At 54.3% G+C, this 57671-nt stretch carries 37 protein-coding genes and 1 pseudogene (2 of these 38 cut by a window edge); 22 read left to right on the top strand and 16 right to left on the bottom strand.

The features are described from left to right. Nucleotides 1-1209, top strand: the 3' portion of a protein-coding gene (locus HB393_RS20920; protein ID WP_255551439.1) for a DUF5597 domain-containing protein. It extends 372 nt beyond the left edge of the window; the window shows 1209 of its 1581 coding nt (coding positions 373-1581); its start codon lies off the left edge, out of view; its stop codon occupies nucleotides 1207-1209. A 414-nt stretch (nucleotides 1210-1623) separates the two neighbouring features. Here the strand turns inward: HB393_RS20920 and HB393_RS20915 are convergent, their stop codons facing one another. Then, a complete protein-coding gene (locus HB393_RS20915; RefSeq protein WP_213807151.1) occupies nucleotides 1624-2265 on the bottom strand; it encodes a TetR/AcrR family transcriptional regulator in 642 nt (213 codons plus the stop codon). A gap of 121 nt (nucleotides 2266-2386) precedes the next feature. Here HB393_RS20915 and HB393_RS20910 point away from each other — a divergent pair, with 121 nt between their 5' ends. From HB393_RS20910 to HB393_RS20890, 4 genes are all read left to right on the top strand, one after another. Continuing rightward, nucleotides 2387-3166: a VOC family protein gene (locus HB393_RS20910; RefSeq protein WP_213807150.1), complete on the top strand. Its 780-nt coding sequence runs from the start codon at nucleotides 2387-2389 to the stop codon at nucleotides 3164-3166. Between the two features lie 100 nt (nucleotides 3167-3266). Continuing rightward, complete coding sequence (locus HB393_RS20905) at nucleotides 3267-3755, top strand: VOC family protein (protein ID WP_213807149.1); 489 nt, start codon at nucleotides 3267-3269, stop codon at nucleotides 3753-3755. Nucleotides 3756-4525: 770 nt separating this feature from the next. Further along, nucleotides 4526-4786, top strand: coding sequence for an AbrB/MazE/SpoVT family DNA-binding domain-containing protein (locus HB393_RS20895; protein ID WP_213807147.1), 261 nt, complete (start codon nucleotides 4526-4528; stop codon nucleotides 4784-4786). After that, entirely contained in the window at nucleotides 4783-5244 is a 462-nt protein-coding gene (locus tag HB393_RS20890) for a type II toxin-antitoxin system VapC family toxin (RefSeq protein ID WP_213807146.1), read from the top strand. Before HB393_RS20895 ends, HB393_RS20890 begins: the two co-directional genes overlap by 4 nt. Nucleotides 5245-5249: 5 nt before the next feature. Here HB393_RS20890 and HB393_RS20885 read toward each other — a convergent pair. Next, nucleotides 5250-6210, bottom strand: a pseudogene (locus tag HB393_RS20885) (IS481 family transposase). Nucleotides 6211-6592: 382 nt separating this feature from the next. Between HB393_RS20885 and HB393_RS20880 the strand changes: the two are divergent. The 3 genes from HB393_RS20880 to HB393_RS20870 all read left to right on the top strand — a co-directional run bounded on the left by HB393_RS20880 (nucleotide 6593) and on the right by HB393_RS20870 (nucleotide 9393). Continuing rightward, a complete protein-coding gene (locus HB393_RS20880) occupies nucleotides 6593-7315 on the top strand; it encodes a 2OG-Fe(II) oxygenase (protein ID WP_213807145.1) in 723 nt (240 codons plus the stop codon). A gap of 896 nt (nucleotides 7316-8211) precedes the next feature. Then, entirely contained in the window at nucleotides 8212-8466 is a 255-nt protein-coding gene (locus tag HB393_RS20875) for a hypothetical protein (protein ID WP_213807144.1), read from the top strand. Nucleotides 8467-8592: 126 nt separating this feature from the next. Then, the gene (locus tag HB393_RS20870; RefSeq protein ID WP_345945353.1) at nucleotides 8593-9393 is read left to right on the top strand and encodes a hypothetical protein; all 801 of its coding nucleotides are present in this window, start codon (nucleotides 8593-8595) and stop codon (nucleotides 9391-9393) included. Between the two features lie 110 nt (nucleotides 9394-9503). Here HB393_RS20870 and HB393_RS20865 read toward each other — a convergent pair whose 3' ends face one another. Continuing rightward, a complete protein-coding gene (locus tag HB393_RS20865; protein ID WP_213807143.1) occupies nucleotides 9504-10154 on the bottom strand; it encodes a hypothetical protein in 651 nt (216 codons plus the stop codon). Between the two features lie 154 nt (nucleotides 10155-10308). Next, complete coding sequence (locus tag HB393_RS20860) at nucleotides 10309-13695, bottom strand: carboxypeptidase regulatory-like domain-containing protein (protein ID WP_255551436.1); 3387 nt, start codon at nucleotides 13693-13695, stop codon at nucleotides 10309-10311. Nucleotides 13696-14562: 867 nt separating this feature from the next. Between HB393_RS20860 and HB393_RS20855 the strand changes: the two genes are divergently transcribed. Further along, the gene (locus tag HB393_RS20855; protein ID WP_213807141.1) at nucleotides 14563-15003 is read left to right on the top strand and encodes a hypothetical protein; all 441 of its coding nucleotides are present in this window, start codon (nucleotides 14563-14565) and stop codon (nucleotides 15001-15003) included. Nucleotides 15004-15156: 153 nt separating this feature from the next. On the opposite strand, the gene HB393_RS20850 is transcribed toward HB393_RS20855, so the two are convergent. Beyond that, nucleotides 15157-16494, bottom strand: a complete 1338-nt coding sequence (locus tag HB393_RS20850; RefSeq protein WP_213807140.1) for a hypothetical protein — start codon at nucleotides 16492-16494, stop codon at nucleotides 15157-15159. Nucleotides 16495-16912: 418 nt separating this feature from the next. Between HB393_RS20850 and HB393_RS20845 the strand changes: the two genes are divergently transcribed. The 4 genes from HB393_RS20845 to HB393_RS20830 all read left to right on the top strand — a co-directional run bounded on the left by HB393_RS20845 (nucleotide 16913) and on the right by HB393_RS20830 (nucleotide 27219). Continuing rightward, nucleotides 16913-18388 carry a carboxypeptidase-like regulatory domain-containing protein gene (locus HB393_RS20845; RefSeq protein ID WP_213807139.1) on the top strand — a complete coding sequence of 492 codons (1476 nt, stop codon included), beginning with the start codon at nucleotides 16913-16915 and terminating at the stop codon, nucleotides 18386-18388. Nucleotides 18389-18527: 139 nt separating this feature from the next. Further along, nucleotides 18528-21125, top strand: coding sequence for a hypothetical protein (locus HB393_RS20840; RefSeq protein ID WP_213807138.1), 2598 nt, complete (start codon nucleotides 18528-18530; stop codon nucleotides 21123-21125). 135 nt (nucleotides 21126-21260) lie between these two features. Then, nucleotides 21261-23225 (top strand): glycoside hydrolase family 97 protein, encoded by a 1965-nt coding sequence (locus HB393_RS20835; protein WP_213807137.1) that lies wholly within the window; start codon nucleotides 21261-21263, stop codon nucleotides 23223-23225. A gap of 274 nt (nucleotides 23226-23499) precedes the next feature. Continuing rightward, nucleotides 23500-27219: a TonB-dependent receptor gene (locus HB393_RS20830; RefSeq protein WP_213807136.1), complete on the top strand. Its 3720-nt coding sequence runs from the start codon at nucleotides 23500-23502 to the stop codon at nucleotides 27217-27219. A gap of 98 nt (nucleotides 27220-27317) precedes the next feature. Here the strand turns inward: HB393_RS20830 and HB393_RS20825 are convergent, their stop codons facing one another. The 4 genes from HB393_RS20825 to HB393_RS20810 all read right to left on the bottom strand — a co-directional run bounded on the left by HB393_RS20825 (nucleotide 27318) and on the right by HB393_RS20810 (nucleotide 32530). Continuing rightward, the gene (locus tag HB393_RS20825; protein WP_213807135.1) at nucleotides 27318-28331 is read right to left on the bottom strand and encodes a zinc-binding alcohol dehydrogenase family protein; all 1014 of its coding nucleotides are present in this window, start codon (nucleotides 28329-28331) and stop codon (nucleotides 27318-27320) included. 249 nt (nucleotides 28332-28580) lie between these two features. Then, a complete protein-coding gene (locus HB393_RS20820; RefSeq protein ID WP_213807134.1) occupies nucleotides 28581-29717 on the bottom strand; it encodes an MFS transporter in 1137 nt (378 codons plus the stop codon). Between the two features lie 122 nt (nucleotides 29718-29839). Beyond that, nucleotides 29840-31222, bottom strand: a complete 1383-nt coding sequence (locus HB393_RS20815) for an AsmA-like C-terminal region-containing protein (protein ID WP_213807133.1) — start codon at nucleotides 31220-31222, stop codon at nucleotides 29840-29842. A 606-nt stretch (nucleotides 31223-31828) separates the two neighbouring features. Then, nucleotides 31829-32530: a GntR family transcriptional regulator gene (locus tag HB393_RS20810; protein ID WP_213807132.1), complete on the bottom strand. Its 702-nt coding sequence runs from the start codon at nucleotides 32528-32530 to the stop codon at nucleotides 31829-31831. 1118 nt (nucleotides 32531-33648) lie between these two features. On the opposite strand from HB393_RS20810, the gene HB393_RS20805 reads away from it, so the two are divergent. Continuing rightward, nucleotides 33649-37185: a carboxypeptidase regulatory-like domain-containing protein gene (locus tag HB393_RS20805; RefSeq protein ID WP_213807131.1), complete on the top strand. Its 3537-nt coding sequence runs from the start codon at nucleotides 33649-33651 to the stop codon at nucleotides 37183-37185. Between the two features lie 62 nt (nucleotides 37186-37247). Beyond that, nucleotides 37248-39242: a S9 family peptidase gene (locus HB393_RS20800; RefSeq protein ID WP_213807130.1), complete on the top strand. Its 1995-nt coding sequence runs from the start codon at nucleotides 37248-37250 to the stop codon at nucleotides 39240-39242. 226 nt (nucleotides 39243-39468) lie between these two features. Here the strand turns inward: HB393_RS20800 and HB393_RS20795 are convergent, their stop codons facing one another. Further along, a complete protein-coding gene (locus HB393_RS20795; protein WP_213807129.1) occupies nucleotides 39469-40254 on the bottom strand; it encodes a DUF6250 domain-containing protein in 786 nt (261 codons plus the stop codon). A 272-nt stretch (nucleotides 40255-40526) separates the two neighbouring features. Here HB393_RS20795 and HB393_RS20790 point away from each other — a divergent pair, with 272 nt between their 5' ends. Further along, complete coding sequence (locus tag HB393_RS20790) at nucleotides 40527-43313, top strand: hypothetical protein (RefSeq protein ID WP_213807128.1); 2787 nt, start codon at nucleotides 40527-40529, stop codon at nucleotides 43311-43313. Nucleotides 43314-43509: 196 nt separating this feature from the next. Continuing rightward, on the top strand, nucleotides 43510-45285 hold the full coding sequence (locus HB393_RS20785; protein ID WP_213807127.1) for a hypothetical protein: 1776 nt from the start codon (nucleotides 43510-43512) through the stop codon (nucleotides 45283-45285). A gap of 141 nt (nucleotides 45286-45426) precedes the next feature. Here HB393_RS20785 and HB393_RS20780 read toward each other — a convergent pair whose 3' ends face one another. After that, on the bottom strand, nucleotides 45427-46371 hold the full coding sequence (locus HB393_RS20780) for an alpha/beta hydrolase (RefSeq protein WP_213807126.1): 945 nt from the start codon (nucleotides 46369-46371) through the stop codon (nucleotides 45427-45429). A gap of 292 nt (nucleotides 46372-46663) precedes the next feature. Here HB393_RS20780 and HB393_RS20775 point away from each other — a divergent pair, with 292 nt between their 5' ends. After that, on the top strand, nucleotides 46664-47905 hold the full coding sequence (locus HB393_RS20775; protein WP_213807125.1) for a DUF5009 domain-containing protein: 1242 nt from the start codon (nucleotides 46664-46666) through the stop codon (nucleotides 47903-47905). A 123-nt stretch (nucleotides 47906-48028) separates the two neighbouring features. Here HB393_RS20775 and HB393_RS20770 read toward each other — a convergent pair whose 3' ends face one another. Beyond that, nucleotides 48029-48169 (bottom strand): hypothetical protein, encoded by a 141-nt coding sequence (locus HB393_RS20770; RefSeq protein WP_213807124.1) that lies wholly within the window; start codon nucleotides 48167-48169, stop codon nucleotides 48029-48031. A 259-nt stretch (nucleotides 48170-48428) separates the two neighbouring features. Between HB393_RS20770 and HB393_RS20765 the strand changes: the two genes are divergently transcribed. From HB393_RS20765 to HB393_RS20760, 3 genes are all read left to right on the top strand, one after another. After that, complete coding sequence (locus HB393_RS20765; protein WP_213807123.1) at nucleotides 48429-50216, top strand: hypothetical protein; 1788 nt, start codon at nucleotides 48429-48431, stop codon at nucleotides 50214-50216. Between the two features lie 129 nt (nucleotides 50217-50345). After that, nucleotides 50346-50507, top strand: coding sequence for a DUF3309 family protein (locus tag HB393_RS25380; RefSeq protein ID WP_255551431.1), 162 nt, complete (start codon nucleotides 50346-50348; stop codon nucleotides 50505-50507). 390 nt (nucleotides 50508-50897) lie between these two features. Next, nucleotides 50898-52649, top strand: coding sequence for a PAS domain S-box protein (locus HB393_RS20760; RefSeq protein WP_213807122.1), 1752 nt, complete (start codon nucleotides 50898-50900; stop codon nucleotides 52647-52649). Nucleotides 52650-52750: 101 nt separating this feature from the next. Here HB393_RS20760 and HB393_RS20755 read toward each other — a convergent pair whose 3' ends face one another. Both HB393_RS20755 and HB393_RS20750 read right to left on the bottom strand, forming a co-directional pair. Then, entirely contained in the window at nucleotides 52751-54517 is a 1767-nt protein-coding gene (locus HB393_RS20755) for an ABC transporter ATP-binding protein (protein ID WP_213807121.1), read from the bottom strand. Between the two features lie 901 nt (nucleotides 54518-55418). After that, entirely contained in the window at nucleotides 55419-55913 is a 495-nt protein-coding gene (locus HB393_RS20750) for a very short patch repair endonuclease (RefSeq protein ID WP_255551429.1), read from the bottom strand. Between the two features lie 323 nt (nucleotides 55914-56236). Between HB393_RS20750 and HB393_RS20745 the strand changes: the two genes are divergently transcribed. Continuing rightward, on the top strand, nucleotides 56237-56686 hold the full coding sequence (locus HB393_RS20745) for an ester cyclase (RefSeq protein WP_213807120.1): 450 nt from the start codon (nucleotides 56237-56239) through the stop codon (nucleotides 56684-56686). A 65-nt stretch (nucleotides 56687-56751) separates the two neighbouring features. Here the strand turns inward: HB393_RS20745 and HB393_RS20740 are convergent, their stop codons facing one another. After that, on the bottom strand, nucleotides 56752-56934 hold the full coding sequence (locus HB393_RS20740) for a hypothetical protein (protein ID WP_213807119.1): 183 nt from the start codon (nucleotides 56932-56934) through the stop codon (nucleotides 56752-56754). A gap of 719 nt (nucleotides 56935-57653) precedes the next feature. Next, nucleotides 57654-57671, bottom strand: the final stretch of a protein-coding gene (locus tag HB393_RS20735) for a hypothetical protein (RefSeq protein ID WP_213807118.1). Its footprint extends 279 nt past the window's final position; only the last 18 of its 297 coding nucleotides appear in the window; its start codon lies off the right edge, out of view; it ends in the stop codon at nucleotides 57654-57656.

The raw sequence follows: 57671 nt of genomic DNA, 5'->3' as shown, positions 1-57671 counted from the left end.
AAGACAGATATAAAGAAGTATCCTCGCGTAATCAATCAGGCGGGCGAACCGATCGACGTCCTCTCAGCGAACTCGCGCGCCAATCTCGAGGCTGATAAGCATGCCTTCACGGCTCTCATGCATCACCTCGCCGAGATCGACTCTACTGAGCACACCGTGATCTTCGTGCAGGTAGAGAACGAGTCGGGCATCATCGGCTCACCTCGCGATTTTTCACTGTCGTCGAATCGCGAATTTGAGAGCAAGATTCCTGCCGACCTTCTTCGTGCTGCGGGCAAGAGTCCAGGTACATGGCGTGAGGTCTTCGGTGGAGATGCGGATGAGGTCTTCCAGGCCTATTACCAAGCTCGGTATATCAACGAAGTGGCAGAGGCTGGGAAGCGAGAGTTCAATATTCCGTTGTACTGCAACGTGTGGCTGTCATATCCGATTGCCGAACTGCCGGAGCGACAGGTCGGAAACCCTGGAATTGGTTGGCCGTCGGGCGGTCCTGTCCAGCGATTGCTTTGGCTATGGAAGGCGCTGGCGCCAGCGCTCGATGTGATAGGGCCGGATATTTATTCCGACGACTTAGGCTTCTACACTAACGTTCTAAAGACATATGCAACTGCCGGCAATGCTCTCTGGATTCCGGAGACAGGGAATAGTGATGCATATGCAAGCTACCTATTTCTGGCTTTGAACTACGGTGCGATCGGGTTCTCTCCATTCGGGGTGGATCATACGGGCTGGACCTTCTCCGAGGGCGAGGGGCCGAAGTTGCACAGCGAGAACTTTGCACTGTTGGAACCGATCTCACGAGAGATAGCTCGTCTGAACTTCGAAGGAAAGCTGAAGGCCGCTGTAGATGCACCTGGACAAGCAGAACAGGAACTGGACTTCGGCAAGTGGAAAGCCTCCGTGCGCTTCGGGTTTCCTCAGCCGGATGGCCGGCACGCCCCTGGCACCCCAGCCCACACCGGACGCGCCTTGGTGGCACAGCTCTCATCGGATGAATTTCTCGTCACGGGCATCGACGCGAGTGTCGCCTTCCATACAGAAGGCAGACTGCCCGGTCTTCGTATGCAGATTCTAAGTGCGGAAGAGGGCACGTTCGAGAACGGCGTGTGGAAGACGTCGCGGCTATGGAACGGAGACCAGACGGACCGCGGTCTCGCCTTTCGAAAACACATCAGAACCGTAGTCAAGATCCATCTGGGCACCTTCTAGAGTCCTGCTCGGGGGACATGTGCTCGGCAGTCGATCGAGCACTTAGCCAACTCGAGTTGCGAATATATCTGCTTAAGCGCAACAGAAAAATCCTAAGCAAGGGTACGGCTTGACACTCGTAGTCTCCAATAACTATTTTGCTAGAACCTTGCCCGCGCAGCATTTTCCTGCGCGGTAATTGCTAGCTGACCTAAAAAGAGGCGAGGGTAATCGCTATCTCTCGCTCATCAAATCGACTGAGCACTCAATCCCAAAGGTTGACTCTATGCTGAAGTCTATTCTTCTGAGGCTAGTAGCAGTTCATTCTCCTCAGTAGAGACGATCATCTTATCAGTAGTGGGACCCCGACAACTGATAGGTACTTCTCGATACATTCGGCGAATTCGGAATAGCGCAGCGTTCTACTGGAAATGTTTAGCTGATACCGCGTTCCACCATGACCACCAGCCGCTCTCCCAGCGTCAGCACGATCTCACGCGGCATCTTATGTAGCGGCCCCTCAAGCACCAGAAGTGCCAACCCGTGAACTGTCGACCATGCTAAATACTCCGCATCTTTGCGGTCCTTCCTGCTGAGCAAGCCGCTCTCGAGCATGCGATCGAGCGCCAGCGAAAGCAGTTGAAACGGGTTCAGCCCCATGGACGCCGTGTTCGCCGAGTTTTGCTCATATACAGGCGGCGGAACTGAGAAGGCCGTGCGAAACATTCCCGGCTCCCTCATTGCGAATCCTAGATACCCCATGCCCACCGCCCGCAGGCTCTTTCTTGCGAACATCTGTGGATCGCGTGCCACCCTGGGCTTACTCATCTCTTCTTCAATTGCTGCTGCAACCCGTGAAATGCACGCCGATCTTACTGCATCCAGCAGTGCCGCCTGATTCGCAAAGTGCCTGTATGCCGCGTTAGGAGAGACCCCTGCCTGCCGTGTTGCCTCCCGCAGAATGACTGCATTGGGTCCTCCAGCACGGGCCATGTCGAGCCCGGCTGTGACGAGCGCGTTGCGCAGATCACCGTGTCGAAAGGTCTTGCGCTTCTCAATGGAGACGGTCTTTTTCATTGTTTGTTCAAAATAGAGTGTACCGCGGCGAGAACGATTATAGACAGCATCCACTTCTCAGTGATAGCGTATGTGGACGATGTCTACTTCATAGCAATATATCGCAAATGGAAGGTGAGAAATGGCAGACGGATTCATCTGGTACGAACTCGTAACCAACGACATGGACAAAGCAGTCAACTTTTACAAGAAGGTAGTCGGGTGGGATGTTAAGGACGCCGGTATGCCTGGCTTTACCTATATGATCTTCGGCCGAGACGGCAAAGACGTTGGTGGCATGATGACCTGGACTGGCGCGGGCGCGCCTGAGCTTCCGACTCAGTGGATGGGGCACATTCACACCGCTAAGCTCAAGGAAGAACTAGAGGCTGTGATAGCCGACGGCGGAACGATCGTAAAGCCCGCTCAGGATATCCCCGGTGTCGGTCGTTTCGCGATCGTGTTGGACCCGCAAAAGGTGAAATACCTGCTCTTCGAACCCGGCAAACAAGAGGCTCGGCCACGTCTTGATCAAATGGCAGTGGGCAACGTTGGCTGGCATGAGTTGCTCACTGATGACGCAGCAAAAGCCTTCGATTACTACTCCAGGCACTATGGCTGGGAGAAGGATTATGCGCATGACATGGGCGCCATGGGCACATATCAGACCTTCCGGACCGACATGCCTCTTTACGTCGGCGGAATGATGAACCGTAAAGGTCCCGGGATGCCCGAAGGTATTCCGCCACACTGGCAGTTCTACTTCACCATCGACGACATCGAGGCCGCGCAGAAACGTGTGATCGAGGCCGGCGGTAAAATACTTCTGCCTCCAATGGATGTACCCGGAGGTTCGCGCATCCTGCAGGCCACAGACGATCAGGACGGTCACTTTGCGCTGATGCAAGGACCAAAATCGTAATCACGACGTACCTCATACCTGGCGAAGCCGTTCTTCAGTCACAGGAGAACGGGTCCCCTAACTTGCGGGGAGGGCTGAAAACCTGAGAGGAGAGAGCAAGTTGTCCGAGAAGATGATCACCTGCCTGTGGTTTGACCACGGGAAAGCCCGCGAAGCAGCCGAATTCTATGCCGCCACCTTTCCCGACAGTCATGTCGGTAAGACGAGCATCTCACCCACGGACACGCCGTCGGGTCCGGAAGGTCAAGAACTCATCGTTGAATTTACTGTCTGCGGGCGCAATTTTCTGGGACTCAATGGCGGTCCAAAGTTTGTCCCCAACGAGACGGTCAGCTTCATCATCCTCACAGAGGACCAAGCCGAGACCGACCGCCTGTGGAACGCCATCGTCAGCAACGGCGGTCAGGAAAGCATGTGCGGTTGGTGCAAAGACCGTTGGGGTTTTTCGTGGCAGATCACTCCGCGTGCGCTGCTGGCGGCAACACAAGACCCGGATCGCGCCGCAGCTAAGCGTGTGATGAACGCAATGATGACAATGCGGAAGATCGACATCGTCGCAATCGAGGTCGCACGCGTCGGCAAGCGGTAAGAAGGCGCAATAGATGTCCCCGCCGCGGGTACCGTAAACGCTGGACGCTGGATACACGCGTTATTGGAATAGACTCTGTAGGACTCGCGACAAAGGGAGTGCCGAATGGCCGACAACAGTATCCTAATCCCCGCAACAGAGCTCGCTGCAAAAACAAGGCGCACTTTCCCAACGAGAGTCTCGAATATCGTCAGGCTCGCAACCAGCTCCTTTCCGAGGATCGTTACGTCGAGCACGTCGCAGCACTCCGCCGCTCCCTTCCCCCGGTGGTGAAATGTCCGAAGACTATGTCTTTGAAAGCTCCAACAGCGTGGCTCGCCTCTCACGGCTGTTCGGCGAGAGGTACGCTCGCTATCTACAGCACGACGTTTGGACCGCAGCGTGAGAGAGCATGTCCCATGTGCCCCGCCATGCTTACGTCATGGGAGGGCACTCCCAGAAACCTTAGCGAACGCGTCGCTCTCAAAAGGCGCGCGATGATCTCGGGAGAGAGATGCGCGTCAAAGGCTGCGATTAGCCGGTGTTCGTTCTGATACCGAAATGCTCGATCCGAGATGGCGTCAGCCGACTTCCCGGACAGGATCTGAAGAAGATTGCGATTGAACTGGAGGTTCGTCCCCAGCAACCTGCTGACGACGGCCTCGGGGATCCGAAAACCTCAACCGTGCCCGAGCGAACGCATGGGCCGTTCTGCAAGCTCGGCGAAAGAAATTCCTAACGATTGCAGTTCAAATATAGTTGGTATTACACTTACCAGTAGGAGTATTACCATGCAGATCACGAGCAAGGGCCAAGTGACGATTCCTCTGAATGTTCGTGCCCGGTTGGGCCTCTTGCCCCACACGGAGGTTGAATTCGAGCTGGTTGGAGATCACGCACGCATACGCAAGGCGAAGCCGACGCCCGGTACAGGCGCTCGGGGCAATCGAGCTCTCGATGCACTCCGGGGTTCTGCGGACACCCGCATGAGCACCGACGAAATCATGGCGCTGACACGGAATGACGGACAGCGCCGCCGGAAGAACAAATGAAGCCAGCGTTGGTCGGATTACCCGCGCGGCTTCGCAACTGCCGAGGCGTCCTGGTGGACAGCAACATTCTGCTGGATGTCGCGACAAATGATGTGATGTGGAGCGAATGGTCAGCAAATGCGCTCGCCGAGTGTACTGAGCATTCATCGCTGATGGTGAACCCGATCATCTATGCCGAGGTATCGGTCGGATTCTCGACCATAGAAGCGTTGAACGCCGCTCTTCCCAGCAGCATCTATCAGAGAACACCTCTTCCATGGGAGGCCGGATTCCTGGCGGGCAAGTCTTTCTTGGCGTATCGCAAACGTGGAGGTGTGCGAAACACCCCTTTACCCGATTTCTATATCGGAGCACACGCGGCAATTGAGAGTCTTGCATTGCTCACGCGCGACGCTGCGCGCTACAAAACATACTTTCCAAAAATCGAGATACTCTCGCCCGTGAAAGATCCTCTGTAGCAACGTTAGGAAGCTGTCGAGACAACGAACCTGTGGTGGATCAAGAGATTGTTGTCCTCGAGTCCTACTCTGGAGATGGGTGGTTGTTGGTTGAGACTGGCGTGAGGTCTGTGCCAGTTGTATTGGTGGGTGAAGGATAGCAGTGCGGCGGTTCTTTGCTCGGAGTTTTGATAGATCTGGGCGTAGGCCCATTCTCTGAGCGCGGTTTGGATGAAGCGTTCCGGCCTTGCCGTTGGTGCGTGGGGTGTAGGGTCTGGTCTTGCGGTGCTTGAGTCCGAGCGCATGACAGGCGTTCTGGAAGTGTCTGCCGACATAAGCATGGTCCGTTGTCTGTGAGTACGCGGGTGGGGTGGATGCCGAAGCCTTTGAACCATGCGGTTGCGGCGGCCAGGAAGTGTGTCGATGATTCTTCCTTCTGGTTGGGATACATGGCGGTAAAAGCAAGTCGGGAGTGATTGTCGATAGCGATGTGGAGGAACTCGGCGCCGATGCCCTTGACGCTGTCGCGGCGGTTGCCGATGGCCGCTGGATACGCACCAGGCGCTTGATGTCGAAGTGGACCATGTCGCCCGGAGCGGGATGCTCATAGCGCACGAGCGGCGGGCGGGGTTCGAGATCGCGGATGCGGCTCAGCTTCAAGCGGCGCAGCACGCGGCTGACCGTGGCCGGGCTGAGGCCAAGCTCACGCGCGATCCGCATCCCGGTCCAACGCCGCCGGCGCTGGGCCTCGACCCGCGCGATCAGATCGGCCGGGATCTGCCGCGGCGAGCATCGAGGACGGCAGCTGAGGTCGCGCAGGCCAGCCTCGCCCTCGTCGCGAAAACGCCGGACCCACTTCGCCGCGCTCTGCCGGCTGAGCCTGAAGGAGGCCGCGGCCTCCTTCAAGCTCAACCGGCGCTCGAGGACCGCCATGGCAAGTTCTTTACGCTGATGAATCGTCGTTCGGGCATGATAGTGATAGTCCATTCGGTCTCCTGGAGTGTTGCTTGTTCGCAACTTCAGCATCCCAGTTCTCGATCGAATGGACAACAAACTCCTGAAAAATCACAGCTAGACACGCTCTAACGATGCGCAACGCTATTTGCATCAGTGCCTTCTGGGGAAGGCAGACAGCATGATTGCCGTGAGAAGTGGGTCATGAGTAGGATACGCAGAGCACAATGATCTCAATGCGCTGCCATTTTCTAGCCTGTGAGGAATAACAATGGCAACGGATTGTTTCACTGACTGACAGCGAAACACTGGAAATGCAGTTCGTCGATCAGAGCTTATCCGGTTCATATATTTAGTTAGGGCGGGGAGCGAGAAGGCATCATGGACGAAGTTACTTAGTCAAGAGGAGGAGCGGGTGCAATCCGCGTTGAAAAAGATGCCTGGATTACAGCTAATAGAGAGCGTTCTTTCACCGGAGGAATGCAATGCGATCATTGTCTCCTTGGATGAGTATGGAAGATCTTATGATATCCCGCTGATATATCGTCCGGAGCGCAAACGATCTCTCAAGTACAGCGTCATCAACGGCGAAGACATTCAAAAGAGACTGCCGACAATTCAAAAACTTTACGAAAGTATCCTTCCAACCGTGCAAAGCGTAACGAATCAGAACGTCGTACCTTTGCAAAATCGCATCGTCGGGGTAAATATCAACTTCACCCCTCCCGGGGGAGCATATCGGTGGCATTACGATCGAAACGCCGTGACTGCAGTTCTTTATTTGAACGAAGTGGACGGTGGAGAAATCGAAGCCTACCCCGACTATCGCTTTCTTCTAAAAGGGTCAAGGTCATCTAGATTACAGGGTTATGTAGACCGCTTGCTGCAACTTGGCATATTTCTTCGGCTTAGGCGCAAGCACATAATTGCACCCAAACCGGGTCGACTCGTAATCATGCGTGGAGATCGATGCTTGCATAGTGTGCGAACCGTCTCAGGCAGCCGGGACAGGATTTGCATAGTCATGTCGTTCGACTTCGCTAACGCAGTTTTTCCTCAAGAACTCGCACTTGACTCCTATCTCTATTCGTCGCAAAGGTATATCGCGAAACGTGACCCCAACTATTCATCTAGATGAAGCAGGTGGGACCGTTGCGTGAAATTGTCATAGGTAGCTTAGGACTTTGGGTCAGGGAACGAAGATAGCGAGCGTAATGGAAGCTTCAAATCATGAAAAGACGCTGCTGTATGCCACGTCGGGGGACAGCGTTTCCTGTTGTGTTCAAACTCCGGACTACGCGCTGATCTTTGCTTCGTGTGTCTTGAACTCCTGATGTGCTAACAGATGACGAACGCCTCCCATATGATCGCCATCAACCCTGTCACAAACAAGGTATACATCCTAGAATAAATGAACTTCTAAAGTGGTCACAGCCATTCATATGGTGACTAAATGGCTTTAACTCAAGATGAGCTGCGCGGAATGGAATTTCGTGAAGCACAAGCAACGATTACTCAAAAAATGTTTTGATCCGCTCTATGGATTCAGTATTTCGCAGATAGTTCATGCCCTACAAAGTTCTCGCTTGCTGAGCATTTGGTGGATGGTCCAGCGACGGCTGAAGCGATTGCCCAAGCAGGGGGGGAATGCTGACGCGACGAATCGTCTTCTGCGTGCATGTACGCCCTTTGGCTCTACGAGTTATGACCGATCTTCCGGCTTCTCGGCGACTCTGTAAGAGCGCTTCGAGCGGAATCATCTTCCTGAAGTCGTTCTTGTGGGTCGCACACGACCACAATGGGGAGCCCGTTGGAGGGCCAGGATCTTCGATCAGTCGGGGCTTCATGTGGAGCGTTGCCATCGCTGCCGACCCCGACTATGGCATCTCGTTCGATAAGAAATGGCGGCTCTATCTCGTGGGACAGGAACGCTTATAATGGCGGGCCAGGTTATCCGGTGGTGGGAGCTTCGTCCGCTGCACTGTAACGGCGTGCTGGATCGAGGTGGCAGCCATCGACGGGATGGAATGGCCGATGACAAAGGCAATCCCGTTGGGTGAGGACGTCATCGAACTCATGCTGCTGTTCGTGGGGCCCGTCGTCTATGGAGTGATGGCGAACCTCTGCTACACGCTTGGTTTAACGCTATCTCTGTACGTTGTTGGGCTCACATGGGTCAGTCTCTGTATCGCCACTGCCTTTTATTGGGATATCGATACTCACCAAGCGAACTTCGGCTTGTTGCAGCCTAAGAATCCCCGCGACATGAGTGGATCGGGTTCTCGTTAGCACTCCGATATCGATCTGTTATTCAATCCTGTTCCCCCGACGGAATTGATCGCAAAAGCGTGAAGAATGGCGAATGATGGAAGCTAGCCTTAGCGAAGCCAAAGTTATCGGAATCGAGTGTTCACGGTGAAAGTCAGTCATTCGATCTTATTCATCGCGATATGCATTCTCTCAGTCATGCGTTCATCCGCACAGGACCTCAATCTCAGTCCCACAAGGCCGACAATCGCCAATAGCGCCACTGTGCAAAGCGCTGATGTCCTCCAGGTCGAAACCGGTTATGATGCCTATCCACAGCGCACACCTGGCAATCAGCAGACAGTCGATACTCTCATAAGCTATACGCCTTCATCTAAGCTCAGGTTGGATTTTGGGTGGTCTGCCTTCAATCATCAGCAGGACGATAGCGGAACGACGAATGGAGTGGGGACAATCGCACTTGGCGGAAAGGCTGTGATTTATAAAGAGCAATATCACCAAGGTGCCCCTGGCCTTGCTGTGCAGTATGAAGCAGAGCTTCCCACAGCTTCCGAGTCAGCACTCCAGGGCTATGGTCAGCAACTCACTGTGCTCGTGAATCACCATTATGGCAAAGATGGGAAGGTCGACGTCATCCTGAATGGTTCCCTCGTACAATTGGACTGTCAAACAGTTCCCGGCTGCGCTTATGGGGGCCAACAATCATTCGCGCTTAGCTTCCACGCCCAAAAACAGACTAGGTTGTATGCTGAAATTTTCGGCCAGAACAACTCACAATCGAATACGCCGCCTGGAACTTACGTCTTCAGTGGATTTTACCGTCAGCTTAGCGAGTCATTCGGCATAGATGGCGGCCTACGTTTCGGGGTCAGCAATCATTCGGCGAGCTTCGGCACCACAATTGGTGTGGTTTTCGGCAAGCGGCTTAGCCACGGTAAATCGAACTGAAGACAACCGAGGGTGGGAGGATACTCCGCTCGGAGACCCATACGGTAACTTGTTTCGGATAGATCGCTACTTCATAGAGTTCGCTTCCAAGGCCTCCGTAGTTGATCAGCTTACAGAATATTCACGGCACGCGCGGCGAGAAGCGCAACGGTTGCAAACGAGATAAGCGATTGCACCATCATCAGAACCTTGGCCCAGGGTGAAAGAACCGGTGAGTCAGTAGGCGAGAACGCGGTGCTGGTGTTGAAGGCTAGAAAAAGATAGTCTACAAAGTTTGGACTCCAGCATTGCTCCCCCATGGAGCGTTTAGCCTGCTGATCGAGGGTCATCTGCGGAAACAAGAACGCTCCGTCGCTATGCACCCCGCGCAGTTCGCGGGCACGAGGGCCACCTGCGTCCAATCTCCAGTACCAAGATGCGAACACGAGGATATTGGTGATCCACAAAGCGGCAGCGGAGCGCAGCAGATCCTGAGGGGACTCTCTATGCGAAGGCAGGGCTGCCACGAGCAAGTAAAGTGACCAAATCATATCAACAGTGACGACGCCGGTTACGATATATCCGAGGACCTTATTGAGATTGTCTAGCCCACGCTGGCGCGACCACACCGTGGGCACCAGCAGCAATCCGACGATGGCAATGAGAAGCCAGCCGGGACCCGCCGATAAGGCTTCTGGAAGAGCCAGCCGCAATCCACCTACAGCGAGCAGGGCAAGAATGGCTGGCCAGCGAGGTTCGAGATGCTGCGGCGGATTGGCCATAGTCCATTCTCCACCACGCAGACTAGACCGTGAAGATAATACGTCGAACGCTCAGGGATTTGCTGACTGTTTTCCAAGCGGGAGAAATAGTAACCTGTTACCGGCGAGGGCAGGTAAGTCCCACCCGCCCTCGTCCGACATACTCACTGGATCTTTAGAAGCTGTAGCGAAGGCTGGCCTGCATCGATCTTTGGCCGGTCTTGCTGGTCACTCGACCAAAGGTCGAGCTAGTTGGATTCACATCAGGAGGCGAGAGGTTAGGGTGGTTGAGGAAATTGAAGGCTTCGAAGCGGAAGCTGAGGTATTGCTCTTTGAACGTATAGAAACGCTTCTGTACTCCCGCGTTGAAGTTCTCTACGCCAGGAGTCCGTATGATATTTCGGTTATGTTGCGGCGTAAAACTCCCGTTAGCTGGAGCAACAAAGGCGGCTGGGTTGAACCAGAAATTCCTATCGGTTGTACCAGCAGAAAACGTGCCTGAGGCGCGCAAATTCGCACCAGGAACGGTTGAGTAAAACTGTGCGCCACCACCTGTTCCCACACCGGCAATATCCGCCGAGGTGGTGACTGAGATCGGAACGCCAGTCTGGAAGTTGTAAATCTGAGTAACCTGCCAGCCACCAAGGAGCTCTCGTGCCAACCGGTTGTTTCCGTGAAATGGAATCTCGGCGATTCCGTTGATCGTGACCGCATGACGTATGTCGTAATCGGCAGTGCCACAAAGATACTTCGGATCTAGAAAATTAGGAAGAAAGTTTTTCTGGAACGATCCACAGTCTGTCGCATGCGCGAAGGTATAGGCCGCTCCGAAGCTAAAGCCCTTCTGGAAGCGATGATTCAAATCCATCTGGAGTCCGGAGTAGGCGGATCCGGATCCCTGCGTAACGAGCGTGATCGGACCATAGCCTGCGTAGGGACGGTAGGAGTTGATATTCAGTTTTGCCGTGGCAGCAGCCATCACTGACCCGACAGGGGCCTGGTTTAGATTCGACTGGAATTGACCGTGCAGTCCCCGGCGACCAACGTAGGCCACGCCGAGTATCGTGTGGAGCGGAAGCTCACGTTCAATCGAAAGATTCCAGACATACGCTTCGGGTTGTGGCGAGCTGCGATCGACACGACCGGAGATGGTGGGGAACGAACCCGCCGCGCCTCCACCTGGGTTATCGGCGCTGCCGCCACTGATTCCTGCATACGATTGCAATGGCGGTGCGCCGCCCTCAAAGACGCCGTCTGAAACGCCCTGACGGCTCATGTAGCGGCCAAAACCCGACCGGACGACCGTCTTCGAATTCACCGCGTATGCAACACCGATGCGCGGCTGGAAGGTGGTGTAATGCACATCGATGTAGCCGCGCGGAAGATTGTGGAAGAGAGAATTGGCTGTCCCGGTCGTAGCTAGCGGGACGTGCTGCTTGGCGCTGTCCGTAAAACCATTACCGAAAAGCACTGTGCCATTGAGGGGATCCCCTGTCCCGACGATGGGATTTCCATTGCTATCCAGCTTTACTGCGTTTGCTGAACTATAGAAAGCCGGATCAAAAGTGCCGATATTATTCCAGAGGCTATAAAACGGATTCACGATGGAGTAGCGTACACCGTAGTCTATGTGTAACTTGTGCGTCGCCTTCCAGGAGTCCTGCACGAAGAAGTCGAACATGTTTGCGCGATAGGGTGTCTCTGAACGCTGCCCTACCTCAGCATAACTTTGGAAGATGCCCAATGCGGCATCCGCTGTATCAAGACCGGTACCAGCCGGATTCAAGCTGGAGAACTCAAACTTTCCGTTTTGATTATTTGTCTGTCCAGGAACGGTGTTTTGGCCGGAGATCTGGTCATCGTCATTTTCGCCGGCTCGCTCGTAGAGCACGCCGGCGCGCAAGGTATGGTTCCCTACGATGTGGGTGAAAGTGTCGGCATAATCGAACACCTCGCCCTGCGAGTGGGAAGGATAGGCGCTTCCATCCATCGTAGTAATGGCACTGTTATCGAATTGAACCGTTGGGATCTTGTTTGGCAGGTCCTTTCCATTCGGAAAAAGGAACGGATAGTTGATGCCGTACCTCGTACGGTCATAGAGTCCGGTGCTCGTATCGATCGAAAGACGATCTGCACCATGCGCCGCCGTGACTAGAACTTCATTAATCGTGTTCGAGGTGAAGGTGTGCACCCAGTCCAGAGACACCGTCTGGTTAGGCCGGTTGAAAATTCGTGGCACAAGGTCATAGGCAGCCGAGAACGGATTGTCCTCGTAGTAGTAGAAGTGCGTGAGCCGGAAACGGATGTAGTCCTTTGCCGTTGGAATAATGTCCAGGTTGCCACTATCGATCTGCTGAGTCTGCGGATGCTTTGCGACCTGCAAGAGGTTCTGCGTGCCCACCAGGAAGCCAGGTGTTGGCGACGGGAAAGCGGTTAAGAGACCAACGCCGTTCGGACTAAGGCGATTTTTCGGGATGATATTGCCGGGAAAACAGGCTGGGCCACCGGTCTTCGGGTCGCACACCCCAATAGCCTGGGGATCGCGTAAGTGGGTGGCAACGGAGGAGAAGTCACCAGTTCGGAAGGCCGGATTCGGCACCGTCACGGGCGCGGTGTTTGTCGCTGGAAAGTGGACGAAGGCTTCGGAGTAGAGAAAAAAGACCTTTCCCTTGGGTAGCACATGAGGGATATAAGCAGGGCCATTGACGCTGAATCCAAACTGGTTATAGGTGAACGGAGCCACGTAGTTCGACTTCACACTCTTTGGCAAAGAAGGATCGAAGTTAGCCGTGGCATGATTGCGCACCCATGTGTTCGCATTCAGCACCGGATTCTGCAGATACTCATATAGCGTGCCGTGAAAGCGATCCGTACCGGCGCGCGTGATAATGCGTACCTGCCCACCCACAGACCGGCCATACTCAGCCGGATAGTTCGACGCCAGTACCTGAACTTCCTGCACATTCTCCAGATCCACCACACCCACTGAATCTCCGCTGGCGCGCACGCGCACCGCGATCGCTCCATCATAGGTCACCAGATTGTCGCGTTCGCGTGCTCCGTTGATATTGAGACCGCCCAGGCCGGTGCTGAACTGGAAGTTCGAGACGTTCCCCGTTGTGCTGGTTACACCTGCCTTAAGTAAGGCCAGAGTAATAGGGTTGCGGCCACTCAGGGGGAGCAGTTCGGCCTGCTTGCTGGTGATCACCCGGCCCAGAACAGTACTGTCCGTCTGGATGCTGGTCTCCTGCGCCGCTACCTGCACCGTCTCACTGGTACTGCCTATGGTTAACTTTAGATTGGCAGTAGTCGAAACCGCCGGGTCAAGATTGTTCCCCCTGCTCGTCAGCATCTGGAAGGTCGGCGCCTGCACCATAATGGTGTAACGCCCCGGCGAGAGGCTGGGAATGGTGTAATACCCGGAGCTGTTCGTCTCCGTTTTATGCTCCGCCCCGGTCGCTTCGTCGATCACTGTGATCGCCGCGTCGCGGATCACTGCCCCGGATTGGTCGGAGATGGTGCCAGAAACACCTGAAAGATCGGACTGTGCGAGCAGAGGCATGCCATAGCACATCAGAAAGCACAGAAGAAATAGGAATACAGAATGCCACTGCTTCCGCTGTAGGGAGAAAAAGGTACGCCAGGAAATCATCACGTAGGTAGCCTCGGAAAAAATTGAGCAAGAGTAAGGTGCGCGCATGGGAAGTCAGATTCGAGTCTCTGTACCACCACGCATGGATGCCCAGATCATCGGGGAGACATCCGCACGCCACAAGGTGGTCAATCCTGTGTAAGGCGCATCCGAACACGTAGACCATCGCCAAGAGAAGGACTTACAAGGGCGCTTCGCGAAATATTCATCGTCATGTAATCGCCCTTCACCCGTCTACACACCCGTGTAAAAAGGGTTTTATTACCCTCCTCCAGCTTCGGGGCCATTCATAGCATTCACTTTTTACGAAGCGTGAGTCGATCAGTGGGATGACTGCGGAGATCCGTAGCGTTTGGCCAGTAGGGCCCCCGCTTGGTTTCTTTCGCGCTTCCGTCCCAATCTGCCGCCCTCGGGTGTTGACCCGTTCAGGTACTGCCGGCAAGTCAGTCCCGAGCCGCCTGTTCCTCTTGGTTGTGGAACGGCAGAGCCAACCTAAAGGGGTTGCACTTGTCGTATGCCCGCGCGTTCCGACATATCCTGCAGGAGTTTAATTGGAAAATCTGCCAGGCCGGACGACACCATCGCCTCTCCACCCTCCGAATGCAGAGGCCCAAAGGCTAAACACATTCCTGTTTTGTCCCAGTGGCCCCGGCCCTGCGGCAAAAAGTTTCTCAAATTCGCGGATTGAGGAATGTGCCGGTCACCCAGACCGAACTGTGTATGCCGGAAGATAACTCATCACTCTCTTTCAGCTTCTAATCCAACCGAGGAGAGTTTATGTCCTACGCTAAATCTCTTGCTTTGTCGGTTCTTACGATCGCTCTCTTGCCCAGTGCATCGGTGGCGCCAGCACAGGTTTCCATTAACATCGGTGCTGCACCCGTATGTCCCTATGGATACTATGATTACGCTCCCTATGATTGCGCACCATACGGCTACTATGGGCCCGATTGGTTTGCTGGCGGTCTGTTCATCGGGGCTGGGCCCTGGTTTCACGGCCCCCACGGCTTTTATGGCCACGTCGACAACCGTTATGATCCTCACTATGGCTACAGGGGACCGTTGCCAGGTCGTGGGGAGCAGCCCTTCAATCACTTCCATGCAAATGAGGCGAGAGATGGTCGGGGACACATAGGTAATGCCGGTCATGACGGTGGCGCCGAGCGCGGTCTGCCCGGAGCTCGAGAGAATGGTCATGGCGGCGATGGCCACCGCTAAGTGCCTGCGCTTCAGAAACGGAAGGGTGTGTGTATCAAGCGGAGACTTGATACACACATCCCGCTGGTCATATTAGTTAGACGCGGACGAGAATTGATATCATAGTGAACCACTTTCATGGCTCCGATACCTACAAGGTTCTGCCAGAATCGACTACCAAAACGTCACTGCCACGACCTCGGGTGCTGTGGGAGCTCCGTCCACAACGTGAGTCTTCAAAACGAACTGCAGATTCTTCTGTTTCCATTCCTTTGGAGCTTTGCCGAGCTCCTTATTCATTTGATCCGGTCGAGTCAGAAAATATCCGGCTGCGCGACTGCCGAAGCTGGAGATGCCCGCGGCAGTCACGAGAAACTGGCCCGTCTCCGCATCCAAAACTCTCGAGACGATCGCAAAATCCTCATCGGTTTTGCCGTCGGCTCCAAGCTGGGGCAGAGTCCAGCTTCGTTTGCTTCCAGTCTGCTCTTGAACAAAACGTACTGAATCTCTTTCCACGAAGACGTAAGGCATTCGCATCAATGTTCTTTCTGTCCATCGGTTCGAGAAGGCGCCGATCAGGACACTTGGAGAGTCGGATAACTCCGAGTATGAGGTCTCGGTCGAGATGCGAAATTCCGTCGTTTTGCCAAGACTTCCAAACAGGGCGCTCAATAGAGAAGCCGCGTTCGCATCTCCGGCGCCCACGAACTCATTCTTCACTGGAATCAGATCCGATCCCTTAAGCGGGGTTTCTGCCGGCTCGATGATGGCATTCCGCGCCTCTTCCGGGGAGAGGCCCCGGCGGTGTGTATAGGCGGTTCGAAAAGACTTCGAATAGTTGTACGCCACCGGACTGCCGATACAGATAAGAACCGGTTTCGAGCTGCGAACGGCGGGAGCCCAGAAAGCCTGAAAGGGAGTCTCGGTGGCAGGCTCCGACGTCCTTACCGACGGATTGAGCCTGCGATGGCCGAAGAATGCCATCAGCAGAACGAGGATAAGGAATCCCGCAGCCAGAGTAAGCTTGGCCATCGGGAAACGACGCTCAAGATCGGCAATTCCATTACCGCATGTTGGGGTGATCTTCCCGCTTTTCTCCGCAATGCCGAACGAGGCTGGGGGTAGGGAAGGCGTACTGCGTTCGGGAGGCAGGAAGTGCGGTATGTACGAGCCAGAAGGAATCTCGATGCGGCATGCAGGTACTGCCTCTGCGACTGAGTAGTACTGGACTAAACGTCGCCGGACATCGCTCGCGCGCACCCGCACTACGGAGTCGCCGTCGGTCTGGTAGGCGGGGTTGCGGCCAAAGACCTCAATTCCGATCATCCGCTCTTTCAGTACGTCGTACTGGCCATCGAGAGCGCGGTCCACAACAAACTGTAAGAACTGTTTACAGCGTGGACTACCATGGAAGGCAGGACTCTTCAGGATGCGGCTCAGCTCCTCCTGGGCCTTTAGTCTTAGCTCTTCGCTCTCTGCAATCATCGCCTGATCTTTCTTCGCTAGTATCATCCGCGTCTGACGAACTGAATCTTGAATCCCGTATCCGGGAGAACCGATCCTTCGTGGTCCGGGGCGTCATCGTGACCGGTTTGTGAAGCGTGGACATCGTGGAATATGTAAAAAGACTCGCAGAGCGTTGTAAACACTGAATGAATTCGTGAACAGACGATGAGTCAATATCTGCGTAAGCTACCGGCTCGTGAACGTATATCTATTTAGATCCAATAACTTGCGACTCCGCGTAACCGTTACGAACCGCGTTGAGCCTACTTTTCCTTGACAGCCTGCGAGACAGTCTGAATGTCCGACCGCTTCCCGCATCCGTGGCGGACCCTGGAGTGCCGACGTGCTGACTTTGATCTCTAACCGCTCGACCAGTTTTCGTTTCAAGAAAACTGCCCCATGGTTCCGCTATGGTTGGATCCGGATGGCCGTGCTATCCGCGACGATGTTACTGATTAGCCTCTTCGTGCTGCCGTTACGTCCTCTTCGTGCCTGGGGCGGAACTGCACATTCCTTTATCATCGATGCCGCTCTGACCTCTATCCCGGCTCAGGATCGAATTGCCATCCGCCTTGGTAGTGAGGTCCGACACCTGCGCAATACCGTTCAGATGGGAGATTGGGTGAACTCGCTTATTGTGGATTGCGAGAATTGGCATGTAACCACCGAAGACTTCCCGTTGATCGGCTCCGAATATTTCGGCAATGACTATCTCCTCTTCCCCAAGGCTCCCCACACCTACTCGCACGTTATGCCACAGGTGGCCGAGACATATACCCCATTTTTTCTCCGCACGCTCCAGGCCCTTCGGACAGAAGACGCCACCAATGCGAGCCGCTGGATGGGAACCCTGCTTCACTTCGTAACGGACTCCGGATCGCCATCCCATACCATCCCCGTTCTCGGCCCCAATCACACAAAGATGGAGAACTGGCTGGACGCTTCGACCATCGATCTGCGCAGCTACCATCCGATGCTGCTCGGCCGCACCGACGTTGAAGCTTTAGCGGGCCTACAGACTCGTATGGCGGGGCTGATCGCAAGAAACAAGATCATCGCCCAGAGAATGGTGCCTTACGCCCAGGCGGACGACCGCGCCCACCTGGAACCGCTCGCTATGGATTGCGCCACCGAGACAGCCAAGGTTGCCGCCGATGTTATCCACACGTTGCTCGTCCTCACTCCTCCCGTTCCAGACAGCCAAACCGGTACTCTCGTTGTCACTGTGACCGCGCCATTCCTTCCGGAGCATCCCCTCCTGCCCGCCAAGCTTGTGCTTTTAGGTACGGACTATAGCACGCTTAGCGAGTCGGTCAGCGCGGGCTCATTCGACTATGCGGGCTCCTTTCACGTCTCCCATCTTCCCCCCGGCCGTTACCACGCGGCGGTAGAGCGCCCCGGCTCCGCAACCCTCTTCCCCGGGGACTTCGTTCTCGAAGCGGGTCATGAACTCGCATTGGACTGGAAGCTGGTATCCGCACACCGAAACCTTGTGCAGAATTCTGATTTCGCTCTGCACTGGGTCCGGCCGGACGCTCCGGACCACTGGCACTACGAACCGGCAAAGAAGAGTTGGATCTCCGATAATATCCCGGTTACCGTCGGGAATCATTACCTCGCGTCCGTGGCTTCCACCGGAACGACGCAGGTCCATCTTGAATGGATGGCACAGCACTGGAAGACAACAGATGATGCTGCCATCTCACTCAACAACACCAACTCACCGGTTGACGTGCTGGTGCCCGCAACTGCTGTCTATGTGCGCTTCGTCGTGGATGGTGTTGATGGCCCCAATGTCCACATTCGTTCGCTCTCCTTCGCTCGATCCTCCGGATCTGCCGACGGTACGAACTCCCGTTCCCAAGTCCTCCTTCCACCTCGCCATTCAGATAACCCATAGCATGCGCTTGCAACGATCCCGTGCTGTACGACCCTGAACCTCTGTCGCACAGCTTGGCTTCACTCTTACATCTTGGTAATACGCAGGACCTGCAGCTTTGATCAGGTCCGCGCCCACGGCACTCTTTCAGGAGTTAAAAATGAAGTCACTGGCAGCCCTCCGTTCCTTGTGTGCAGCAGTCCTCGCGACCATGATGTGTCTCTTCGGTCAAGCCGTGGCTCAAACGGTGACGCCTCCCAACGTCCCGGGTATGGCCGTACCCTTTCCTTATCTCTATCTGAATGGTCCCAGTCACTGGGGCTTCATGGCTCCGCAGAATGCGAACCCCGCGCAGTCCGGATTTCTGCAGTCAGTGCCTGTCACCCGTGTCGTAGGCGGCCAAGGCGTTCACTGGGGAGACATTATGACTGCGCCGCCAGTTGCTGGCGACGGCAACGCCCACTATGACGTAGGCCTCAAGGGTCTCGGCATGAACTACGATACCTCCATCTCCGGAGACTCCGACTGCTCAACCATCACCAACCAATACTGGTGGCCCATGGCGACCTGCTTCTCGCAAAACGGCCACTACAGCTCTCAGCCTAACGACATTCTCTATACCTTCTACACCGTGCCTGCCTGGGCCTCCGTCATCAATGGCACCCACGGCAGCCCACTCAATGGCTGGAGCGTAGCCAGCAGCTCTGCCAGTTGTGCTCCCAGCACCACCTGTCGCATTACCCTCAGCACGACCGGGTTTCCGGGCATCTACAACGGGACCGTTCTCGTCTACTCTGTTGCCGGCACTACGTTCAACGAGACCGTCACCGCAGTCGACAACACTGTCCCCACGGCTCCTGTCATCACATTCAGTCGAGGCGGCGGAGGCTCCACTGGCACCGCCAGCAATAGCTTCCTCACCTTTACCAATTCAGAGCCTCCCTCTGACGCCGACAATGCCACTGAGACTTGCGTTATGCCCGACGGCAACGCCGCTACCGGCCATTGCTTCTTCAAGGAGTACGTCACCTGGATGATGATGCATACCTGCCGGGATGCCAGCGGTCACTTCGGAGGTGTCACTGTGCGATATGCGGTTGGAGACACGAACGCACTCTCCACTTGTGTCATCCACTATTGGGAGGGATGGAACGAGTTCAACTCTGACGGTTTCTGGCGCGGCAACCACACCCAACTCGCACAGATGATGAACGACGCGGCCTACATCATCCATCAGTACTGCAACAACTGTTACGTCGCGGCCGGAAGTGTGACAGCAGGTGGAGACGCCGGGCACTTCAATTCAAATGTACCTAAGACGGATGGCTCCGGAGTCTACATCGAGGCCCTCGGCCAACTCCTCCACGACTGGCAGGGGCTCCACGCCAGTACCAAACCTGACATGCTCTCCATCCATCCGTATCCGGGGTATGACAACATCTATATGCCCGCGATGCCCGAGACGAACATGCCTATCCAATGGGATCCGTCGGTCGCGCCTTACTCCACGGCACTCGCAACCAACTCCTGTGCCACCACCAACGTGGCAGGATGCATCAACATCTGCACCTATTCCACAGGATACAAACCGACTAGTGTGACGGGCTGTACTGCATACATTGAAAACCCCCGACCGGCAGGTACTGCAAGCGATGCGTGGGCCGGTGCGGCCGCTGCCGGTTGTGGCACCCAGACCACCAGCTACACCACCTACGTAAAAGCCTCCATCTACGCCGCTGACCCGAGCCCTCTGTTGCACTGTCGCGACTCTTTCGTCAACGACTTCAAGGCCACACGCGCCATGCTCAGCCAACTCTTCACCGTGGGTGATCTTACCTCCAGTTGGATCAGTACCTCGCTCCCGATATGGAATACCGAAAGCGGTTGGGGCAGTGGGGCCGAGACCAATTTCCTCGGCGCCAATGCTGTTTCCCTTACCGACCCGCACGATGCATCCCTCACCACCTTTGTGCAACAGTCCTATGCGGCACGCATGGGCATTCTGGCCGCCGAGACCGACTCTGCACTGAACCTCTGGTATCAGTGGGATATCTTCCACGCTAATTCGGCCTGTTCGGCCGGTGTAGGTGACTGCAATGCCTATCCCATCGACCTTCAATCGCCATGGCAGGATATGAGTCAGAACTGGGGGCAACTCGGAAGTCTATTCACTGCAGGCGCCACGAACACCACAGGTAGCTTCAAACCCACCCGCGCCGCTTACACATGGAACCGCGTCGAGCACTGGCTCAACGGAGCCACCTTCTCTGGCACAGCACCCATCGGAACACGCGTCAACAGCACCTTCTACAACTACGGCACTGTCATCTACGATGGCCAGAATATTCACACTGTTAAAGTCGCGGGCACCTCGGGATCATCCGCCCCGACCTGGAATAAGGCACTATACGGAACGACGGTCGACGGCTCGACCCTGGTCTGGGAAGACATGGGCGATGCGAACTGCCGTGATCTCAGTACCTTTTCCTCCGCGAACGTGCTCAGTCCGAACGTCTTCGCCTGCTATATCGCCAAGACCGGCGGATACAAAGGAACCATCGCCTGGTACACCCCGTTCGATAGTGTCTACGTCATGACGGAGCCAATAGGACAGAACTGCCTCAAGGACATCGATGGCGGCGTCTTCACCGAAACCGCTGGATCGACCCATCACGTCTACAACCGTCCCGTCTTGTTCGACAACTCCAGCTGCGGCGGCCCTACAGATGGCCTGCCGGAATCGGACTATACCCCGTAACGCAGAAAAGACCACCAATACAGCGAAATCAGTAGGTCATCTTCGTGATTCTAAGGCGAGGAATGACCGCCGCCGCGGATCGAAGAAGCGCGCGTAAGGATGAGCATCGCCACGGGTGCCAGGAGAGAAATCTAAATGCGAAGTAGCCTAATGAATGTCTTTTCAAGACGGGATTTCATCATCGCTGCCCAGGCGGCTCTGATGACCACCGCCGTTCCACGCGCTCTCGCCTCGGCGGTCGAGACTAAGCGCGAGATCAGCGTATCGAGTCCAGGGGGCAATCTCTCGGTATCGATTGCTATCGATTCCCAAGGGCAGTTGAGCTACAGTGTCGCCGAGGGCAAGATCGACGTTCTGATGTCGTCACCACTCGGACTCAAGGTTGACGGCATAGACCTTGGCCGAAGTGCGAAGTTGTCCGGACCTCCCAGCACGCGGAAGATTCACGACGTATACAACGTCTTTGGAAACCACGCTCGTGCCGAGGATTTCGCGAATGAGATCAGGATTTCCTTGGAGGTCTCCGGCAAGCATTTTGAGCTTGTGGTGCGTGCGTATGATGACGGAGCTGCCGTTCGCTATCTACTGCCGGACGGAGCGAGACACATCGATGGGGACTCAACAGGCTGGCGTCTTCCGGAGCGGATCGAAAAGATCGTTTGGGCAAACTATGACCCTGTCTACGAAGGGTTGAGTCACGCTACCACGTTGTCCGAGTTTCCCGAAAATAGGGTGGTGATGGGACCTATTCTGGTGAAGACGGAGCACCACTATCTGTCACTTTCGGAAGCCGATTGCCAGAACTTCTCGGACATGAGCATCTCGCGCGAGGGGAATCTTCTTCGTGCAAATTTGTGGTTAGAGCCCAAGGGCTGGGACATCCAGACGAGTGTCATGGACGGACGCAAGGATGTGCTTCATGGAACGTATCTTGGACGACCTGCCTCTCCCTGGCGCAGTACAGTGGTCGCGCGGGATCTTACAGGTCTGATCAACTCCGACCTCCTGACCAATCTCTGTCCATCACCCGCGCATGGGGCAAGCTTCGACTGGGTCAAGCCAGGCCGATCGCTCTGGTCATGGTGGAGCGTGGAGGATCCCCCCTATGCGGAGATCAAGGATTGGTACGATGCCGCGGCCAAGCTCAAGTGGGAGTACTACCTGATCGACGCGGGCTGGATCAAGTGGATTTGCCCCGGCAAAGATTGCTGGGCGATGCTGAAGGACGCCTCCGACTATGGCAGGAACGTCGGAGTTCTTTCCATCGTCTGGGGCCAATACACTGAAATGCCTTCTCCGTCGGCTCGCAGGAAATGGCTGGAGAACGCGAAAGCCAGCGGAGTTGCAGGAGTCAAACTCGACTTCCCGCCAAAGGGCAGCGCAAGCAGCATGAACTGGTGGTATCTGGGAACGCTGCGTGACTGCGCCGACCTGAAACTCCTTGTCGACTTCCACGGCGCGGTCAAGCCAACCGGCCTGCAGCGCACCTATCCCAACGGCTTGACGCGAGAGGCTGTGCGTGGCAACGAATACAACATCAGCCGCTACAAGCGCATTCAACCGTACACGGAAGATGTCACGCTTCCGTTCGGGCGCCCCCTCGCTGGACCAGCGGACATCACGCCAGTCATCCTGAACCCGAAAGAGTTGGTTCCGTCTCACTTTACCTGGGCGCATCAACTGGCGCAGGCAGTTATCTATCTCTCTCCAATCACCGTGTTTTGCGATCAGTACAAGTATTACCTCGAGAGCCCGTTTCGCGATCTGCTCGAAGTAATTCCAACGGTATGGGACGAGACGCGCGTCCTCTCCTGCACAGTAATCGGCGAGGTGGTTGCCTATGCTCGCCGCAAGGGCGATACCTGGTGGATGGGAATAATTAACGGCGCCACACGGCGAGATGTAAACCTCTCTTTTGACTTCCTCACCAAGCTCGGCATGGCAACCCTGATCTTCGATGACGTGTCCGTAGATGCTGCCGTCGAACGACAGCAGCGCGTAGTAAAACATGCAGACATGTTGATGATCTCGCTCAGACCAGGCGGTGGCTTCTTTGCGCGTGTCACTTCCGCCGCCCCCGGCTCAAGTTACAGGCCCTAATCAACGTCACGAGATGCTGCGTGCCATCTGACCCAACTTATTGCAGGCGAAGTATTCATAGTTCGTATATGTCTTCGCCTGCTTCGTCTTCTAAAAGCGTTTTCGTACGCAAAAGATTTTGTGTTGACAGCCCCAGTCTTTCTGTAGTCAGAGCGCCTTCAGAGAACCCTCATTGATATGCGGCCGTCAACGCAACAACCCACGATGTCCTTACAAGAGATTTATAGTCCGCGCGTACTGTCGAACAGACGTTCGGAAAATTCGGGAGAGCCAAATGAAATCAATGAAAATGGTCCATCGACATGCGGTGTTCCAATCGCTCGTTAGCCGGAGCGTCCAGCCTTGCTGGGGTAATGCTTTCCGCTTTTTCCTCGTCCTGCTAGCTGCCTTATTTCTTCCTGTCAGATCGGAAGCTCAGGTGGATACCGGGACGATTCAGGGAACAGTCACCGACCTCGCTGGCGCGGGGGTTTCCTGGGCCGTTGTGACTCTTATAAGCGAAGGAACAGGCCTCGTAATGACCGGAAAGAGCGATGGCAAGGGACTCTTCACCTTTTCCCCGCTGCACGTCGGACTTTACTCGGTCTCGGCTCAAGCCAAGGGCTTCGGCACGCTCACACGCGAGCATCTGCGCCTGGATGTGCAGCAGACTCTTGTTGCGGATCTGGCATTGAGGATCGGTGCCACAAGCGAAACCGTAGACGTTACGACATCTGCCCCTGTGCTGCAAACGCAGGATGCCTCCGTCGGTCAGGTCTTCGAGTCGCACGTCATCAACGCCCTGCCTTTGAACGGGCGAAACTTCACCTTTCTTGCCCAGCTTCAAGCAGGCGTTACCACATCGGTACAAGACTCGCGCGGCTTCGGACTCAGCGGCTCCTTTGTTGCCAACGGAACTTTGTCTTCGTTCAATAACTACCTGCTGGATGGCATAGAGAACAACAACACAACAGTCGACTTCGGAAACGGCAACGCCTTTACCGTACTGCCACCGCCTGATGCGATCGACCAATTCAAAGTTCAGACGACCAACTATTCCGCGCAGTTTGGCCGCGCCGGCGGAGCAATCATCAACGCTGTTCTCAAGTCCGGCGCAAATCGCTTCTACGGCAGCGCCTGGGAATATCTTCGCAACGACATCTTCGACGCGAACGACTGGTTCCTGAACAACACCGGCAAGGCCAAGCCGTCCTTCAAGCGTAACCAGTTTGGCGCCACGATCGGCGGTCCCATATGGCACGACAAAGTCTTCTTCTTCGCCGACTATCAGGGTACCCGTGTCAGCCAAGGGCAAGCATTTGTCAGCAGCGTTCCCACGGCACTCGAACGCTCGTCTGGGTACACGAACTATACGGACCTGCTCACTTTCCAGACCGGGACACAGACTGATAATCTAGGCCGGACCACGCCCATCGGCACGCTCTTCGATCCCGCTACCACCCGCACTACCACCACCGGAGTCATCGACCCCGTTACGCATACAGCAGCGAAGAAGAGCGGCTCGGTTCGTGACCCCTTCCCAGGGAATATCGTTCCCGCAAGCCGTATCTCTCCCGTGGCGACGAAGCTTCTCAATCTATTTCCAGCGGCAAACGCGAGCGGCATCGTTAACAACTACATCAGTACTCCTCAGAAGATCGATCCACTCGATTCGACCGACGCACGCGTCGACTACAACTTCTCTCCCACCGATCAGGCGTTCGTGCGCGGCAGCTATTCGTATGAGCCGAAGATCACGCCGGCGCCGTGCGAAGGAATCGCTATCTGCGCCGGCAGCTCACAGACCGGGCTCGAGAACGACCGGGTCATCAGTATTGCGCTCGGAGAGACCCACGTCTTCTCGGCCCATACTGTGAACGAATTCCGTATCGGTTATAGCCGTATCCACAGCCCGCGCACAAACTTCTTCTCCGGTCAGAGTGGCATCAACGCGCAGTATGGCATCCCAGGCATTACCTTCGACAGCGCTCCATATGGCGGCCTCACCCAGATCAAGATTGCAGGTCTATCCGAACTTGGCACGCACAACAACATCCCGCAGGATGAGATCGGCGCCGAGACCCAGTACAACGACAACGTCACAATTGATCGCGGGAGTCACATCATCCGCTTCGGCGTGGAGTACGAGCGCCTTAAGACCTCCATCCTCTCCGCGCAGTATCCCCATGGCAACTGGACCTTCTCCGGAGGCCTTACCAGTAACCCCGCGGGCAACGCGGCCAGTACCGGCATTGCGCAATTCGCGATTGAGCCCATCCCCTCCACGGTCCCCGGCGGCTACCCATATATCGGCGGATCCAGCCAGATTCAATACTCCCCCATTACGCAGCAGGATACTCGCCGGCCTTATCTTGGCGTTTACGGAGAGGACGTCTGGCGTCTCACCCCAACCTTCACGGTTAATGCTGGTCTGCGCTACGAGTACTTCAGCATGGGCACGGATCACGGCGGCAAGGCGTCGAACTTTGTCCCCGCCGATGGAAGCAATCCAGCGCAGTTCATCATCGATGACCGCAGCAAGGGAATCGTTCTCTCGCCCACCTTCCTCTCGCTGCTCAATAAGGATGGCATCCAACTCGCCTACACCTCAGACCATCATCTCTCCAACTTGCCTTCCGTCAATTTAGCGCCTCGCCTCGGCGTAGCCTGGCAGATCGCCCCCACCGTCGTGATGCGGGTCGGCTACGGCATCTTCTATGCAGGCATCTACAACCGCGGTGACGGAACGAACTTCGGTAACTCCTATCCCTTCGCGTACAATGTCAACGTCACTTCCAACAGTCTGACGAACGGGGCGCTTAGTACTGACGGCTCCATCGGTCCGCTCGACAAAGGTTTCACCAATATTGCGGTAGATCCAAGCGTCGTTCAGGGTTCTACCGTCAGTCTCCTCGGTATCCAGCGGAACGCCCATGTCCCCTATGTGCAGGGCATCAACTTCAGCATGCAGGCGCAGTTGACCCCAAGTATCTCCTACACCGTTGGCTATGTCGCTACCTTTGGTCGCCATCTCGAAAACAACATCCACACCAATCGTCCGTCAGTCGTAGTTCCCACCAACGTATCGCTGACGCAATCGATCGCTGGTGTCATTCAGCCGTACGCCTCGGACTGCACCGTTGTCCCAGGCGACACCATCTCTCGCAGAGCAGACAAGATAACGCCCTGTTCGCTCATTCCGTACCCTGACTTTCCGTCTAACTCCAACTACTCGAACTATGAAGGAACCACCAGCTATAACTCGCTCCAGACGACAATTCACAAAGCATTCACCCACGGTGCTGCGTTCCTTGCGAACTACACCTGGTCGAAGGCTCTTGGTGACGCCTCCGATACCAGCGTCTTCACCACGACCACCTACCGCGCTCCTTATGTCCTGGGCTGGGGGGAGAAGGGCGATAAGAGCCTGCTCACCTTCAACGTCGCCCACGTAGCGCATATTTCTGGCACCTATGATCTTCCCTTCGGAATCAACCGCCAACATCTTAACCACCCCGGCGTAGCCGAGTCCTTCCTCGGCGGCTGGTCACTGAATGGAATCATTACTCTTCAGAGTGGCCAGCCCTTCACCGTATCCGGGGCAACCAGCACGAACAACGGTGCAGGCAACTACGCTCTCGTTGACACCTCGAAGCTTTATAACGGCGCGCATACGGTTAACCATTGGGTGAACGCGGCGGCTTTCACCAACGCACCTGTCGCCACTGGACCGAACGACCTCTTCGCCTTCGGTGGTCAAGCGGCACAGGCAAACGGCCCGAACTTCCATCGCGGAGACATAGGGCTTCAGAAGCAGTGGCACATTCCCTGGAGTGGCATCCTAGAATTTCGCGCCGAAGCATTCAACATTACGAACACGCCGAACTTCGGGCAGCCTGGCTCCCTTACACCCACAGCGAGTAATTTCGCCTCCATTACTAACACGAGAAACACGCCGAACGATTCACGCCAGCTTCAGTTCGCAGTGAAGTACATCTTCGGCCACGATCTGTAAACAGCGGCAGGATGGCTCTCCGCGAGCCATCCTGCTTCCTCAACCAAATGGACGGAGATGGTGAGACAGAATAGGATGACATCTTCCTCTCATTCCTCTCAAAAGCCTTCGAGAATGACCTTACCGTGGGACCGGCCGCTCTCTATCAGCGCGTGGGCTTTCTTGAGATTCTCCGCGTTGATCGGGCCGAAACTATGGGCGAGGGTCGTGCGAATGGACTTGGCATCCACCATCGTTGAAATCTCATCGAGGATCCGATGTTGTTCGGCGATATCAGGCGTGGTGAAGGTAGAGCGGGTAAACATGGATTCCCACCGTAGTGACGCTGCCTTGCGCTTGAGAGGCACGGCGTCTAATACCTTGGGATCGTCGATCACACCGAGCCGCCCTTGCGGAGCGATGGCCTCCACGAGCGCGGGATAGTGAGTCTCTGTTCCGGTGAGGCTGGCAATGAATTCGACCCGCGGAATCCCAGCAGATTCAAGTTGGTCCACGATCGACTTGGAGTGATCGATGACATGGTGCGCGCCTAAATCGAGACACCACTGCCGCGTCTCAGGCCGTGATGCAGTGGCGATAATTGTAAGGTTCGTCAGCTGGCGTGCTAACTGAAGCAAAATGGAACCGACCCCGCCGGCTCCTCCGATGACGAGCAGATTCTTCGGGGTCTCTGCTGCACCACGCTTTGCCTCCAGACGATCAAACAGGAGCTCCCACGCAGTAAGGCCCGTCAACGGAAGAGCAGCCGCCTCAGCGAAGCTTAAGCTCTTAGGCTTTCTGCCAACGATGCGCTCATCGACAAGATGCAATTCCGCATTGGTTCCTGGGCGAACGATCGATCCGGCATAAAATACCTCGTCTCCCGGCTTGAAGATGGAACACTCCGATCCAACCTGCTTGACAATCCCTGCAGCATCCCATCCAAGCACCTTGTACTCGGTTCCTTTCGGAGCCGAGTTGGCGCGCTCTTTCGTATCCACGGGATTGACGGAAATGGCCTTTACCTCGACCAACAGATCGCGTCCGCTGGCGACGGGTTCTGGGATGACAATGTCCAGCAAAGACTCTGGGCTGTCGATCGTTGACGGCGTTTTATATCCGACGGCTTTCATGTTTTTTCTCCTACACAAAAGCATGCCAGAATAAAGGCATCAACGTAAGTACGCATACAAAGTGTATGTAGTGTTCAAAAGTGAACCGTGGAGACCGATGGATGAAAAGGAAAAGAGCTATTCCTGTGCGCTGGGTTGCCCCGTCGAAGCTACGCTTCACAGAGGTCAATCGCGACCGTAAAACGGCTGCATAAGCGGCTTGATCCTTTGGATGGCATGGTGGGAAGTGTTGAACGTCACACTGGAGCCTCATTCGACCACAGGAGTGGCAACGGGAGATGAACCTGCTATGGCCAGACCAAATAGTCCTACAATCCCGAGTGCCAAACGTATATTGAGAACTGTAGCCACAGCACCGATCAGGGGAGGCCCGGCAAGAAATCCGAAGTACCCAACCGTCGCTACTGTTGCTATCGCGGGCCCAGTTCCCAGCACACTATTCCGTCCTGCCGCACCCCATATTACCGGAACTATATTGGCAACCCCAAATCCTGCACAGATGAAACCAAGGATGGCAGCCCACCAAACATTCAACGCCAGAGCGAATGAGAGCCCTCCAAATAGCAATAGCCCAGAGGCCCGCAAGATCATGACGGGGTTAAATCGCGCGATCAGCCAATCTCCTGCAAAGCGTCCGCCAGCCATGGAGATCGAGAATACGGCATAGCCGATGGCGGCTTGTGCCAGGCTGACCCCAACGCTGCTTTTGAGATAGACTCCACCCCAATCCGCCATTGCGCCTTCTGCGAAGAGTCCCAGAAAAGCTATTCCAGCTAAGCGAAGGAGGTGCGGATCCGGCAACTGCCATCGTCCTTTCGAGCTTGTATGCCTTTCTTCCTTTAGAAGAAAAGCGCCTCCCATCAGCAGGAACACCGCGAGAATCAGAGCTGTCCAGGAGAAGTCTTCGTGTGTGCCGCTGCCGTGACGAAGAGCATAACTAGAGACGACGGCTCCGAGCAGTCCACCTACGCTCCAGAACCCTTGAAAGGAACTCACGATCGGTTTACCGATCTGTTCTTCGACCCAAACTCCCTGAGCATTGACAGAGACATCAAAAGCACCTTTTGCCGCTCCGAAGACAGCTGCATTTATCACAAGCGGCCACAAACTATGTACTGAGCCAAGCCATGCTATCGCGAGAGCATAGGCAGCACTTGCAATCCAGACAATCAGCCGGCTTCCGAAACGTGCAATGGCACGGCCTGCAAGCGGCATTGTCAGGATCGAACCCAATACAAGGGACAGCAAGACCTCGCTTAGCGACAGAGAGGATAGGTGAAGACTCTCCTTGAAAACTGGGATGTGAGCAGCCCAGACACCGAAGCCGACGCCATCAAGAGTGAAGAAGAGTGCAGCTGCCCAACGCGCTTTTTCCGACCGACCCATTGATCCTGTATATCAGATCTGAATGACGAAGGAGCGTTGGGAATAAACGGTTCCAGCTGTCCCATGCCGCTAGACCTAATTTGACTTGATCAACACTTCGTAAACAACGAGGATACCTAACATTATTTCTTGTCGCCTGGAAGCCGCAGACCAACCATGGGATGAGAGTAAGTGCCGCTCAGGTGGACCGGTGCCACGGTTCCATTTTGTTTCTTCTTGAAAAGCGGATCGACGGGCTTAAGAAGAAAGGATTTGATGCCGGTGGTTGCATTCGAAAGATTCGTATCCATGCGTAGAGTCCCCATCACGTCTACCTGTTTATTCAGCAGATTGAAAGTGCCCGAGCCATCGGCATTTGCGCCGGGGACTGCAAAGAGCAAATCCGTGAACTTCGCCACGCCATCCCGTAAAACCACACGTTGAACCTTCAATTCAGAGAGAACAGTAGGAGCAACCATATCTGCATTCTTTTTCTTCGGAGCAGTCCCACTAGCCCGTTGGCTGAATCCGTCTATGGTCTGTTGTGTTTGAGAGTGAGTAAAGTGAAGGTCGCTAAGGACAAATGTACCGCTCATCTGCAGAGCCTTCAAAAAGTGTTCATGTTCCGGAGGAACGAACGCGTCGCCATGCAGCACAGCCGCACCCGTAAGAGGCGCCCCATCACGCGCGAACATACGCATAAGGTCCTGGATTCGGCCGCTCTTCACTTGAAACGCAAACCGCGAGCCCCGCTTCCGATCGATATCTCCACTAACATCGATCCTTGTGCGATCGGCAACTGCTTGAACCCTATCTAAAGCGACGCTTCCTTCCATGCCATTCACATAGGCATGAAACCTGGTCGCGAGATGTTCAGGCTGACCCTCGCCCACACGAAAATCAGGGATATCTGTACTTCCGGTGATCTCCACGCGGGAGAGCAACCCATGAAATGAATTCTCGCCTTGCAGTTTGCCTGAGATGCCATGGAAGACTCCGAGATCAAGGTCCGTAAGCGTGGATCTTCCTGACAAAGGAGTACTCCCCAGATCGCTACGCTTCAATGGCCCAAGACGACCTTGTGCTCTCAGCTCACCAACCGGGATAGGATTTCGGAAGGCGACCTCATAAGACATGGGCTTTGATCCCGATACGTCCCTCAGAGTAAGAGTATGGATGAAGAAGCGCACGGGCGGCTTACCCCGTTCAGCCGTCACCTCAAGCTCAGACTGGTCGGCAGTAATCTGATCAACAACAGTGGTATTGGGACCGGAAGAACCAGACAGATATTTCGTACCATTTCCCTCCGCTCCAGAAGGAGGAATCTGTACGTGCAGTCCTACAAGACTCAGGGCGTGAAGATGCCGTGGCGCGAAGATGAAATCAAGATAAGAGCCAGTAGCAGTCAACGTGTCCACGGTGGCCAGTGGCGGGATATCGGTAGAGCCATGCAGACGCAGGACTAGCTTATGAGCGACAAACCCTGGGTGCGGAAAATAAAATCTCTTGTAACTGCCAACCTGCAATGTACTCGAGAAGGTCTGCCCCAGTGCTGGCAGCACCTCACGGCCTCGATACGGCCAACGTCTCCACAAGTAGACACCGAATACGCTAGTCAGCACGACGAAACCAACGATTGCGACTAGACCCCAGACGCGTCCTGCCCTAAGTCTCACGGATCTCACAACGTGCTAGTGAAACGGAATTGGCCCACATCAAAGATGTGATGTGCCCAGCCGCGAAGTGGTTGTGCCGTATATCTGATCGAAAGAGATCGGACAACTCGCTCACTCCATGCGGATTGATGGCGCTGGAGCTGCTTGCTCGTTGGTTGGACATCCATACCGGCATTCGGAAGACAAAAAGGCTCGAGTACACGGAAGAATATTCTGTATCGACACCGAGAACGACTTGTCAGCCGTATACCTCACAGCAACTCGTGGAGACGAACATTTAATCCGCGAGTCGATTTAGTAAAAATGCCATATTCGTAGAGTGGCAGTCTCGGTCAAAACTCGCCGGGCAGCAATCTCTTAGGAAGGCGACTCTCGTAAAGTAGTGCGCGGGTGGCCAAAACTCATCAGGGTGAATTGCTTGCGGATTAATCTATGTGCTGCACTTGTAGCTGATCCTTACTTTGCCGATTGCCTAAGGAAACTGATCAACTGTCCGCGCACATGGCCTATATGTGCTTGCATAGCAACGACGGCTTGTTCTTTGTTTCTTTCTTCAAATGCCGTAAGAATTGCCATATGTGCTAGGGGAGCGGAACTGGACGAGAGATCATAGGTCTGGCACCGAAAAAGCCAGATCTGATTCTGAATATTCGCGAGAATGCGCGAGAGCTCCATATTTTCGGTAGCCCTGGCAATCGTGCCATGAAACTCCATATCTTCTTCGATGTGGCGGATCTTATCGTCAGCTTTCAAGAATTTGGAGGTGCGCTTAATGCTTGATCGCAGGTCTTCGATCAGCTGCGGGCTGATTTTAACGATAGAGACCGCATAGGACTCAAGGGCCTCACGCAGGTTATAGAGATCCTCGATTTCCTTGATGGAAAATTTCCGGAGATAAGCACCACGCCGTGGTTCAATGCGGATGAGCCCTTCGTTTTGGAGCCCATTGAGTGCCTCCCGGACAGGAGATTTACTGATCCCAAGCTGTTGAGATAGGAATTCTTCCGTTAGTCGGACATCGTGTTCCAGCTTGCCTTCGAGAATATGCCTCTTAATGCTCTCATATGCGAGAGCGGTTAAATTCTTCGGCGCCGATAACTTCTGCAATTCTTCAATAGCTACTTTTTCCACCAGAGACACCTTCGCGACATTCGTCATCGTCATCGACAGTATAGGCTGAGTTTTTGATGGGCAAGCATTACATTGTCGGTTCGTTACGGTAGCAAGCAAAGAAGAGTTGACTCCATGGCGCTAAGTCGGCGATTCGACCCTATCGCATTGGACACAGATCCTTGCGTGTCATTTTTGCAGAAGCTCCTTGAGGGAACCGAAGGTCAGCTTCGAGAATGGTCTTTACTATTTTCTGACTGCCGGCAGGCGTTTTTAAATCGGGACTGAAACAACAATAAAAAACTGAAGCTCTTAGTAGTCGCTTAGTCAGACTGGAGTGAACGCCAACTTGGTCTACAAATCGAGTCGCGAAGAGTCCACTAATTTACGAAGAGCTGTTTGACAATGCTCTGATATCTGATATATCTAATTCATGCGTTTTTGGTGGTCACATTTCGGCAATCCCCTTGTCGCTCCAAGCGCACCTATCTTTGCTTGTCGATGTCTCGCGTAATCCTCTCGACCCCTCAAAATCCTTAGACCAATCTGCTTGTTGTTGGCGTGTAGTTCGATGTGTAGCCTTCTTTTTGAGGAGACACCTATCGTTCTACGCGTGGCTGACATGCTCGCCACCCGATTTCGTACGGAGTTTTTCTATATGCATTCGAGCATCTCTATCGCTCATTTTTCCTGGCTACGCTTAACTTCGCCTCGGCCCAGTACATCACTTAGCCAGAGGGAACCTCTGATTTCAAGCCTGGCACGGATCAAAAGCTCACTCGTTGGACGCGGCATACTACTTACTTCGAAAGGTTCTCCCTTGGATCGGATCGCCTTCGCTATCCAGGGATAGATAAAACCACACATTGAGGGAAGCCTGAAGTTCTCGCGCGAGCGTGCGTCGCAGGGTATTGCCGCTACTCGGGAGGATAGATCTTGTTCGGTCGGGGTATGCACTATGTGTGGAACAAAGAAGCGGCTTATTGCCAACGTCTTCTCGAAGGCATTACGAAGATGAACTGTTCTACCCGGGATCGATCCTTGATGCAAAGCCTCGTATTTCTCCTGTGAGCAGCACCCGTTGCTTTTCGACCTTCTTAAATACAGTCTCAAACGTTCCAAGAACCCGGAATCGCTCGTTTAGTTCCAACCTTTAGGGAGCCAGTATGCTAATTTATCGGTCAGTTCGTTCCGATGCGAAGTATTTTGTTTTCGGTTTAATCCTTTTCATTCTGAGTATTAGGCAGGCCCTGCCTCAGGCTGCAACTGGAGGGGGTTTGCGTGGTGTAGTAACGGACGCCTCCGGAGCGATAATTCCCAATGCGGAGTTCACTCTTAGATTGCCGGGAACCGGCGCCGTCCGCATCCAAAAAGGAACCAGCGACGGTCTATATTCTTTTCGCGATATCGAACCAGGGATCTATACACTAACCGTTTCGGCATCTGGATTTCAGCAGCAGCGCTTCGCAAATGTCACGTTCGTGTTGAACGAGATTCGTGAATTGAATGTGACGCTCTCGGCAGGTTCAATAAGTCAGGTCGTTGAAGTGCAGTCCGATCAGACTAGTGTTGTCTCGCAGCAAACTACTGTAGGAACTTTGATCGACGGAGCGCGGATCCGGGAGTTGCCTCTCAATGGGCGCGATTTTCAGAACCTTATCTTTCTTGCTCCCGGCGCAAATCGTACGGCGGGCGGTACAGGGCAGGGCTCAGGTGTCTCAGCTGGAGGTGCACGTCCGACAGACAATAATTACCTGATTGATGGGGGCGATGCAAACGATCCTCGTCAACCGTCAGGCGCTGCCGGCAACAGTGGCAATGCGACGAGTTCTGTTCCGCTGGATGCGATCGCTGAGTTCAGTGTCATTACAAGCAACGCGTCCGCTGAATTTGGCCGTAGTTCAGGTAGCGTAATTAATGTAGTTACGAAGTCCGGAGATAATAACTTCCACGCCTCAGGGTGGGAATACGTAAGAAACTCTGTTCTCAACACGCGAAATTTCTTCAATCCGGTGGGCTTCAAGTCACCTTTCAAGCAGAACCAGTTTGGATTTTGGGCAGGTGGTCATATCTTTCGAGATCGGACCTTCTACTCCATTTCATACGAGGGTTTCCGCCAGCGTTCGACCAATGCGACCCAGGTGCCAATTCCAACCGCTCAGTTCATCTCTGCCCTTACGAATCCTCTATCCAAGGCTCTTTTTTCAGCGGCGTATCCCTCAGTTGCTGGCCCGGTCGGATTTGTAACGACAGACACTTCAACATGGTCAACCACGATCAACCGGAATATTGCTAACAATTTGGATTCAGATACAGGCTTCGTCCGTATTGATCAGAAAATTTCAAACAAGAACAACATATTTGCTACTTATAGTCTCGTCGATGCCGTGCCAACGGCAATCACCAATAGTGGTAATCTTCCAAACTTCGGCGTAGGAAATACGGTTCGTCCGAGCCACATTGTCGTCCAAGATAATCATATCTTCACGTCCAACTTATTAAATACCGCGCGTTTCAGTTTCCAGCGCACACCGAATGCCTCCCCTACCGAAGCACTTACATCTGCTGATCTGGCAGCAGGCGCCAACCGAACCCAAGGACCCAATGCAGGAGGAGGGTTTTCGGCTGGTGTCGGCGATCCCAATGGCTTTCCGACCTTGCAGTTGGCATCGGCCCGATTCAACACGATTGGCATTCCAAGCAATCAGCCTCAAAGCAAGATACCAGTTGTATGGACCTATCAGGATGCTGTCTCCTGGCAGCGCGGTAAGCACGAAATCAAATTCGGTGCGCAAATAACCCGCATCTGGGATAATACGACTTTTAGTTCCACCATCCGTCCCAGCATCACTGTTCTCGACACGACGAGCGCAACGGCTACTGGCAGCATGACTGCTGCGCAGGCATCTGCAGCACAAAACTTCGCCAATATTAATAATCTTGCTCTTAGCTCACAATCGCAATCCTTCTACATCCAGCCTTCGTTCCGTCAGTATCGACTCTGGGAACAGGGCTACTTCGTTCAAGACAGTTATCGCGCAACAAAGAAGTTGACCGTCGATATAGGCTTGCGATATGAGATATTCAACCCTTTCACAGAAAAGAACAACCTGCTATCGAACGCCTACATCGTAGACGCCAACGGAAATCCACAAGCTTGCAAATCATTGCCCTTCGATAGCGGCTTGTCTCAAGTCGCTGCGATCAATCCTGCGACTCATGGGATTGGCAACTACTGCTCTCAGTTTGGCAATTTTAGTCCGCGTGTCGGTTTTGCATTGGATGTCTTCGGTACGGGACGAACGGTAGTTCGCGGTGGGTATGGCTACTTCTATGATCGCGTCTTCGGGAATGTTTACGGCAATGCTCGTTTCAATCCGCCACAGACGCTAAGCACGACGATCTCCACGGGAAATTACACCGGCGCAGTGGCTTCGAGCGCGGTAAATTCGACGCAATCGTACACACTGACGACAATCGACCCCAATCTGAAAAATCCGGTCACGCAACATTACAACCTCGCTATCTCACAACAGCTCGATTCGAGCACCGCGTTGACTATCTCCTATGTGGGCGCTGTAGCGCAGCATCTGATTACAACGACGCGGCCAAACTTTGGAACATCCTTTGCGGATGCTTTCCGTCCATCCAATCAAGGGGCCGTAGTTAGGACGGCGGCAGATATAAATAGCGACATCATTCGTCCAATGTTCAGCTCTTTTTCCCACCATCAATCGAACGGGACCTCGAACTATAACGCGCTGCTCCTGAACGTTCGCCGGCAGATGCATGGCGGTATCGGCCTTGAGGCATCTTACGGCTGGAGCCACAGTCATGACGTGCTCTCTGACGATGTGTCGTCAAGTACGGACTCTGCAACACCGGCAGCGACATTGGAGAATCTGATTGCGCCATATATGGCTACCGGAAGCGGGTGTCCGGCTGCGCAGGCTGCCAATGCATCCTCTGCGGCGAAGTTGACCGCCGCGGTACAGTGCGCAGAAGGGAACTTTTCTCTTAGCCAAGCTCAGGCTCAAACGATCTTCCAAACAAAATATGTCAAATATGCGAACATCAAAACTAACTACGGCGACTCATCGTTTGATGTGCGACAGCGCTTTGCTTCGAGCGTGACCTATCGTTTGCCCTTCGGACACAACAGCATGTTCCTGAGTGACGTGGGTCCTGCGACGGACCGTGCCATCGGAGGATGGGGACTTGCCTCCATCTTCGATACACAGACTGGAGTACCCTTCATACCCACTACAGGTACGGACGCAAATCGGGACGGAGACAATACAGACCGCGTTATTGTTACAGGCAAGGTATCGAACAGAAAGGGAGTTCTCACCAAGAATTTTTCAGGCCCAGTGCCGGTTGTGAACTATTTTGCGACCTGCGCGACAGGGTGCCCCTTCGGGACGGGCGATGGCATCGTCGATCCATTGCTGCGTATGCACCGCGGCTACCTTCGTAATCCGGGTCTCTTCAATTGGGATTTGCAACTCAATAAGCAAACGAATCTTACGGAAAAAGTTAACATGCGTTTTACGGTAGATTTTTTCAATGTTTTGAATCACACTAACTTCAATAATCTGACCTCAAGCATCGCGAGTTCGCAGTTTGGCCAGTCGCTTTCAACTCGAGCGCTCGGACAGACTCAATCACGCCAGATACAGTTCGGGTTGAAACTACACCTCTAAGCTAAAGTCAGCGGTATTCATACCGTCGCGCTCGCGCCTCACAGTAAGGAAAGGCTGAACCATTGCGTTTTCTCCGTAGCCCACTATTTCATGCTTCAGTCATCGTCCTATTCTCTTTTTACTTTTCCAGTGATGCCGCCGTTGCACAGGAAGGCCACCTGACTCTGCAGGATCTGCTCTCCTTAAAGCCAGTCATTGAATCGACCCTCTCCCCTGACGGCAAGACAGTAGCTCTAACACGCGATGGCCAGATTGTCCTACTGCCGACCCAAGGGGGCTGGCCAGTGCAACTGACCAGCACTCAGGGCGAAAAGTCTGGGCTCGACTGGTCTCCCGACGGCAAACGTATAGCCTATGCTAGCCAGGGCAGCATCTGGATTGTCTCTGCGAATGGAGGAACTCCACATCGTCTTACAAACGCCCCCGGAGGCGCTGGTGACCCACGCCAGGCGACGGACCGCGCTCCCCGTTGGTCTCCCCAAGGCCGGTGGATTCTCTTTCAGAGTGGACGGCGTGGAGTTAACAGCCTTTTGGTTGTTAGCGATGATGGCAATACGACAAGCTATCTGACCTCCACAAAAGAGGCAGCTGAAGATGGTCACTGGTCTCCCCGTGGCGACGAGATTGTCTACGTCACTCGGGAGAAGGAGTACTTCAGCGGCCGCCTTAATTTGCTCAGGTTCGACTCCCGCGGCGGTCAGCCTGTTGGTGCTCCCGTTGTGCTCTATACATCTCCCGTAGATCGCGGTGGTGGATGGTCGATCCGCAGTGCTGCTTGGTCTCCAGATGGCCATACTCTTGCCACTCTCCTCCAAAATTCGGGATGGAGCCATCTGTACCTGCTTCCAGTAAAGGGCGGTGAGCCCAAACAGATTACCGAAGGGGCCTTCGAAGACGAAGATCCGGTCTTCTCTCCCGACGGTAAGAGTATCGCTTTTATATCCAACCGTGGTCTGCTCGAAGCTACGAATCTTTGGACCATCCCTACGAATGGGGGCGAAGCACATCAGGTAGCAAAATTTGATATTCCCGGTCTGGTGTCACATCCACAGTGGGCGCCTGACAGTAAGAGTATCTACTTCAATCATCAATCTCCCGTAGAGACCTCTGATCTCCTGGTGCAGGATCTCGCAACGCAGTCGCGACCAAGACATCTTACAGAGACCACGCCGAAAAACTTTTCCGCATCCGCACGGGTTCCGGAACGTGTTACATGGAAGAGCAAAGACGGCAAGGAGATCGCCGGTCTGCTCTACACGCCGCGCAACATAAAGTCTGACGTGAAGTTGCCTGCTGTCCTATGGATCCATGGTGGTCCAGAGTCGCAAGATGTGTTTCGTGCTGATGGATGGGCACAATTTCTTGCGCAGGCTGGCTACGTGGTACTCGAACCCAACTATAGGGGCAGCAGCGGCTACGGCGAGGTCTTCCGCAACCTAAATGTCGAAGATTCGAACGGTGGAGAAGTCGATGACGTAGCTGCTGGCGCACAATATCTAGTCGCCCGCGGCCTCGCCGATCCCACACGGCTTGCCATCGGAGGAGGAAGTCACGGAGGCACGATGGTAGCGTACATGGTAGTGCACTATCCAAATCTATTTGCCGCCGCCATCGAGTTGTATGGTGTTGTGGACCGTCAACTCTTCGTTGAACGGACTAATCCGCCTTCGGCAATCCGTTGGATGATGAAGATGGGCGGAACTCCAACAGAGAAACCTGAAATCTATCGTCAGGCCAATGTTTTGCTACAAGTCGACAAGGTCAAGACGCCTCTCCTCATCATGCATGGAGAAAATGATCCGCAAGTTCCTCCAGCGGACTCCGCGTTTTTCGCAAAGGCTTTGAGGGAGCATCACAAGACTGTTTTCTATTTCACCTATCCGGGCGAGTTGCATGGATTTGCTCAACCATCACATCGTCTGGACGCATGGCAGAAGCAACTTGCCTTTCTGGAGCAATACATCAATCCGAAATTTGGTACTACAACAACCTCCACCGAAGAAGTAGTCTTTGGCGGATCAGACAAGCAGGCCAACGCTCATAATGAAAATCAATAGGGCATCCATCAATGTATCGGCATAGTCTTGTCGTGATTTCGTCCGAGATGCATCATGTGTGGCAGTCCTTTACTAATCACTAAGGATCATGTGGTGGTCGATGGTCTTCATGAAGACAGTGCACACCCTGGCTACCCGACATCATTTGATCGGTGTCCGGGCAATAATTGTCTGGGCTCGCGTTGATCTGGAGTCCTCGGCAAGCGTTGATTCATAGTCGCCGCGATTATTTCCTGGACTTCGTGAGGGACGCATCTTCAGAACTGACCAGACGCACAATTCGCAAATTGCGTATCTGCATATGGTTCTTCGTTGTCCGGATACCGAACCAACCCTTGGTATAAGGCTGTTGGTCGATCATCTCGAAGATCCTTTCCGTATCACGCCAGTACTGGATGATATGTTCGTCCGCGATCAAGGTGATGGTCTGCACTTTATTAGGAACGATCCCTTTGGACGGCTGCTGGGAGACGGAGAGGTCGTTTTGCGGAAGCAGTGGGCGTTCTGTTTCATCGCCAATGTAACGGCGAAAGCGCGTGGTGGTGTTACCGTTGCCGCCAAGGCCCACGTAATACATGCTGAGGAGGTTGTACTCCGCAAACTTGCCGGATCGCTCATGGGCAAACAGATCGTCCGGCGCCCTCGGGTCTGTGGCCATCCAGAAGCTGTTCAAATCACTGACGCGATCATTTGGCCCGCTGGCAGAGACGACCGTTGCTTCGTACTGAATCATCACCGGTCCGTCCAACTCCTGACGAAACCAAACCGTTACACCCGCCGGAACATCGATGTCGAGGACGCCATCTTTTCCAGTTACCGCTCCGGGCTTCTCCATCTCCACACGCCAGGAGCCCAGACCGTGGGTAAAGTCATCTGCGTAGAGCACCTTGCCAGCGTGCAATCGTTTATCTGGAGGAGTTGCCTGACACCATACCGTGACTGCTGCCATTACCAAAATGATGGCACATACGGCTACACTCCGGATTCGTTGCAGCAAAAGAGTACGCTTCATAGCTCCGTGACCCGAGCATAGCAGCTTGCCCGCCTCTATTCTGATCCCTGCCTGGAGAACCGGAGATGCGCATCGTTCTATTCTTTCTCTCTTGCATTGGTCTTCTTCTACGCGCACTCGCATAAGCCGTGAGCGTATAGGCGGCACGTTTCTTTCATCACTGGCAGACTGTCCGCCCCGATTATCGAACGCCATCGCTTCCCAACCGCAGCAATAGCAGCAGATAATAGGCGGTCAGTACCAACTAACTAAACTTGTTTCGGAGATGATCTGTGAGGCAAACAACTCGCCGGGAGTTCCTGAAGGATGCCGCCTTCGTCAGTGCCGCGATCTCTACTTCCTCCCTCGTCGACAGTAGTCTCTATGCCGAGGCGGTCCCCGCTGATGGAATCGCATCAGCGGGCCCGACCACCTTGCGTCCCGTCGACCTGCGTTTGCTCAACAAGGAACCAGCTACGATGCCTGCCGGAATCAGTTGGGGTGTCCCCTGGCCACAAGGCGCCGTCTCGCGCAACTCAGGTTTTCATCTGAGTTCACAGGAGCGGAACCTGCCCTTGCAAAGCTGGCCACTGGCTTACTGGTCGGATGGCTCGATCAAGTGGACTGGCTTTGCTACGGTATTGCCCGGCAGCTTCCAGGGTCCCGTTACGCTCTCCCCCGCCCCCGCCCCCGCCCCCGCCTCCGCCCCCGCCCTCGCGGGTGCTCTCAACGTCACCAACAACGGCAAATCTGTTCTCGTCGACACAGGTGCGCTCAAGTGCGCGATCCCGCTCAGCGGTTCCAATCTCATCAATTCCATCAGCATCGCCGGAAAAGAAGTCGCCAGCTCCGGACAACTCGTCTGCATCTTGCAGAGCGGACCGGCTAATCATCCCGAAGACTCCCCGCAGCGAGAACGCTTCCTGTCCAATGTGAAGCAGGTCACGGTGGAGCAATCCGGGCCTGTCCGCGCCGTCGTCAAGATCGAAGGCATGCATCGCGGCGCCTCCTCGCAACGCGAGTGGCTGCCCTTCACCGTGCGCCTCTACTTCTACTCCGGCCAGACCTCGATTAGGGTCGTTCATACCATCATCTTCGACGGCGACCAGGAGAAGGACTTCGTCCGCGGCCTCGGTCTCGAGATCGACGTTCCCATGCGCGACCCGGCGCTCAACCGCACGGTCCGATTTACCGGCTCCGATGGTGGACTTTGGTCCGAGCCGCTACAACCTGGTGGCGGCAACGCTGCGCAGGAGTCCGGCCAGCCATTTAGCCCTCCCCCTGTCTTTGGGCAGAACGCTGTCTGGAACGACTTCAAACTCATCCAACCCAGTCCCGACGGATTCACGATCAGCAAGCGTACTGGCCCGGAGAGTACCTGGATCTTCTCTGCCTCAGGAACACGCGCCTCTGGTCTGGTCTACGCAGGCGACCTGAGCGGCGGTCTCGCCATCAGCATTCGCAACTTCTGGCAGTCGTTTCCCACTGCGCTCGAAGTGCAGAACGCCGCCAGTCCCAGCGCCAAACTGATTGCATGGCTGTGGTCTCCAGACGCGCCCGAGATGGATATGCGCTTCTACGACACCCACGGCCACGGCCTCCCCGCTGCTTACGAAGACGCGCAACCTGGCCTCTCCACGGCCCACGGAGTCGCCCGCACCAGCGAACTCACCCTGTTCGCCTCATCCGCCTTTCTCGGCAAAGCTGATACGGTCGCGATGGCTACCGTCGGCACCCAGCTCCCGTTGCTCGCGGCCACGCCAGAGTACCTTCACTCCACCGGTGTTTTCGGCGTCTGGAGCTTGCCCGACCGCTCCACTCCATTCAAAAAATCTATCGAGGACGGTCTGGACTCCGTCCTTGCCTACTACCAGCGTCAGGTGGACGATCGCTCGTGGTATGGCTTCTGGCAGTATGGCGACTTCATCCACTCCTACTCCGCTGCGCGGCACGTCTGGCACTACGATTGGGGCGGTCACGCGTGGGACAATACCGAACTTGGCGCACCGCTCTGGCTCTGGTATAGCTACCTGCGCAGCGGCCGTGCCGACCTCTTCCGTCTGGCCGAGGCTCATGCCCGCAATACCAGCGAGACGGACACCTACCATCTCGGCCCCATGTGCGGTCTTGGCTCTCGACACAACGTCGTCAAGTGGGGCGACGGCGCTAAGGAGGCCCGCGTTAGCCAAGCAGCCCATTGGCGGCCTTTCTACTACCTCACCACCGACGAGCGCACCGGCGACATCATCCGCGAAGCTGCTGAGCACTCGGGCATTAGCGTCGGCAACTTCGATCCGATGCGCGAAGCCGAGCCCAAGCTGGCCGGTGAGCCGCCCGTACGCATCCGCATTGGCCCGGACTGGTTCGCCCTGGCCGGGAACTGGATGACGGAGTGGGAACGCACTGGCGACAAGAGTTGGCGCGACAAGATAATGAATGGCGTAGATTCGATTCTGGCGATGCCGTATGGCCTCGAGACCGGCAAGCCGGAGGCCAATTCGAAGGCGCTGGCAGCCACCGTCGGATTCGACAACGCGACCGGAAAGCTTACTGCAATCCTAAATCCGCAGACGAACGCGCTCGTGCCGGCCAACTATAATCTCGCCACCATCCAGGGCGGCGGTGAGGTCATGTTCGAGCTGGTGCCGCTGCTCGGACGCAAGGACTTCGAAGATGCCTGGCTTGAGTTGTGCCGACTTGGTATTGCACCGTCCGAGGTATGGGACAAGGATCGAACCACGCACAACGAAGGCGCCGAAGCTCAATACGTGCCGCCCGGGCAGAGTGGACCTCGTCTCGCCGCCTATGTCTATGCCAAGACCGGTAACATTGCTTACGCCAGGAAAGCGGTCGCCATGCTGCTCTCCCAGGGTGGAGGGATCGCGAATCCATCCATGGTGTCTGGCTCGAACTCTCTACGCCCCGTTCAGGAGGACCCTAGGATCTCGACGAATGAGGCCTCGCAGACCGCGTTGCAATGCATCGAGGTGCTCGAACTCTGCAAGGACCAGCTACCCATCGAGGCCGCCGTGCGTACCACACGGGACTTCCGTAGCCGTTCGGTCGCAGTGCCAAGGTAGCCAACATTTCAAAGAGTGCTCGCCATCGTCGGCACACACTGTAGGTCGTGCTCACTACCTTCTTGGTCTCTGCCGGATCTCTGCTTGCCTATCGAGGCAAAAGCATTCCGTAGCGAATCTGTCGAACATTGCTCTGATCGATCCCTAACATTCGGCATCGAACCTATTATTCTCTGTAGTTCACTTTTGAGGCCTTATGAAGATTTCGCTCAAGCTAGTCTTGTTGCTCGCATCCCCGCTGAGCTTCACCCCCCTCGCATTGCCGCAGAATAGAACGGCTATAACGACACGGCCGCACCGCAAAGCGACGAAGAAAGCGTCGGTTCCTTCCCTGGAAACGCAGATTCAGCAGATGCGGCAGGACCTCCAGAGCCAAATTGACGAGTTGAAGTCTCGACTCGCCGCACGCGATGCTCAGATTGAGGCCATGAGTACCGGTACGCAATCAACGCAGGAGAAGGTGGCGACGACGGCTGCAAGGGTTGAGGCGATCGATAACTCAGTGCATGACAATGCCACGACTATGAGCGGGCTCCAATCGACTGTGTCGACTCTACGGACGGAGAGTAGCTCCAACGCGATCACAGTCAAAGAGGTTCAGACCACACAGGTGGAGATCCAAAAGAGTATCGATGAGCCAGCCTCAATCCACTACAAGGGCGTGACACTTACTCCTGGAGGTTTCCTGGCCGGCGAAACGATCTGGCGACAGCGGGCCATGAACGCCGATATTTACACCAACTTCAACGCCACACCGTACATGAACTCCGGCGAGGCACGGACCAGCGAGTTTCTACCGACCGCCCGGCAGTCCCGTCTCTCTCTGCTGGTAAGTGGCAAGGCTCCCTTTGGAACGATCCGTGGCTACTTCGAAGGCGACTTTCTATCCGCCGGTATCACGTCGAACAATCTGCAGAGCAATAGCTACACCTTACGAACACGGCAGGCTTGGGGTCAGGCCGCGTTCGGGGACTTCAAGTTCACCGGCGGCCAGATGTGGACTTTGATGACAGAAAACAGAAAGTCTACCAATCCCGGAGAAGAGGCAATTCCAATCTTCTTTGACGGAAATCTTCATGTTGGCTTTACGTATGTTCGTCAGACGGGGTTCCGCTTCCAGGATTCCATCACGCCAAAGATGACTGTCGCGGTTGCACTGGAGAATTCGCAATACCAGTTTGCCGCTACGAATGCGCCGACCAACTTCTTCTTTGGGAACGCAGGCTCGCTGGCGGGCTTGGAGAACTCGGCAGCAAACTACACCAACCAGGTTGCGCCGGATGTTATCGCTAAAGTGGCCTTTGATCCGGGCTATGGCCATTACGAGATTGGCGGTATCGCTCGGTTCTTCCGCGACCGATACTACCCCGCCATCACGACTGAGGCAGGAGCGCAGAACGACACCAAGCTCGGTGGCGGCTTCGTCGCAAGTGCTCGCTTTCCCGTGACGAAGAAGGCCGATCTCGGTCTTCACCTCGTTGCGGGTACCGGAACGGGCCGCTACGGTGCTTCGCTTCTGCCAGACATAACGGTTCATCCTAACGGTACACTTGCCCCGATTCGCAATTCGCAGACTCTTTTATCTTTTGAGGTTCGTCCAAAGAAAAATCTCGATCTCTTCAGTTACTTCGGCACAGAATACGCGCAGCGTACTTATTACAGAAATCCCACAACCGGAGAGTTAGTAGGGTATGCGCCGCCGACTGCCAGTAATGCCGGCTGCAATACGGAAGCTGTACCGACAGCAGGGACTGGCTTTGCTCCAGGGACAGGCATATGCCTGGGAGCCACACGAGCGATCATCCAAGGTTCAGTCGGGTGGGTCTACCGCTTTTACAACGGACCGGCTGGAAAGCTTCAATACGGCGTAGCTTACAGCTACCTCACACGAGAAGGATGGACCGGTATCGGGGGTAGTCCCAAGGCCACGAATAATATGGTCTATACCAGCTTCCGCTACTACATCCCATAGGACGAGAAGGCTCGGATTATCAGCCGCTCGAAGGGAATCGATGCAAGCAGCGGTAATAGGTGCATCGGTAAGAGAAAAGCGCAGCGACCTTCGGGCGCTGCGCTTCCTGTTCGCTAATTTCAAACAGCCGGACCTCTCTTCCTAGAGAGGATGAGCGGCAGACTTGTTTGTGGCGTTGCTGCTGCGGATGAAGGCGAGTAGTTCGCGCGTGAAACGTTCTGGCCTCTCCCAATGTAAGGCGTGACCGGTCTCCGCATAGGCGGAGAACTGCGCGTGCGGGAGGGTGCGGACGAGGAGATCCTCATCGGCGCGCTTGAAGATAGAGTCCTTCTCGCCCCAGAGAACGAGGGTAGGGATATGGATATTCTTGAGGTCCGAGGCGGGGTCTTTGTGACCCTGGCTAAGACCGCGCCAGGTGGCGGCGGGAACCCGCTGGGCCTCAGCGACCCACAGCTCAAAGTAGCGCGCGGGTACGGGGAAGTAGATGGTGCTGGCCTGGAAGTCGCGCGCAAAAGTATAGGAGATAGGGTCCTTCAGCGTGCTGAAGGAGCTGAGGACGGAGGTCTGTTCTTTGGATGGATCGACGAGACCGGGGCCGGAGCCGATGAGGACGAGGCGATCGAGGTGCCCATTGTCGAGCTTAGCGACCTTTTGGGCGACAAAACTACCCAGCGAGTGACCTACGAGCGTGGCGTGGTGGATGTTCTTTGCGTCGAGGAAATCGAGGATGTCCCCGGCAAAGTCCATGGAGCTGAAGCCTTTTTCAGGATGATCCGACAGGCCGTGTCCGCGCAGGGTAATGGCATAGACGTGAAAGCGGTATGGGATGAGAGGGAAGACGCGGTCATACGAGTGCCAGGAGTCGCCTGCGCCATGTAGCAAAACGATGACTGGGCCCTTGGGATCCCCCTGCTCTACGTAGTTGAGCGTGATGCCTGCCTTTGTTGTGTGCAACAGGGAGACAAGACCATCCTCCGAGCTTTGAAGGCGCGCGACGGTGGCCGTCTGCGCAAAGAGTGGTTGCGGGGCGAGGGGGTGGCTAGTCACGACGGCAAGCAGGGAGAGGCTACGGAGTGCATTACGCATGAAGTTCCTTTCAAAGAAAGTGGAGGAGTCTAAGTTTTAGCAGATCGAAGAGTGTGCGGTTGAGGTCAACAACCGACTTTTGCGTGTTGCGGCGCACGGCAGAACGGGTTTGCGCGACAATGACCGTGTCTAGAAAATGCGGTGGTGGTCCGATTTCCGACCAACGCGGTAAGGGCCGTGTCGAAACAGCCAGAAAAACAAAGGAAAGTATCCTCCCTACGATATTCCGCCGTTGGGACGGACTCATATTGGATCGCCACGCCACGGCATCGTATACTGACCCTCCTGGACCATGAGCACTATCGCATCCACAGCGCAACACCCGCTTGCTCCACAGACGGTACTTCATCGTCGAATCGTCTCGCTTGATATCCTTCGCGGTCTCAACGTCGCGGTTATGATCTTCGTCAACGAGCTTGCAGGGGTAAAAGGATTGCCCTGGTGGACGTATCACGCCCCCAGCAAGATCGACGCGATGACCTACGTCGACATGGTCTTTCCTGGCTTCCTCTTCATCCTTGGCATGGCGATTCCACTCGCGATCCAAGCTCGCATAAAGAAGGGCGATAACACACTTGCGCTGCTCGGACATCTCGCACTACGCTCTGTCGCTCTGCTTGTGTTCGGTATCATCCTGGCCAACGGCTCCCGCGGAAACCCAGCTCTTATGTACGGTATGGGGCAATTCGCCTGGGGGCTCACTGCGCTCCTCGCCGCGTGTCTCGTCTGGGTCGTCTATCCAAAGACCGAAGATAAACTTCGTCGTAATCTCTATCGCGGCCTGCGTTTCTTCGGGTTCGTGGCCTTGGTGGTGCTTGCGGCCATCTTTCGTCACAACAATCGCGATGGCTCCATAGGCTGGCTTTCCTACGACTATCCGGAGATTCTCGGTCTCATCGGTTATACCTATTTCGCCGTCTCCTTGCTCTACCTCGTTACCCGTCGCTGGCTTTGGGCGCCCGCTGTCTGGTTCGTTGCCTTCACGGCCTTCAATGTCGCATGCTCAGGCCACTATCTCAACGTGCACCTGCCTTGGTACCGTTTCCCCCTGCAGAACGGCTCCATGCCATGCATTGCTTTCGCTGGTATCACCCTCACGACCATCTTCTTCCTCGAACCACGTTTCGATACCTTCCGCAAGAAAGCAATACCTGCAACCATCTTTGGTGTGCTCTCACTTCTCGCCGCGCGCCTACTCTCTCCCTTCGGCATCTCGAAGATCCGCGCCACTCCGACCTGGTGTCTTTACACGATCGGCGCAACAGCACTTCTCTTCACGCTCCTGTTCTTCATTTGCGATGTGAAACAACACACCAAGTGGGCCTTCTGGGTTCGCTCCGCCGGGTCCAATACCCTCCTCACCTATCTGTTGCCTGACTTCTGGTACTACATCCTCGGCATCACGGGCTTTACCTACTTTGAAACCCACTTCAGCTGGGGTCTCGGGGGCATATCGCGTGCAGTCGTATTCACTGCATTCATGCTCTCAGTCTCCACTCTGCTCACCAGGATGAAGTTGCGTCTGCAGTTGTAAGAGAATACATGTTTGATATCCCATACCCCGCTCTGCCACTGTCTATCTACTATTTAAAAAATCACCCGAGTTTCTAATAAGAAATGACCAAACATCGCGGGACCGAATGGCCTGTCTCGTGATCTACCTCGAACGAACTGTCAGTTCAATAAGAGTCTGGAGGATTGCATTGTTGTAAACCGAATTGGTGCGCTCCCGGTGGAAGTCGTGGGTTCGAATGCTACCTTCGTAGACATCATAGATGCCCGTGGTCAAGAGAGACATGAAAGAGATTCGTGACGATCAGGACGATCCTGAAGAAACGTTGTCGATTGGTACACCATAGAAATCCAAATCGCAGAATCCCTGCGATGTATGTATATTTATGACCTATACTTCAGCTAAACAGGATCTAGGAATGGCAACTGAGCGTTCCCCGGCCATCATGAGATGTGTTCCCATTCCCCTTCGTTGAAGGGGATCGCAAGTACATGTGCGGCCATAAGTGGAGCACTCCGTCGCAGTCCATTTAAGAGGTTCATCAATGCAAGAGCAGGCCTTTAAGCAAAAACGATCGGTCGGTCTGAACGTCATCCACGGTCTCCTTCTTTCAGCGGTAGTGTTTGCGACTTTGGTTTTACTGTGGAATTTTCTTATCCGCACTTACTACTTTCCACGCGCTGATAATTTTGCACTTCTGGTTAACTCTTGTCCGCCCTTTCATCCGAACTATTCGGAGTGGGTTTTGAAGGGGTTTCATAATTACCTCTATGTGTACCCGGACCTTTCGGAACACTCATCTAACTTCATCCGACCGATGGTGAATTTTGTCTTTTTTTTGAATTGGGCGATCTTCGGAGCCCATTGGGCTGCATATTTATTGGTGAATTATTTAATTATTGCTCTGTTAGGTGGAATGACCTACTTTATTGCGGAGCAAAAACTGGGTTTGGGATGGCGATTAAGTGCAGCGACCGCTTTGTGTGTTGTTGTCGCGCCTTCGATCGATACAGCGTCGCTCCTTGATCCTACTTTTGCATTTGATCTACTATGCGGACTGCTGGTGTTGTGCGGCGTACTTTCACTGATTTCAGATGCCTTGATCTCATGTTGGATATTTTTGATGTTGGCCATCTTTACAAAGGAGGCTTCATTATTTGCCCCGCCTTTAGCTGCGGCAATCGTCTTCCTCCGGTTCGATGAATTGGGATTGGCAAAACGATTTCAGATTTCATTGGCTTTTCTGCTTCCATTGTGCGCGTGGCAATTCTTTCGCTGGTTTGATTTCCGAGACGAGCATGGTCTCTACGTTTTGATGAATCGAAGCTCGCACGGGGTGGTTCGCACGATGGTTGCGCGCCTCTATGAAGGCATGTTGACCTGGCCTGTAGCCGCAATGGTATGGGACAACCCGTCGATACTCCAAAAGCAAGTAGAGCGATTTGCACTGGGGATCAACGTAGTCTTCTGGATAGTCGCGACAGTATTGGTTTGGAATAGCGCACAGAAGTTAGTGGGTGTCTTTCGAAAAGGCAAGGTTCGAATCAGCGATGAAGTCTATCCCGTGTTCGCGATCGGATTTTTTTGTGCAGGAAGTCTCTTTATGCCACTGATCTTGAATCTTCCCCGAAGATTTGGTGGCGTTTTCTATCCGTTATTCTTCCTGAGCCTCGCGCTCTGCGTGCATCGAGCGAAGGGCAATGTGCTGAAGAGGGTTGCTGCGTCACTGATGGTGGCAGCAGGTGTTTGTGGAGCCTACCTTATATGTTCCAGCTACCAGAAGCAGGTGGGGGCTGCCAGAAGCAATTGGACCATGGCGCGAAGGTACGTTGAATTGCTGTCCTCCCTCCATGAGCCCGTTGTTTTCTCTTTGGACGATACAGTTGCGGGCTATTCTTCCAATCAATATGTAGCGGCCTTCGCAGGATATCGAGGGGACATGATCCGAGTGAATAATCTGCATGTCGATTTCCGCTGTCAAGGTAAGCTGGATTTCGAAGCGAGCGTTGATGCGAGCCAGATGATTCGTTTAGTGTCTCGATTTCCTGGTCAATGTGGAGGTTATGGTTTCGATAGCCTCTTTCCGCCGCTTGACTCTGGGATGTTGGACCTGACGCGGACTTTGCCCCAAGGTACATTGCACTATCATTTATCGAGTGAAAAATCGGAGATTTCGGCACATAGCAAAGAGATGTTGGTCGAGATTTCGCCAAAGGTTGAGTCCGGTGCGATTTTATATCCGGACTTCGACAATCTGAGCTACAAGGTCATTCCGTTCAGGTTGACCGGTAGTTCACTTGCATTGAATGCGCCGGAGGATCGGCCACGATAGTCAAACCGATGCGTAGTCCGAAATCAGCTTCCCATGCCTAGAGCTAGTGTGTCTGATACCCGACGGTTATTGGCTCAAATCAAATCCGGCGCGGTAACTCTCAAGAGATGACGTGCTAAACTTTCGGGCATGCCTCTTATCATTATCCTTATTCTCCTGTTAGTTCTTTTCGGCGGTGGCGGATACTACATGGGTCCTGGAATCGGCTACTACGGCGGTGGCGGCCTTAGTCTTGTCCTAGCTCTCGTGGTTATCTACCTATTGTTTGGCAGAAGTCGTAACCGATTGTAGAAACGGAAGGGAAGCGTCGCGCAGGCGAGATCAGCCTCCGAAAGAGGCTGATCAGCGTCGTGCACGCTGCTTTAAGCAGGGCAAGCTAAAAGGTGTCCCCGACTCGCCAGTTTTGGCCGGCAAGCGACGCGAACGGAACTTCTGCCCTAGCTATTGAGCCAAGCTTGCGATCAAATGCATCCGCCGACAATTGAGACAACAATGATGAAAGTCAAAGCCAACCTTTTCGGCTCTCTCCTCAACCAAAGAGCGACCCTTTTTGCAAGAACTGGGGTCTGAAGGAATGTACCTTCTTGGGTGTACACAGCAGGAGGCCGGATCTCGTTGACGTTCGAAGACTTTCGAACTCAGCTTAGAATCTAGGAAGGCGGGCATTGTCCACAGATGAGGATGACTTCTAGATTCCAGGCTTATTTCTTCGCAACGGGTGTAGGTTCTGCTGCGATAGCACTCTCGTGGATTTCAAGCGCGCCCTCCTCATGTTTTCTCTTGGCGGTCGTGATTTGCAGCCTCTATGGAGGGACCGAATGCGGCATCTTTTCGGTTGTTCTTTCTATTGTAAGTTTCGATTATTTGTTCCTTTCTCCTCAGGCCCCGCTCACTGAGCATTCCAGCTATCCGCGTGTCGCCGCCTTTATTGCTACAGCCGTGAGCATCAACCTCATCATTGCAGCCAAACAACGTGGGGACAGAGTCCGTAGCGAAGTGGAAGAGCAACATAGGGTCATTACTGAGACATCCCTCGATGGTGTTCTTTCCATCGGGCATCAAGGCGAGATCTTATTAGTCAATCCCTCTGCCACGGAGATCTTCGGCTGCTCCGGCGCTGAGATGATAGGAAAACCTATCGTCCGCTTTGTACCGCGGTTCCGAGGTGACAATGCAGCATCGGTTAGCGAGATGACTGGCCTTCATAGGAATGGAACTGAATTTGTTGCCGAAGTTACCTTCGGCAGAGTCATCGGAAGCAGTAAAAGTGCAGCCGTCATCTTTGTTCGCGATATTACAGAACGCAAGCGGGCCGAAAATGCCCTCCGGCTAAGCGAATCCTATTTAGCAGCAGCCCAGAGGATGAGCCGTACGGGTAGTTTTGGATGGCATGTTTCCAGCGGAGATATCGTCTGGTCAGCAGAAACTTTTCGAATTGCCGGTGTCGATCCGAACATAACACCTACTTTAGAACTGATTCAAGAAAGGATTCATCCAGAAGACAGGGCTGCGGTAAGAGAGACAATGGAAACTTCGTCGAGACAAGGGGCCGATCTGGATTTTGAGCATCGTTTTCTATTGTCTGACGGCTCTGTCAAGTTCGTTCATGTTTTAGGAAAGGCGGTCCACGATGAAATGGGAGACCTTCAATATATCGGCGCCGCAATGGACGTAACTGCCAGCAAGCTCGCGCAAGAATCTTTGCAAAGGTTTGAAGAAAAGCTGACTCAAGCTTCGCAGTTAGCTACCCTCAGCGAAGCATCCGCATCGATTGCACACGAAATCAACCAGCCGTTGACGGCCATCATAGCCAACGCGCACATGTGTGCAGAATCTCTTTCAGCTGATAGCGTCGACGTTGCCAACACGCGCGAGCTTGTTCAGGAGATCTTAGATTGTAGCTACCACGCGAGTGAAGTTGTACAACGAATGCGCACCCTTTTCAAAGGTGGTGATTTCAAAAAAGTACCGCTCGATATCAATGACATAGCGAAGGAGGTTCGGAATCTTATTCGTAGCGAGGCTCGTAAAAGAAAAATTGGCGTAGAGATCGATTTAGAGCCCGAACTCCCGGAGGCATGGGGAGATCGTGTCCAGATCGCGCAGGTTCTGGTGAATTTATGTATTAACGGGTTTGACGCGATGGACTTAGTCATGGACGGACCACGAAAATTGTATGTGCGAACAAAGGTCCATGACCATGTCACAATTCGAGTCGAGGTACAAGACAATGGTGTCGGACTTCATGATCCGGACAGAATCTTCGAGGCATTCTATACGACGAAAGCCAATGGCATGGGGATGGGACTTCCAATTTGCCGCTCCATCATCGAGCTACATAATGGTCGTCTTTGGCCACAGCGTAATGAGGGTTCTGGAACCACCTTCTGTTTCACGATCCCTGCGCTCAACAGCACTATGAGCGCATCTTGAACGCGTCGGGGAAAGGCCCGGCTAGTCTCGACCAACAATGATATATAGATGAGAGACAGGCCGGCGTGGACGAAGATCGTCGGCGGTTTCGGCAGGGATGCTTAGCTCGACATCGCCGTTGTGAATTTCTCCCCTTCTCCGACTTGCTGCCGCCACATGGCGTAGTAAAGGCCCTTTGCCGCAAGCAATGCGTCGTGGCTCCCGCGTTCCGCGATCCGGCCTCTTTCGAGGACATAGATACAGTCGGCATGCAAGACAGTGGAAAGCCGATGGGCGATCAGGATGCTAATCGCGTGACGCCTTGCTGCCACATCGCGAATCGTCTGGCTGATCTCCTCTTCCGTCAGGGAATCCAAAGCCGATGTAGCCTCATCGAAGACCAGCAACTCAGGCCGCCGCAAAAGGGCGCGCGCAATGGAAAGCCGCTGCTTCTCTCCGCCTGAGACCTTGACGCCCCCTTCGCCGATCACGCTGTCTAGCCCGCGGCTTCCGCGTTCCAACAAGCCCTCTACCGAAGCCTGTTTCAAGACCTCAAGACATTCCTCGTCTGTTGCCTCAGGTTTTACAAAGCGGAGGTTTTCCCGGATCGAGCCGGAAAACAGTTGAGAGTCTTGAGTGACGAACCCAATACGCTCGCGCAGGTCTTCAATAGCAATCTGGTCCTCAGGCGTTCCGTTGTAATAGATGTGTCCGCTCTTGGGTTGGTACAGTCCAACGAGCAACTTCACGAGTGTGGTCTTGCCCGCGCCGGACGGTCCCACGAAGGCTATTGTTTGTCCACGCGACACGTCGAAGGAGATCGAACTCAGTGCCGGAGAGGATGCCGATTGATGTTGGAAGGACACATCGGTGAATCGCAACGTCTCGAGAGAAGAAAGCGCTACCGGATGTTCAGGCCGTTGTTGCACCGGCATCTTCAGGATTTCCTCGAAGTTGTCGAGAGACGCTTCCGTCTCGCGATACGCGTTTACGACATTGCCCAGCTCCTGCAACGGCCCGAATACGAAGAAGGAGTAGATAAACAGCGAGAAGAATTGACCCACGGTAATCCGCTGCGAGTAGATCAGATAGAGCATAAGAAACAGAATTGAAGTTCGTATAAGATTGACGAAGCTTCCTTGAACGAAACTGAGGCTGCGGAGATAGCGAACCTTCTCTAGTTCGAGCTTGAGAATCTTCTCGGTAGTCGCGTTCAACCGCTCTATTTCCTGCTGTGCCAGGCCCAGGCTTTTCACCAGCTCAATGTTGCGTAGCGATTCCGTTGTAGACCCGGAGAGAGCATTGGTTTCGGTCACGATACGTTTTTGAACATTCTTGATCCGGCGGCTTAGGAGAGAGCTGAGGCCACCGAGCAACGGAACTGTGAGAAGATACGCAGGCGCAATGGACCAGTGGACTTTGGCAGCATAGATGGTGACGAAAATCAGCCCGACGACCGTCGTAAAAACCATGTTTACGAGCAACGCAAGGAATTTCTCAACATCGCTGCGGACCCTCTGCAGCTTGCCGAGGGTCTCACCGCTCCGCTGATCCTCAAATAGCGTGTACGGCAAATCGAGGGAGTGGCGAATGCCATCCGTATAGATTCGAGCACCTACTTTTTGGGTAATGACATTGACGAAGTAATCCTGGAAGTTCTTCGCGATGCGCGAGACCAGCGCCACGCCAACTGCTGCGGACAGCAACAGGCCAACTCCTCGTAGAAACTGGGCGCTGGTATATTCGGCATGTCGTGTCGCATAGGAGTCGATGATGTGACGGAAGATCAAAGGATCAAGCAGTGAAAAGACTTGATTGATCGCCGCAAGACCGAGCGCAGTGAGCGCCAGCTTCCAAAAGCCTTTTAGATATTTGTAAAGAATTGCCATAGATCGAGAATCCTTAAGAGACAACTTATTCAAACCGTTACACACACGAGAACCTATAACGGCTTTCCCGCTCACCTGAAAGTTGAGTCCATGGGTGAAGATTTGACGCGAGAGACTGCCCAAACGCTCCAAAAATAAAGCGTTGGAGCCGGTTCATCCGCTTCTGGAGCTCCAAGTGCGACCTCAGTATCGTTGACAGGCTCGCTGTTTTGGATATGCTATCCGGAAATCTACTTCTGATCGCTGGCAGCAACGCGCTAACGCCACGATCTAGTCCGCAAGGATGTCATGAACGCGGAGGGCGTAGGCGGTGCCTTATGAACAGATCGACGCCGGTGATTAGGAGGGCATGGATGTATGGCTACTATAAACGTAGATCTGCCATTCATAATCACAGTGATGCAGTCATCTATCGATGAAAGACCATTTCATCTCACTTGGAGCTAACCTGCTTAAAAACCTAGTGGGCCACTTCCCAAGGAAAATCACATATCTTGTTTCTAGCGTTTCTAACGTAGCTCAGAAAAAAACTAAACAACGAAACGTGAAACCGCGGTCCTTTGCGCCGAGCGGATCTCCCGAATTTGGATAATTGCCCTCCCGCAAGCAGGGCCATGTGTTTGTGAAGAAGCATTCCTTAGATCGATACCTGCTGAATCGGTCATCTCTATTTGGGCCTAGAAGATCAAAGCCGACTCGCAGTCATCAGAACATGGCATTCGAGAGGGCAGGCCCGTCGCCGGAAGGAAGACACAACGCCCATAATTGAGCATTTCTTTGATGGAGTCGCCATTGGGCATGACCCCGTTGAAAACGAACAGAGTTCTGTGGGTTTATACCATGCCGGATCACCTCAGGGGACCTAAATCAGATTCGCTGGAATCGAAGACCACGGCGGCCTTCAACGTGGTCCGTTCGCAGCTCGATGAATATTTCGAACGCGAGCGCGGTCACTTCGATTTGCCGATTGCACCGCCCGGAAGGACCTTTCAGCAATCCGATTGTGTTTATCTATTGCAATCACACTGTTTGTTGCTACAACTTCTTCGATCTGCGTTGCCACACGTAGTGGTTCTTCATGTGACCAGAACCTTAGTACGGTCCGGCCTTCCTCACGGAGACGTTTTGGCGTGTCCTCGTCTCGACTCTTGTTGCCTCGAATCTTCGTTGCCCAATAGCTCGCATTAGTCTTGGGTGGCGCATGATGTTTAGGGCATCCACGCCAGAAGCAGCCGTCAACAAAAACCGCGACTCTTGCATTGCGAAAGACCAAGTCAGCAGTTCTCCTGAGGTATCGTAGCGGGCGCGCCGAGACGCGATAGCGCATCCCTAGCGCATGTACAGCTGATCGCACAGCGATCTCAGGCTTTGTGTCTCTGGACTTGTTCCCTTGCATCACGACGTACAGTTGGGGTAGTGGCCCATGAGCCCATAGGTAGCCGAGATGGAACGACGGTGTCGTGGGGGGGGTAATGTGTCGCTGTCAACCATCGCCTCCTCCTCTCATTTCTATTGCAAGCGTTCTCATAAGGTAACAACTTCAGCCGCTCATCTCACTCCGTTCCTTGCTCTCAAAGTCCAACCTCCTCGAGGAAACCTGTGCTCGAGTTCGAAAGCAAGATACGGAGTGTCTTTCCCCCGACAACGAAATAACTTTCGAGATGCAGAGACGAACGCCATACCGGCCTTCGCCAACATCCGCTGCATAAGGAGAACACTATGTCGAAAGAACAAGAGAATAAAGCCATCGTAGGTCGTTGGTTCACCAGCTTCTGGGGTTCTACGTGGGACCTCAGCATCATTGACGAACTCGCCGCACCGGATATGCTCTTGCAGTATTCGTTGCACGAGCCCCGCCGCGGACACGATGACATAAAGGCGTTCATGACTGATTTCCGCGCTGCGTTCCCAGACCTTAGCTTCGGCGGAGCAGCAGATCTCATCGCCGAAGGCGACTATGTCGTTGGTCGGTGGGTCGGTGGCGGCACGCACAGCGGGCCCGCATTCTCCGACTTCCTGGCAGGATCGTTGCCGGCTGCGACGGGTCGCAAGATGCACTTCACTGGAACGACGGTGCTGCGCCTTGAGAACGGCAAGATCGTCGAAGAAATTGGTCTCGACGATGGTGTCACCGCACTCACTCAGCTTGGTCTTATCCGCACTGTTTAACCCGAGACGCAGACTGTGGGCATGTGATGTCGCGGTCTGCTGCTCGTTCTGGTTTCATCGAAGACCTACACGATGCCGGCTGCCATCTTGTTTGTCATGAATCCGAGAGCGCCTTCGGGATTGGCTTCAATAGGGAGATGGCTGATTTCCGCGTCAATACAGCCGTGCCCGAGCCCCATTTCGCCCGAACCCATTTCCCTAGAGGACTCACGCCAGATTTTGGTCGAAGCCGCCGCAGGTAACTCCATATAATCTCTCCCGCAAAATGGATATGGGCGTGCTCACGTACGCACATATCTATGCCAAACCTGGATAAGAGACTCTGCCGCGATCACGCGTGTCAACGGATCTCCCCACTTCGCTGGTGCACACCGTGCTTAACTCGAAGCGGTGTTGTGCACGTAGCTGTTCTCTAGGGTCGTCAATTGTATTGCGTCACTCAAACTACAGCTGTCCAGAAGCGTGCCTCCATTCGACCCTGGGAGCCAAAATGTCTAGGATCGTGGGGAGTTCTGTTGTGCCTAAGAGATTGATTACGGGCTTAATTTCACCCGGGAAGCGGGGCTGGAACTGCTAAGAGCATCAGTGATGCCTAAACGTAGCCGGCCGGATCACGCTACGGACACCTTTGAGGAGTCACGACGGTTTCCTATCGTTGCGGTTCTAGCCAACGGGCGGGTCGTTTCAGATCGCAATCTCTTTATCGCAATCGAACCGCGTCACGGAGCTAAGCATGCGAATCGCACACCAGAGGCACAGTTAAAGACTTGCTCATCCCCAGTTTCAGCGTGTTGAGCTTAGTCGAGGTCGTCTTAAGGTTAACGATGGAGGCCAAGGATTCTAGCCACTGCACCAATCAACGTGGAATCAATGCTGAGGTATAAGGCTAAGATTGAGGCTGCGCAGAAAGCTCGTTAGCGAAGGCAAGGAGAGCTCCTAAGAAAGCAAAAGCTGCTGAGTCCTTTTGTCACGCACTTTGGTGAAG

The organism is Granulicella sp. dw_53, from assembly GCF_018449545.1.
Lineage (GTDB): Bacteria > Acidobacteriota > Terriglobia > Terriglobales > Acidobacteriaceae > Edaphobacter.
The sequence above is the reverse complement of the archived record's forward strand: the minus strand, read 5'-3'. Positions and strand labels throughout refer to the sequence as shown.

Excerpts from the sequence above, each read along its gene's own strand:
- HB393_RS20850 (WP_213807140.1), bottom strand. The coding sequence starts at position 16,494 with ATGATACTAGCGAAGAAAGATCAGGCGATGATTGCAGAGAGCGAAGAG.
- HB393_RS25380 (WP_255551431.1), top strand. The coding sequence starts at position 50,346 with ATGCCTCTTATCATTATCCTTATTCTCCTGTTAGTTCTTTTCGGCGGT.
- HB393_RS20770 (WP_213807124.1), bottom strand. The coding sequence starts at position 48,169 with ATGTCTCTCTTGACCACGGGCATCTATGATGTCTACGAAGGTAGCATT.
- HB393_RS20780 (WP_213807126.1), bottom strand. The coding sequence starts at position 46,371 with ATGCGTAATGCACTCCGTAGCCTCTCCCTGCTTGCCGTCGTGACTAGC.
- HB393_RS20750 (WP_255551429.1), bottom strand. The coding sequence starts at position 55,913 with ATGCAAGGGAACAAGTCCAGAGACACAAAGCCTGAGATCGCTGTGCGA.
- HB393_RS20820 (WP_213807134.1), bottom strand. The coding sequence starts at position 29,717 with ATGGGTCGGTCGGAAAAAGCGCGTTGGGCAGCTGCACTCTTCTTCACT.
- HB393_RS20835 (WP_213807137.1), top strand. The coding sequence starts at position 21,261 with ATGCGAAGTAGCCTAATGAATGTCTTTTCAAGACGGGATTTCATCATC.
- HB393_RS20830 (WP_213807136.1), top strand. The coding sequence starts at position 23,500 with ATGAAATCAATGAAAATGGTCCATCGACATGCGGTGTTCCAATCGCTC.
- HB393_RS20755 (WP_213807121.1), bottom strand. The coding sequence starts at position 54,517 with ATGGCAATTCTTTACAAATATCTAAAAGGCTTTTGGAAGCTGGCGCTC.
- HB393_RS20860 (WP_255551436.1), bottom strand. The coding sequence starts at position 13,695 with ATGCCTCTGCTCGCACAGTCCGATCTTTCAGGTGTTTCTGGCACCATC.
- HB393_RS20890 (WP_213807146.1), top strand. The coding sequence starts at position 4,783 with ATGAAGCCAGCGTTGGTCGGATTACCCGCGCGGCTTCGCAACTGCCGA.
- HB393_RS20775 (WP_213807125.1), top strand. The coding sequence starts at position 46,664 with ATGAGCACTATCGCATCCACAGCGCAACACCCGCTTGCTCCACAGACG.
- HB393_RS20855 (WP_213807141.1), top strand. The coding sequence starts at position 14,563 with ATGTCCTACGCTAAATCTCTTGCTTTGTCGGTTCTTACGATCGCTCTC.
- HB393_RS20845 (WP_213807139.1), top strand. The coding sequence starts at position 16,913 with ATGGCCGTGCTATCCGCGACGATGTTACTGATTAGCCTCTTCGTGCTG.
- HB393_RS20795 (WP_213807129.1), bottom strand. The coding sequence starts at position 40,254 with ATGAAGCGTACTCTTTTGCTGCAACGAATCCGGAGTGTAGCCGTATGT.
- HB393_RS20785 (WP_213807127.1), top strand. The coding sequence starts at position 43,510 with ATGAAGATTTCGCTCAAGCTAGTCTTGTTGCTCGCATCCCCGCTGAGC.
- HB393_RS20810 (WP_213807132.1), bottom strand. The coding sequence starts at position 32,530 with ATGACGAATGTCGCGAAGGTGTCTCTGGTGGAAAAAGTAGCTATTGAA.
- HB393_RS20875 (WP_213807144.1), top strand. The coding sequence starts at position 8,212 with ATGACAAAGGCAATCCCGTTGGGTGAGGACGTCATCGAACTCATGCTG.
- HB393_RS20765 (WP_213807123.1), top strand. The coding sequence starts at position 48,429 with ATGCAAGAGCAGGCCTTTAAGCAAAAACGATCGGTCGGTCTGAACGTC.
- HB393_RS20745 (WP_213807120.1), top strand. The coding sequence starts at position 56,237 with ATGTCGAAAGAACAAGAGAATAAAGCCATCGTAGGTCGTTGGTTCACC.
- HB393_RS20840 (WP_213807138.1), top strand. The coding sequence starts at position 18,528 with ATGAAGTCACTGGCAGCCCTCCGTTCCTTGTGTGCAGCAGTCCTCGCG.
- HB393_RS20805 (WP_213807131.1), top strand. The coding sequence starts at position 33,649 with ATGCTAATTTATCGGTCAGTTCGTTCCGATGCGAAGTATTTTGTTTTC.
- HB393_RS20865 (WP_213807143.1), bottom strand. The coding sequence starts at position 10,154 with ATGGCCAATCCGCCGCAGCATCTCGAACCTCGCTGGCCAGCCATTCTT.
- HB393_RS20910 (WP_213807150.1), top strand. The coding sequence starts at position 2,387 with ATGGCAGACGGATTCATCTGGTACGAACTCGTAACCAACGACATGGAC.
- HB393_RS20740 (WP_213807119.1), bottom strand. The coding sequence starts at position 56,934 with ATGGAGTTACCTGCGGCGGCTTCGACCAAAATCTGGCGTGAGTCCTCT.
- HB393_RS20760 (WP_213807122.1), top strand. The coding sequence starts at position 50,898 with ATGACTTCTAGATTCCAGGCTTATTTCTTCGCAACGGGTGTAGGTTCT.
- HB393_RS20895 (WP_213807147.1), top strand. The coding sequence starts at position 4,526 with ATGCAGATCACGAGCAAGGGCCAAGTGACGATTCCTCTGAATGTTCGT.
- HB393_RS20915 (WP_213807151.1), bottom strand. The coding sequence starts at position 2,265 with ATGAAAAAGACCGTCTCCATTGAGAAGCGCAAGACCTTTCGACACGGT.
- HB393_RS20825 (WP_213807135.1), bottom strand. The coding sequence starts at position 28,331 with ATGAAAGCCGTCGGATATAAAACGCCGTCAACGATCGACAGCCCAGAG.